This is a genomic window from Sphingomonas sp. S2M10 (genome assembly GCF_012650175.1).
GTDB lineage: Bacteria > Pseudomonadota > Alphaproteobacteria > Sphingomonadales > Sphingomonadaceae > Sphingomonas.
In genome coordinates, this window is record NZ_JAAILI010000008.1 from 1 (window position 1) to 54,882 (window position 54,882).

Annotated in this window: 53 protein-coding genes and 1 tRNA gene (1 of these 54 only partly in view); 24 read left to right on the plus strand and 30 right to left on the minus strand. The window is 67.0% G+C overall.

Annotated features, from left to right (window positions below):
• Positions 1 to 74: 74 nt before the first annotated feature.
• On the minus strand, positions 75 to 1,571 hold the full coding sequence (locus S2M10_RS01515; RefSeq protein ID WP_168844540.1) for a replicative DNA helicase: 1,497 nt from the start codon (positions 1,569 to 1,571) through the stop codon (positions 75 to 77).
• A gap of 82 nt (positions 1,572 to 1,653) precedes the next feature.
• Between S2M10_RS01515 and S2M10_RS01520 the strand changes: the two genes are divergently transcribed.
• From S2M10_RS01520 to dcd, 3 genes are read left to right on the plus strand one after another with little or no spacing between them, the layout of a single operon-like run.
• The gene (locus S2M10_RS01520) at positions 1,654 to 2,136 is read left to right on the plus strand and encodes a UPF0262 family protein (RefSeq protein WP_168845069.1); all 483 of its coding nucleotides are present in this window, start codon (positions 1,654 to 1,656) and stop codon (positions 2,134 to 2,136) included.
• A 5-nt stretch (positions 2,137 to 2,141) separates the two neighbouring features.
• Positions 2,142 to 2,591, plus strand: a complete 450-nt coding sequence (locus S2M10_RS01525) for a cytidine deaminase (protein ID WP_168844541.1) — start codon at positions 2,142 to 2,144, stop codon at positions 2,589 to 2,591.
• 32 nt (positions 2,592 to 2,623) lie between these two features.
• Positions 2,624 to 3,178 carry a dCTP deaminase gene (dcd, locus tag S2M10_RS01530; protein ID WP_168844542.1) on the plus strand — a complete coding sequence of 185 codons (555 nt, stop codon included), beginning with the start codon at positions 2,624 to 2,626 and terminating at the stop codon, positions 3,176 to 3,178.
• A 181-nt stretch (positions 3,179 to 3,359) separates the two neighbouring features.
• Here dcd and S2M10_RS01535 read toward each other — a convergent pair whose 3' ends face one another.
• The 3 genes from S2M10_RS01535 to S2M10_RS01545 form a co-directional block, all read right to left on the minus strand.
• A complete protein-coding gene (locus S2M10_RS01535) occupies positions 3,360 to 4,385 on the minus strand; it encodes an aspartate-semialdehyde dehydrogenase (RefSeq protein ID WP_168844543.1) in 1,026 nt (341 codons plus the stop codon).
• Between the two features lie 346 nt (positions 4,386 to 4,731).
• On the minus strand, positions 4,732 to 6,594 hold the full coding sequence (locus tag S2M10_RS01540; protein ID WP_348770511.1) for a methyl-accepting chemotaxis protein: 1,863 nt from the start codon (positions 6,592 to 6,594) through the stop codon (positions 4,732 to 4,734).
• Between the two features lie 129 nt (positions 6,595 to 6,723).
• Positions 6,724 to 8,901: a DPP IV N-terminal domain-containing protein gene (locus tag S2M10_RS01545; protein ID WP_247650609.1), complete on the minus strand. Its 2,178-nt coding sequence runs from the start codon at positions 8,899 to 8,901 to the stop codon at positions 6,724 to 6,726.
• A 389-nt stretch (positions 8,902 to 9,290) separates the two neighbouring features.
• On the opposite strand from S2M10_RS01545, the gene S2M10_RS01550 reads away from it, so the two are divergent.
• On the plus strand, positions 9,291 to 9,584 hold the full coding sequence (locus tag S2M10_RS01550; RefSeq protein WP_168844545.1) for a hypothetical protein: 294 nt from the start codon (positions 9,291 to 9,293) through the stop codon (positions 9,582 to 9,584).
• 42 nt (positions 9,585 to 9,626) lie between these two features.
• On the opposite strand, the gene S2M10_RS01555 is transcribed toward S2M10_RS01550, so the two are convergent.
• Positions 9,627 to 9,953, minus strand: a complete 327-nt coding sequence (locus tag S2M10_RS01555; protein WP_168844546.1) for a GAF domain-containing protein — start codon at positions 9,951 to 9,953, stop codon at positions 9,627 to 9,629.
• A 411-nt stretch (positions 9,954 to 10,364) separates the two neighbouring features.
• Here S2M10_RS01555 and S2M10_RS01560 point away from each other — a divergent pair, with 411 nt between their 5' ends.
• Positions 10,365 to 10,715, plus strand: coding sequence for a hypothetical protein (locus S2M10_RS01560; RefSeq protein WP_247650555.1), 351 nt, complete (start codon positions 10,365 to 10,367; stop codon positions 10,713 to 10,715).
• Positions 10,716 to 11,098: 383 nt separating this feature from the next.
• Here S2M10_RS01560 and rplS read toward each other — a convergent pair whose 3' ends face one another.
• The 5 genes from rplS to S2M10_RS01585 are packed head-to-tail and all read right to left on the minus strand — an operon-like array spanning position 11,099 to position 13,290.
• Positions 11,099 to 11,485, minus strand: a complete 387-nt coding sequence (gene rplS / locus S2M10_RS01565) for a 50S ribosomal protein L19 (protein WP_084579883.1) — start codon at positions 11,483 to 11,485, stop codon at positions 11,099 to 11,101.
• A gap of 1 nt (position 11,486) precedes the next feature.
• Positions 11,487 to 12,221 (minus strand): tRNA (guanosine(37)-N1)-methyltransferase TrmD, encoded by a 735-nt coding sequence (gene trmD, locus S2M10_RS01570; protein ID WP_168844547.1) that lies wholly within the window; start codon positions 12,219 to 12,221, stop codon positions 11,487 to 11,489.
• Positions 12,218 to 12,601, minus strand: a complete 384-nt coding sequence (locus S2M10_RS01575) for a type II toxin-antitoxin system VapC family toxin (protein ID WP_168844548.1) — start codon at positions 12,599 to 12,601, stop codon at positions 12,218 to 12,220. The genes trmD and S2M10_RS01575 overlap by 4 nt, the downstream gene beginning before the upstream one ends.
• Complete coding sequence (locus S2M10_RS01580; protein WP_168844549.1) at positions 12,594 to 12,866, minus strand: AbrB/MazE/SpoVT family DNA-binding domain-containing protein; 273 nt, start codon at positions 12,864 to 12,866, stop codon at positions 12,594 to 12,596. The genes S2M10_RS01575 and S2M10_RS01580 overlap by 8 nt, the downstream gene beginning before the upstream one ends.
• A 55-nt stretch (positions 12,867 to 12,921) precedes the next feature.
• Positions 12,922 to 13,290: a PIN domain-containing protein gene (locus S2M10_RS01585; protein ID WP_168844550.1), complete on the minus strand. Its 369-nt coding sequence runs from the start codon at positions 13,288 to 13,290 to the stop codon at positions 12,922 to 12,924.
• Positions 13,291 to 13,350: 60 nt separating this feature from the next.
• Here S2M10_RS01585 and S2M10_RS01590 point away from each other — a divergent pair, with 60 nt between their 5' ends.
• On the plus strand, positions 13,351 to 14,253 hold the full coding sequence (locus S2M10_RS01590; protein ID WP_168844551.1) for an NAD(P)/FAD-dependent oxidoreductase: 903 nt from the start codon (positions 13,351 to 13,353) through the stop codon (positions 14,251 to 14,253).
• On the opposite strand, the gene S2M10_RS01595 is transcribed toward S2M10_RS01590, so the two are convergent.
• Genes S2M10_RS01595 through ffh form a run of 5 tightly spaced genes read right to left on the minus strand, consistent with a single transcriptional unit; the run spans position 14,250 to position 18,173 of the window.
• Positions 14,250 to 15,071, minus strand: a complete 822-nt coding sequence (locus tag S2M10_RS01595; RefSeq protein WP_168844552.1) for a TIGR04222 domain-containing membrane protein — start codon at positions 15,069 to 15,071, stop codon at positions 14,250 to 14,252. The genes S2M10_RS01590 and S2M10_RS01595 overlap by 4 nt on opposite strands.
• Positions 15,072 to 15,074: 3 nt before the next feature.
• Positions 15,075 to 15,659 carry a hypothetical protein gene (locus tag S2M10_RS01600; RefSeq protein WP_168844553.1) on the minus strand — a complete coding sequence of 195 codons (585 nt, stop codon included), beginning with the start codon at positions 15,657 to 15,659 and terminating at the stop codon, positions 15,075 to 15,077.
• A gap of 39 nt (positions 15,660 to 15,698) precedes the next feature.
• The gene (rimM, locus tag S2M10_RS01605; RefSeq protein ID WP_168844554.1) at positions 15,699 to 16,199 is read right to left on the minus strand and encodes a ribosome maturation factor RimM; all 501 of its coding nucleotides are present in this window, start codon (positions 16,197 to 16,199) and stop codon (positions 15,699 to 15,701) included.
• Positions 16,200 to 16,256: 57 nt separating this feature from the next.
• Positions 16,257 to 16,643: a 30S ribosomal protein S16 gene (rpsP, locus tag S2M10_RS01610; RefSeq protein ID WP_183049368.1), complete on the minus strand. Its 387-nt coding sequence runs from the start codon at positions 16,641 to 16,643 to the stop codon at positions 16,257 to 16,259.
• Positions 16,644 to 16,691: 48 nt separating this feature from the next.
• Positions 16,692 to 18,173 (minus strand): signal recognition particle protein, encoded by a 1,482-nt coding sequence (gene ffh, locus S2M10_RS01615; RefSeq protein WP_168844555.1) that lies wholly within the window; start codon positions 18,171 to 18,173, stop codon positions 16,692 to 16,694.
• A gap of 236 nt (positions 18,174 to 18,409) precedes the next feature.
• On the opposite strand from ffh, the gene S2M10_RS01620 reads away from it, so the two are divergent.
• On the plus strand, positions 18,410 to 20,008 hold the full coding sequence (locus S2M10_RS01620; protein ID WP_168844556.1) for an EAL domain-containing protein: 1,599 nt from the start codon (positions 18,410 to 18,412) through the stop codon (positions 20,006 to 20,008).
• Here S2M10_RS01620 and S2M10_RS01625 read toward each other — a convergent pair.
• Complete coding sequence (locus S2M10_RS01625; protein ID WP_168844557.1) at positions 19,983 to 20,561, minus strand: DUF924 family protein; 579 nt, start codon at positions 20,559 to 20,561, stop codon at positions 19,983 to 19,985. The genes S2M10_RS01620 and S2M10_RS01625 overlap by 26 nt on opposite strands.
• Between S2M10_RS01625 and mtaB the strand changes: the two genes are divergently transcribed.
• The 4 genes from mtaB to S2M10_RS01645 are packed head-to-tail and all read left to right on the plus strand — an operon-like array spanning position 20,560 to position 25,099.
• Positions 20,560 to 21,786 (plus strand): tRNA (N(6)-L-threonylcarbamoyladenosine(37)-C(2))-methylthiotransferase MtaB, encoded by a 1,227-nt coding sequence (gene mtaB, locus S2M10_RS01630; RefSeq protein ID WP_168844558.1) that lies wholly within the window; start codon positions 20,560 to 20,562, stop codon positions 21,784 to 21,786. The genes S2M10_RS01625 and mtaB overlap by 2 nt on opposite strands.
• Entirely contained in the window at positions 21,783 to 22,718 is a 936-nt protein-coding gene (gene ftsY, locus S2M10_RS01635; protein ID WP_168844559.1) for a signal recognition particle-docking protein FtsY, read from the plus strand. Before mtaB ends, ftsY begins: the two co-directional genes overlap by 4 nt.
• A complete protein-coding gene (locus tag S2M10_RS01640) occupies positions 22,711 to 23,334 on the plus strand; it encodes a septation protein A (protein WP_168844560.1) in 624 nt (207 codons plus the stop codon). The genes ftsY and S2M10_RS01640 overlap by 8 nt, the downstream gene beginning before the upstream one ends.
• Positions 23,335 to 23,341: 7 nt before the next feature.
• Positions 23,342 to 25,099 carry a chloride channel protein gene (locus S2M10_RS01645; RefSeq protein ID WP_168844561.1) on the plus strand — a complete coding sequence of 586 codons (1,758 nt, stop codon included), beginning with the start codon at positions 23,342 to 23,344 and terminating at the stop codon, positions 25,097 to 25,099.
• Between the two features lie 40 nt (positions 25,100 to 25,139).
• Here S2M10_RS01645 and S2M10_RS01650 read toward each other — a convergent pair whose 3' ends face one another.
• From S2M10_RS01650 to S2M10_RS01670, 5 genes are all read right to left on the minus strand, one after another.
• On the minus strand, positions 25,140 to 25,763 hold the full coding sequence (locus S2M10_RS01650; protein ID WP_168844562.1) for a superoxide dismutase: 624 nt from the start codon (positions 25,761 to 25,763) through the stop codon (positions 25,140 to 25,142).
• 102 nt (positions 25,764 to 25,865) lie between these two features.
• On the minus strand, positions 25,866 to 27,218 hold the full coding sequence (locus tag S2M10_RS01655) for a family 43 glycosylhydrolase (RefSeq protein WP_247650556.1): 1,353 nt from the start codon (positions 27,216 to 27,218) through the stop codon (positions 25,866 to 25,868).
• Entirely contained in the window at positions 27,215 to 28,756 is a 1,542-nt protein-coding gene (locus tag S2M10_RS01660; RefSeq protein WP_168845073.1) for an alpha-L-arabinofuranosidase C-terminal domain-containing protein, read from the minus strand. The genes S2M10_RS01655 and S2M10_RS01660 overlap by 4 nt, the downstream gene beginning before the upstream one ends.
• The gene (locus tag S2M10_RS01665) at positions 28,756 to 32,007 is read right to left on the minus strand and encodes a glycoside hydrolase family 2 TIM barrel-domain containing protein (protein ID WP_168844563.1); all 3,252 of its coding nucleotides are present in this window, start codon (positions 32,005 to 32,007) and stop codon (positions 28,756 to 28,758) included. Before S2M10_RS01665 ends, S2M10_RS01660 begins: the two co-directional genes overlap by 1 nt.
• A gap of 156 nt (positions 32,008 to 32,163) precedes the next feature.
• Positions 32,164 to 34,947, minus strand: coding sequence for a TonB-dependent receptor (locus S2M10_RS01670; RefSeq protein WP_168844564.1), 2,784 nt, complete (start codon positions 34,945 to 34,947; stop codon positions 32,164 to 32,166).
• A gap of 180 nt (positions 34,948 to 35,127) precedes the next feature.
• Between S2M10_RS01670 and S2M10_RS01675 the strand changes: the two genes are divergently transcribed.
• The 3 genes from S2M10_RS01675 (at position 35,128) to S2M10_RS01685 (ending at position 38,742) form a co-directional block, all read left to right on the plus strand.
• Positions 35,128 to 35,835 (plus strand): FadR/GntR family transcriptional regulator, encoded by a 708-nt coding sequence (locus tag S2M10_RS01675; RefSeq protein ID WP_168844565.1) that lies wholly within the window; start codon positions 35,128 to 35,130, stop codon positions 35,833 to 35,835.
• 61 nt (positions 35,836 to 35,896) lie between these two features.
• The gene (locus tag S2M10_RS01680; RefSeq protein WP_168844566.1) at positions 35,897 to 37,264 is read left to right on the plus strand and encodes a glycoside hydrolase family 27 protein; all 1,368 of its coding nucleotides are present in this window, start codon (positions 35,897 to 35,899) and stop codon (positions 37,262 to 37,264) included.
• A complete protein-coding gene (locus tag S2M10_RS01685; RefSeq protein WP_168844567.1) occupies positions 37,261 to 38,742 on the plus strand; it encodes a glycoside hydrolase in 1,482 nt (493 codons plus the stop codon). Before S2M10_RS01680 ends, S2M10_RS01685 begins: the two co-directional genes overlap by 4 nt.
• 196 nt (positions 38,743 to 38,938) lie before the next feature.
• Here S2M10_RS01685 and tig read toward each other — a convergent pair whose 3' ends face one another.
• Both tig and S2M10_RS01695 read right to left on the minus strand, forming a co-directional pair.
• Complete coding sequence (gene tig / locus S2M10_RS01690) at positions 38,939 to 40,561, minus strand: trigger factor (protein ID WP_168844568.1); 1,623 nt, start codon at positions 40,559 to 40,561, stop codon at positions 38,939 to 38,941.
• Between the two features lie 58 nt (positions 40,562 to 40,619).
• Positions 40,620 to 40,704 (minus strand) — tRNA-Leu (locus S2M10_RS01695).
• A gap of 112 nt (positions 40,705 to 40,816) precedes the next feature.
• Here S2M10_RS01695 and S2M10_RS01700 point away from each other — a divergent pair.
• The 3 genes from S2M10_RS01700 (at position 40,817) to S2M10_RS01710 (ending at position 42,007) form a co-directional block, all read left to right on the plus strand.
• Complete coding sequence (locus S2M10_RS01700; protein ID WP_168844569.1) at positions 40,817 to 40,999, plus strand: hypothetical protein; 183 nt, start codon at positions 40,817 to 40,819, stop codon at positions 40,997 to 40,999.
• A 17-nt stretch (positions 41,000 to 41,016) separates the two neighbouring features.
• Positions 41,017 to 41,208: a hypothetical protein gene (locus S2M10_RS01705; protein ID WP_168844570.1), complete on the plus strand. Its 192-nt coding sequence runs from the start codon at positions 41,017 to 41,019 to the stop codon at positions 41,206 to 41,208.
• A 79-nt stretch (positions 41,209 to 41,287) separates the two neighbouring features.
• A complete protein-coding gene (locus tag S2M10_RS01710; RefSeq protein WP_168844571.1) occupies positions 41,288 to 42,007 on the plus strand; it encodes a Crp/Fnr family transcriptional regulator in 720 nt (239 codons plus the stop codon).
• A 6-nt stretch (positions 42,008 to 42,013) separates the two neighbouring features.
• On the opposite strand, the gene S2M10_RS01715 is transcribed toward S2M10_RS01710, so the two are convergent.
• Positions 42,014 to 42,634, minus strand: a complete 621-nt coding sequence (locus tag S2M10_RS01715; protein WP_211090811.1) for a peptidylprolyl isomerase — start codon at positions 42,632 to 42,634, stop codon at positions 42,014 to 42,016.
• Positions 42,635 to 42,830: 196 nt separating this feature from the next.
• Here S2M10_RS01715 and S2M10_RS01720 point away from each other — a divergent pair, with 196 nt between their 5' ends.
• Together S2M10_RS01720 and S2M10_RS01725 are read left to right on the plus strand one after the other, a co-directional pair.
• On the plus strand, positions 42,831 to 43,424 hold the full coding sequence (locus tag S2M10_RS01720; protein ID WP_168844572.1) for a hypothetical protein: 594 nt from the start codon (positions 42,831 to 42,833) through the stop codon (positions 43,422 to 43,424).
• Positions 43,425 to 43,473: 49 nt separating this feature from the next.
• Positions 43,474 to 44,130, plus strand: a complete 657-nt coding sequence (locus tag S2M10_RS01725) for a hypothetical protein (protein ID WP_168844573.1) — start codon at positions 43,474 to 43,476, stop codon at positions 44,128 to 44,130.
• A gap of 45 nt (positions 44,131 to 44,175) precedes the next feature.
• Here the strand turns inward: S2M10_RS01725 and gatB are convergent, their stop codons facing one another.
• Positions 44,176 to 45,687, minus strand: coding sequence for an Asp-tRNA(Asn)/Glu-tRNA(Gln) amidotransferase subunit GatB (gene gatB, locus S2M10_RS01730; protein ID WP_168844574.1), 1,512 nt, complete (start codon positions 45,685 to 45,687; stop codon positions 44,176 to 44,178).
• Positions 45,688 to 45,816: 129 nt separating this feature from the next.
• Here gatB and S2M10_RS01735 point away from each other — a divergent pair, with 129 nt between their 5' ends.
• Positions 45,817 to 46,773, plus strand: a complete 957-nt coding sequence (locus S2M10_RS01735; protein WP_168844575.1) for a glycosyltransferase family 2 protein — start codon at positions 45,817 to 45,819, stop codon at positions 46,771 to 46,773.
• Between the two features lie 280 nt (positions 46,774 to 47,053).
• Here the strand turns inward: S2M10_RS01735 and gatA are convergent, their stop codons facing one another.
• Both gatA and gatC read right to left on the minus strand, forming a co-directional pair.
• Positions 47,054 to 48,535 (minus strand): Asp-tRNA(Asn)/Glu-tRNA(Gln) amidotransferase subunit GatA, encoded by a 1,482-nt coding sequence (gatA, locus tag S2M10_RS01740; protein ID WP_168844576.1) that lies wholly within the window; start codon positions 48,533 to 48,535, stop codon positions 47,054 to 47,056.
• The gene (gene gatC / locus S2M10_RS01745) at positions 48,532 to 48,819 is read right to left on the minus strand and encodes an Asp-tRNA(Asn)/Glu-tRNA(Gln) amidotransferase subunit GatC (RefSeq protein WP_168844577.1); all 288 of its coding nucleotides are present in this window, start codon (positions 48,817 to 48,819) and stop codon (positions 48,532 to 48,534) included. The genes gatA and gatC overlap by 4 nt, the downstream gene beginning before the upstream one ends.
• A gap of 146 nt (positions 48,820 to 48,965) precedes the next feature.
• Between gatC and S2M10_RS01750 the strand changes: the two genes are divergently transcribed.
• From S2M10_RS01750 to S2M10_RS01765, 4 genes are read left to right on the plus strand one after another with little or no spacing between them, the layout of a single operon-like run.
• Positions 48,966 to 50,069 (plus strand): DUF3089 domain-containing protein, encoded by a 1,104-nt coding sequence (locus S2M10_RS01750; protein ID WP_168844578.1) that lies wholly within the window; start codon positions 48,966 to 48,968, stop codon positions 50,067 to 50,069.
• Positions 50,070 to 50,124: 55 nt separating this feature from the next.
• Entirely contained in the window at positions 50,125 to 50,586 is a 462-nt protein-coding gene (gene ruvX / locus S2M10_RS01755) for a Holliday junction resolvase RuvX (RefSeq protein WP_168844579.1), read from the plus strand.
• A 43-nt stretch (positions 50,587 to 50,629) separates the two neighbouring features.
• The gene (locus S2M10_RS01760; RefSeq protein WP_064309700.1) at positions 50,630 to 51,619 is read left to right on the plus strand and encodes an aspartate carbamoyltransferase catalytic subunit; all 990 of its coding nucleotides are present in this window, start codon (positions 50,630 to 50,632) and stop codon (positions 51,617 to 51,619) included.
• Positions 51,616 to 52,836, plus strand: a complete 1,221-nt coding sequence (locus S2M10_RS01765; protein ID WP_168844580.1) for a dihydroorotase — start codon at positions 51,616 to 51,618, stop codon at positions 52,834 to 52,836. Before S2M10_RS01760 ends, S2M10_RS01765 begins: the two co-directional genes overlap by 4 nt.
• Before the next feature lie 4 nt (positions 52,837 to 52,840).
• Here the strand turns inward: S2M10_RS01765 and S2M10_RS01770 are convergent, their stop codons facing one another.
• The 3 genes in view from S2M10_RS01770 to S2M10_RS01780 are tightly spaced (each overlapping or abutting the next) and all read right to left on the minus strand, a layout consistent with a single transcriptional unit that may run on beyond the window.
• Positions 52,841 to 54,073, minus strand: a complete 1,233-nt coding sequence (locus S2M10_RS01770) for an SPOR domain-containing protein (protein ID WP_168844581.1) — start codon at positions 54,071 to 54,073, stop codon at positions 52,841 to 52,843.
• On the minus strand, positions 54,070 to 54,426 hold the full coding sequence (locus S2M10_RS01775) for a hypothetical protein (protein ID WP_168844582.1): 357 nt from the start codon (positions 54,424 to 54,426) through the stop codon (positions 54,070 to 54,072). The genes S2M10_RS01770 and S2M10_RS01775 overlap by 4 nt, the downstream gene beginning before the upstream one ends.
• Positions 54,423 to 54,882 carry the 3' portion of an AAA family ATPase gene (locus S2M10_RS01780; protein WP_168844583.1) on the minus strand. The gene runs 254 nt beyond the window's last position, so 460 of the gene's 714 nt are visible here — the last part of the coding sequence; its start codon lies beyond the right edge, outside the window; its stop codon occupies positions 54,423 to 54,425. Before S2M10_RS01780 ends, S2M10_RS01775 begins: the two co-directional genes overlap by 4 nt.

The following is a 54,882-nucleotide window of genomic DNA, read 5'->3' on the forward strand; positions in this document are numbered from 1 at the left end:
CTCCAAGCGATGTCCCCCACCCCAACCCCTCCCCTGAAGGGGAGGGGCTTGGCAGGCTCAGCCGCCAGTCCTTCTCAATACCCCTCCGGCGCCAGATCGCTGAACTTGGTGAACTGCCGGTCGAAGCGCATGTGCACCGACCCCGTGGCACCATGGCGCTGCTTGGCGATGATCACCGTCGCCTTGTTGGCCACTTCCAACTGGCGCGCCTGCCATTCCTCATAGGCCATGCGCTCCTCGGCAGTCTCGGTGCCGTCGGGGATCTTCGTGGGCGCCTTGAAGTCGTGATAATATTCGTCGCGATACACGAACAGCACGATATCGGCGTCCTGCTCGATCGAGCCGGATTCGCGAAGGTCGGAGAGCTGCGGGCGCTTGTCCTCGCGGCTTTCCACCGCGCGGCTCAGCTGGGAGAGGGCCAGCACCGGCACATGTAGCTCCTTGGCCAGCGTCTTGAGGCCGCGCGAAATCTCCGAGATTTCCTGCACGCGCCCGTCGCCCGAGGCCTTGGCCGAGCCGGTGAGCAGCTGGAGATAGTCGACGATCACCATGCCGATCTTGTGCTGGCGCTTGAGCCGCCGCGCGCGGGTGCGCAGCGCCGCGATGGTGAGGCCCGGCGTGTCGTCGATGTACAAGGGCAGCCGCTCCAGATCGCCCGCGGCGCGCGCGAACTTCTGGAACTCGGCGTTGCTCAGCTGGCCGGTACGCAGCTTTTCCGAGACGACCTCGGCCTGTTCGGAGAGGATACGCATCGCCAGCTGGTCGGCCGACATTTCGAGGCTGAAGAACGCCACCGGCGCGCCGATCGACTTCTCTTCGGCGATGCCCGCGTCGAGATCGTCCATGTAGCGCTTGGCGGCGTTGAACGCGATGTTGGTGGCGAGCGAGGTCTTGCCCATGCCGGGGCGGCCGGCGAGGATCAGCAGGTCCGATCGGTTGAAACCGCCGGTCGAGGCGTTGAGGTCGCTGAGCCCCGTGGTGATGCCCGAGATGCCGCCGCCCGAGTTCATCGCCTTTTCGGCCTGCTTCACCGCCAGCGTCGCGGCGCGGGTGAAGGACTTCACCCCGGCTTCCGAATCGCCCTGCTCGGCGACCTGGTAGAGGCGAAGTTCGGCCTGCTCGATCTGCTTGGAGGGGTTGATGTCCTGGCTGGTGTCGAGCGCACCCTCCACCATGCCGCGGCCCACATCCACCAGCGCGCGGAGCTGGGCGAGATCGTAGATCTGGTCGGCGAAGGAGCGCGCGCCGATCAGGCTGGCCGGGTTGCCGGTCAGCTGGGCGAGATAGGCCGGGCCGCCCAGCTCCTTCATCGCCGGATCGTTGGCGAACAGCGGGCGCAGCGTCACCGGGGTGGCGAGGCGGTTGTCGCCGACCAGTTGGGCGATCTGCTCATAGATGCGGCCGTGCAGCGGCTCGAAGAAATGCTCGGGGCGCAGCTTCTGGAGCACGTCCTCGGCGACTCGGTTGTCGATCATCATCGCGCCGAGCAGGGCTGCCTCGGCTTCGACATTTTGCGGGAGACTCAGGCCCTCTTGGGGCTCGGGTGCAGGAAAGGGGATCGGCTGTGCCATCCCTCCCTCATCGGCCAATGCGGAGGGTACGGCAACCGGCATGGCTTGTGGAAAACGGGGAATGCTTCCAAAGCTGGGACCTATGGCCGATCCGCGGATCATCGACGTGACCCTCGACGAGCGCACGATCCTGTGGCGCTCGGCGGATATCGAGCAGGAACGGCGGATCGCGATCTACGATCTGCTCGAGGACAACCACTTCGCCCCCCAGCGCGCGCAGGCCGATGGCTATGCCGGGCCGTACAAGCTGCATATCAGCGTGGAGGAAGGCCGGCTGGCCTTGGCGATCAAGCGAGCGGACGATACGCCGCTGGAGACGATCATACTCGGCCTCGCCCGCTTCCGCCGGCCGATCCGCGACTATTTCGCGATCTGCGACAGCTATTACCAGGCGATCCGCGCCGCCACGCCCGCGCAGATCGAAACGGTCGACATGGCGCGTCGGGGCATCCACAACGACAGCGCCGAGCTGTTGCGGACGGCGCTGGAGGGCAAGATCGACGTCGATTTCGACACCGCGCGGCGGCTGTTCACGCTGATCTGCGTGCTCCACATCAAGGGATGACTTTCATGACAACCGACACCAGCGCGCTGATCGCCGCCGCGCGTGCCGCCGCGCGCAACGCGCATGCGCCCTATTCCAACTTCGGCGTGGGCGCCGCGGTGCTGCTGACCGACGGCACGGTGGTGACCGGCGCCAATTTCGAGAATGCCAGCTATGGCCTGTCGCTCTGCGCCGAGACGGTGGCGCTGGCGACGGTCTCGGCGCAGGGGCGCTTGCGCGACGTGGCGGAGATCGCGGTGATCGGCGGACCGATCGGGCCGGACGGCGCACCGACGGGCACCGCGCCGGTCAGCCCCTGCGGGCGCTGCCGGCAAGTGATCAACGAGGCGGCACAGCTGGGAAAACGCGACCTGCCCGTCCATTGCGGCGCGGCCGAGGGGGATGCGGTGGCCAGCTACCGCTTGTCCGAGCTGCTGCCCCACGCCTTCGGGCCGGGGGATCTGGGGATCGCTTGACGCCGCGCCCCCTCCCCCGCACTACCCGCGCCATGTCCATTCTTTCCGATCGCTGGATTCGCGAGCAGGCGCTCAACCACCGCATGATCGAGCCCTTTGTCGAGAGCCAGCGGCGCGAGGGGTGCATCAGCTACGGCCTTTCCTCCTATGGCTATGACGCGCGCGTGGCCGACGAGTTCAAGATCTTCACCAATGTCGACAGCGCGGTGGTGGATCCGAAGAATTTCGACGCCAACAGCTTCGTCGACCGCAAGACCGATGTCTGCGTGATCCCGCCGAACAGCTTCGCGCTCGCGCGGACGGTGGAGTATTTCCGGGTGCCGCGCGATACGCTGGTGATCTGCCTCGGCAAGTCGACCTATGCGCGCTGCGGGATCATCGTCAACGTGACGCCGCTCGAGCCCGAATGGGAAGGCCATGTGACGCTGGAGTTCTCCAACACCACGCCGCTCCCGGCCAAGATCTACGCCAATGAAGGCGCCTGCCAGTTCCTGTTCCTCAAGGGCGAGCAGCCGTGTGAAACGAGCTATGCCGACCGTGCCGGCAAATATATGGGCCAGCGCGGGGTGACGCTGCCGCGGCTTTGAATGCATCGAAATAGCGTTTCCTCCCTCGGCGAAGCCGGGGGAGGGGGACCGCCGCCGAAGGCGGTGGTGAAGGGGCTTGCTGCGACTTCGGCCGTGTTCCCCCTACACCACTCGGCTGCGCCGAGCGGTCCCCCTCCCCCGCTTGCGCGAGGGAGGAGACGCTTTCGGATTGGCGCCTAGCTTACGCCTTCTGCAGATGCCGCCGCCCGAGCAGTTCCGCGATCTGCACCGCGTTCAGCGCCGCGCCCTTCCGAAGATTGTCCGACACGCACCAGAGCGACAGGCCGTTCTCCACGGTCGAATCCTCGCGCACGCGGCTGACATAGGTCGCATATTCGCCGACGCACTCGATCGGCGTCACGTACCCGCCATTCTCGCGCTTATCGACGAGCATGATCCCCGGCGCCTCGCGCAGGATCTTCTGCGCGTCCTCGGCCGAGAGCTCGTTCTCGAACTCGATGTTGATCGCTTCCGAATGGCCGACGAACACCGGCACCCGCACGCAGGTGGCGGTCACCTTGACCTTGGGATCGAGGATCTTCTTGGTCTCGGCGACCATCTTGAACTCTTCCTTGGTCGAACCGTCGTCGAGGAAGCTGTCGATGTGCGGGATCACGTTGAACGCGATCTGCTTGGTGAACTTGGCCGGCTCCACCTGGTCGCCGACGAAGATCGCGCGGCTCTGGTTGAAAAGCTCGTCCATGCCTGCCTTGCCCGCGCCCGACACCGACTGGTAGGTCGCGACCACCACGCGATTGATCTTGGCGGCATCGTGCAGCGGCTTGAGCGCCACCACCATCTGCGCGGTCGAGCAGTTCGGGTTGGCGATGATGTTGCGCGCCTTGTAGCCGTCGATCGCCTCGGGGTTCACCTCCGGCACGATCAGCGGCACGTCCGGATCCATGCGGTAGAGCGAGGCATTGTCGATTACCGTGCAGCCCGCGGCCGCGAACTTCGGTGCATAGATCGCGCTGCCTTCGGAGCCGATCGCGAACAGCGCGATGTCCCAGCCGGTGGGATCGAAATGCTCGATATTCTGGACCTTGTACTGTTTGCCGGTCTCGCCGAAGTCCACCATGTCGCCGGTCGAACGCGACGACGCCAGCACGGCGAGATCGTCGATCGGAAATTCCCGCTCGGCCAAGATGTTGAGCATTTCGCGACCGACATTGCCGGTGGCGCCTGCGACGACGACACGGTAACCCATTTGTACCTCTTTCTTGCCCACGCCGGAGAAGGCGGCGCGAAGGCTCTGTAGTGGGGATGGAGGATGGAATGCACCAGCATTCCGCTGCTTCGCTGCATAAAGCGCAGCTATCGCGCCCGGATTACGGGCGCGGGATAATTCGCGTGGATGTGGCGCGTTTTCGAAGCATGGGAAGCGCGACTAGCAGAAACAATGCTGCGTTGCGAGCCTGATTCTGCGCAACATGATGCCGCGGCGCGTGTCGTAGATGGCGCTGCGGCCATAGACATTCAGGCTCGCCCTCGTCAGTCCGACAAGGGCGAGCCTTTGGTTGCTGCGATCAGCAGGACGTACGAAACAGGCGATCTCAGAAGCTCGCCCATTCCTCCACCGCTGCACTCGTCTGCTTCACGGCGGTAACGGTCGCGACGTGCGGGGCATTCGACGCGACCGGCATCGCATGCACCTTCGACCGCACCGGCTTGCGGTGGCTGCGGTCGCCCGCGTTGAAGCGCGAGGCCTGCTCGGTCAGCGCGTTGACTTCCGAGCTCAGATTGCGGGCGGCAGCCGAGGTCTGCTCCACCATCGCCGCGTTCTGCTGCGTGGTCTGGTCGATGCTGTTCACGGCCGTCGCCACCTGGGTGACGGCGGTGGCCTGGACCTGATTGTCCTGGGCCATGGTCTCGAGCAGCGAGTGGACCTCGTTCACATCGCCGACGATCGCGCCGAGCGCGCTATCCACGCGGCGCACCATGTCGACCGCGGCGTTGATGTCTGTCTGCGTGGCGGTCAGCTGGTCGCGGGCGCGGCCGGCTTCTTCTTCCGCGCGCATCGCCAGGGCAGAGACGAGATCGGCGACGACCGCGAAGCCACGGCCTGCCTCCCCTGCCCGGCCGGCTTCCACCGCCGCGTTCATCGCCAGAACGCGGGTCTGGAAGGCGATCTTGTCGAGCCCCTCGATGACGTTGTCGATGCCCTTGGCGCTTTCCGAAACGCGGCTCATCGCCTGCATCGCCTCGTCGGCGACGCTGCGGCCGGAGTCGACCACGCCGATGGCACCGGTGGCGCGCTCGACGGTCTTGGTCGCAGCCGTCGCGGTCGCCTTGATGCGCTGGTCCATCTGGCTGACGGCGGCCGAGGTCTCCTCCAGGCTGGCGGCGGCGCCCTCGGTGCGGCGGGCAAGATCCTCGCTGGCCTGGGCGATCTCGGCCGAGCCGGTCGAGATCGTCTCGGCGCTCTCGATCACCGCCGTGATCAGTTCGCGGAGCGCGGAAACGGCCGCGTTGAAGTTCTGCTTCAGCCCGTCATATTCGGTGTCGAAGCGGGTCTCGATGGTCGCGGTGAGATCACCACCGGCCAGCTTGCCCAACCGGTCCTCCAGCGTTTCCACCACGAGCGCCTGCGCAGCGTCCGCACGCTTCTTGGCTTCGGCGAGCTCCTCCTGTCGCAGCGCCGCTTCCTTGAAGATGAGGACCGACTTGGCCATGCCGCCCACTTCATCCGAACGCTCGGTGCCCGGGATGGCGACATGGTTCTCGCCGCCGGCCAGGGCGCGCATCGCATCCTGCAGCCGGGTGAGCGGCCCCGCGATCTGCGCGCGGGTGACGAAGACGGCGAGGCCCATCGCGCCGATGATTGCAACCACCGCAACGCCCAGAAGCATCATCCCCGCACTGGCCGCGGAGGCGCTCATGGCATCGGACTGCTTCATGCCTTCCGCGACACGGCGATCATTGTAGGTCCTGCTTTTCGTGGTGAGCTGATCCGCCAGGCCGTCGGCCTTGGCGAGTTGTGCCTGCGCAGCTGCATTGTTGTTGGCAAGGCCCATCTCGATGGCCGGCCCCAGCAGCGCATGCAGCTCGTCCAGCACCGCTTCGATCGCCTGGACGTCGGCGGTGCTATCCTTTTCCTGCGCCATGACTTCGCCCAGATACTGCTTGGCCTGCTTGTAGGCCTCGATCTCATCCGCTGCGGCCTTCTTCGCCTGGGGCGAGTTGCCGTCATAGGCGAGCGTCTTGTAGCCCGAATACATCATCGCGTAGCCAAGGCGATTGACGCGGATCAGCTTCGCTGTGTCCGGCAGCTTGACGTTGGTCAGCTCCGAATAACCCGTGTCGATCGTCTTCATGACGCTGCCGCCATACCAGGCAACGCCAAGCGTAACGATGCCAAGCAAGCCAAGCATCATCATGATCTTGAACTGGATTTTGAGATTGGCCAGGAATTGCACGCTCAGTTCCTCCTAGGCACCCCCAGAAGGGGCGCAGATCTCCCACCAGCGCATTATAGAAAGAGGGCGTGTCGCACTGCGGCGACACGCCCCCGGGTATTCTACGTATCCGGTTGAGGTCGTAGGTCTTTACTTGGTCAAGGCGCGATCAAGGAAACCGAGAATGGTATTCCACAAATGCTCGCTGATACCGGGTCCGCCAACCCGGTGCGTCTGGCCCGGATAGAGCATCATCTCGAACGGCACCTTCTGCTGCTGGAGCGCGGCGTACATCGCGGTGCCATTCTCCAGCACGACATTGTCGTCGGACATGCCGTGGATCATCAGCAGCGGATCCGTGATCTTCGCCGCCTCGCCAAGCGTACTGGACGCCTTGTAGGCTGCCGGCACCTTGCGTGGATCGCCCATGTAGCGCTCGGTATAATGGGTGTCGTACAATTCCCACCGGGTCACCGGCGCGCCGGAGACGCCCGCGGCAAAGATGCCCGGCGCGGCTTCCAGCATCTTCAGCGTCATGTAGCCGCCATAGGACCAGCCATAGGTGGCGATCCGCTTCGGATCGACGAAGGGCAGAGTCTTCAGATAGGCCGCACCCGCAAGCTGATCCTGCACCTCCACGCTGCCCATCGCCTGCCAGATCGCGCTTTCGAAGGCAACGCCGCGATTGGCCGAGCCGCGATTGTCGATCTGGAACCAGATATAGCCGTGCTGCACCAGATATTGCTGGAGCGAACCACCCCAGGCGCGGCTCACCGTCTGGACGTGCGGGCCGCCATAATGCTGGAAGAACACCGGGTAGCGCTTGCCGGGCTCCAGTCTGGGCGTGATCATCTCCCAGTGAAGGTCGGTACCATCCGGGCCCTTGATCGTGCCGAACGTCCGCTCGCGATGCGCCGGGAGATAGGGCCGGTATGGGTGCTTCGGATCGCTGACGGCGTTTTCCTGCACCCAGGCGATGCGCTTGCCATTGGCATCGGCGAGATACACCTGGCGCGGCTGGTTCGGATTCGACCGACTGACGATCGCGCGGGTGCCGCTGGCGTCCATGCTCGCCGCATTCCACCAGCCCCGCTCGGTCAGCCGGGTGATCGCGGCGGGCTTGCGGTAATCCACCCAGTAGAGATGCCGCTCGAGCACATCGTCCTTGTTGCCCTGGAAGTAGAGGCGGCCCTGTTTCTGGTCGACGCTGATCCCGTCGGGCGCGACTTCCCACGGGCCCTTGGTGAGCTGGGTGAACGTGCCCGCCTGCCAGCGATAGAGATGGCCATGGCCATCGCGTTCCGACCACCAGATCAGGCTCCCGTCCTCGAGCGGCTTGAGCCCGTAGCTGAGGTTGATCCAGCTTTTCGGTGCGGCCGTTTCGCTGAACAGCAGGCGCGCAGCACCGGTGGCGGGGTCGACGGCGAGCAGGTCCAACTGTGTCTGCGCCCGGTTCTCGCGCTGGACGTAGAGCGTCTTGCCGTCCGGCGCCCAGTCGACGCGTGCAAGATAGATGTCGCGATCGGGCCCGAGATCGACCTTCACCCGCTTCTGGCCGGTCGGATCGAGCACATACAGCTCGACCAGCGCATTGGGCGTGCCGGCCTTGGGATAGCGCTGCTGGACGATGCTGGTCCCTTCCGCGCCGATCGCGGCACGCGTGACGATGCCGACCGGTGCCGCATCGAACCTCTCGACGGCGACATAGGCGTCGTTCGGCGCCCACCAATAGCCGTCGCTTCGCGCCATTTCCTCCTGCGCGACGAACTCGGCCTCGCCCCAGTGCACCGTGCCGGCACCATCGGGCGTCACCTGCACCGTCTTGCCGCGGGCCAGATCCATCACGATCAGATTCTGATCCTGCACATAGCTGGCGAACTTGCCCGCCGGGCTCAGCGCCGCGTTGAGCTTCGCCCCCGCCGCGGCGGGAAGCTTGTCGATCTCGCCGGTCAGTCGCGCCCGGAACAGCTCGCCGTCGAGCGGCACCAGGATCGATTGCCCGTCGGGCGCCCAGTCATAGCTGACGATGCCTTTGGTGCCGCCGATGCGCGCCCGCTCGCGCTGCATCTTCTCGGCTTCCGACAGTTCCGCCCCAGACCCCAGCTTCTTGGAATCGACCAGCATGCGCCACTGGCCGCTGGCGGTATCCAGCGCCCACAGGTCATAGCGTTCGCGATCCTCGTCGCGGTTGCGCAGCAACGTCAGATATCTGCCGTCGGGCGACAGCTGCACCGCCCGGGGCGCGGGGCCGTCCAGCGAGGGGCTGCCGAAGACCCGCTGCAGCGTCAGCGGCTGCGTGGTCTGCGCGTGGGCCGTGCCTTCAGCCATGCCTACCCCCATCGCGATCGCCGCTCCGGCAACGCCCAGCATCCATTTGCGCATCCAACACTCCGCCAAGCCGGCACCCAGTGGCCGGTCGCGATGGTTTATCGTCGCGGCCCGGCGCGTAAAGGCCCCACCCGCACCGGCGAAGGGTTCCACCCCACACATTGCCCGGTCGTCTTCCAATGCGACCGCACCGAGGCCAGATGCTGACGCAAGTTATTTATATGGCTCGGAAAAGCAGAGTTGAGTCAAAGACCTTCATGAACCCGAATAAACCGCCTCGACGCGAGACGAAATTATGTTAATATGGCATTCACGTAAGTTACCGAAAAGACCGCGCCGGCGCCGGAGCCTTGAAATGGCTGTGCGCCACCGGTCAGGAGAAGTACCGCATGTCCGTGGATCGTCTCGGCAGGATGCGAACGGGTGCTCCGGTAGCGTGCGCTACGCGGCTGCTGCAGGAGCATTGGCCGGGGTCTACCCTGCTGACGCCGGCGGATGTCGGCCTGGATGGTGAGGCAACGGGTGCGGCCGATTTCCTCGGCCTGGTCGAGTCGCTCAGCGACGCGGGATTTCTGAGCTACGAAGCGCTCGTCTTCAACAGCGACGGGCCGATGCTGGTCGATGCGACCCTCACCGCTCGGGGGCGCGCCATGCTTGCCGATGAGTCCGACCGGACAAACTGAACGCCATCGATGCGGTGTCGCGCCGACGAGCGGGTGCGTCGATCAGTGGATGCTGCGCGGGCCGCGGTTCAGGCGCGCGGCGAGGGCGCGGAGCAGGGCGATGTCCGCATCGTCGAACGCGCGCTCGTTTCGACCCAGCACGGCCAGGGCGCCGACGCGGTGGCCGTCGCGCCACAAAGGCACCGAAAGTTGGCTGCGATAACCCAGGGCGAGCGCCTCGATCGGATCGGCCAGGCGCCGCGCCGTTTCCTCGGCCCGCAACCCATCGGCAGCGGCGAGGACCATGTGCCCATCGGTGTGAAGCACCGCCACGTCGCAGCGCAGCAGGGCAACGGCGGCGCGCACGATGCGACTCACTTCCGGCCGCATATCGCTGTTCTGCAGGGAGCACCCCGCGCGCGGCGACTTCGCCAAACTCCAACTCGACATAGACATACCCTGGTGAAAACGGTTGTATGCTATGCGACTCGCGGCATTCCGGGGAGTACGGGATTGTACCATTGGCATTCCTACCGGCGCTGGACCTCGGCCGTGTTTCAGATCGAGACGAGGCGAAGAAGTTATCAACCGGTAAATTCGTTTCGGATGTAAACCCCATCTAGGCAGATTTTGCCTAGCAGCGTAAATGATGCGCCACAGCATGCATGCGGATACGGAAAAACCGATTCGCATTGCGTGTGGATTAGGAATGTTGCGGAACCGGCCAAGGGTCGATGGCGTGGTTCTGATGCATGCAGTTCAGGATCGCTGTTCGGATGAGGCCCATTGCGGCTCTTCCGAATGGTCGAACGGCATGTGGACCATGTTGTTGAGGAGGACCTGATGTCGATGAGCGGGGAAGCCGGCGAGGCGCTTGGCGCACTCGATTCGCGCTGCATCGCTGCGATCGCCGGGGCGCTGCAGCGCAGCTGGCCGGGGAGCGCGACCCTGACGCCGATGGCGCTCGACCTTGGCGCATCGCTGGACCATCACCACGCGTTCATCGCAGCCGTCCAGGGACTCTGCGACCGCGGGCTGCTCGCCTATGAGGCGCTGCTGATCGGCATCGGCGGTCCGGAGGTTCGCGACGCCGCGCTCACCGCGCGCGGCCGCGCGGTCCTGCAGAATCAGAGCTTCCGCGCCGCAGCCTGAGCGTACGACGCGCTTCTGCCGCGCAGTTCCCGCATTCGCCACGTATGAGCAGACGACGGCGGGCAATCGGCAGAGCCCCCCGGCACCGAAAGGCTTCGGACGACCGCGGAAGGTCGAGAGGCGGCTGCGAGAGACTTGCGTCTCACCAATAGAGCTGGAATCCCTTGGCCGCCAGATCGGCCGCGCTCCTCCACAATGGCGCATCTGCCTGGCGCCGCCCTCATGCCGCCAGCCGAGCTGCCCGTTTCCATCCTCGGCAGCGTTGCTGCTTCGGGCGAAGGGCTCGCGCCGCGCGGCATCTCGTCCCCTCCTACCGGCCGCACAGAAAAGGGCGCGCGAACCTGTCGGTCCGCACGCCCTTCGCGTTCCTGGGAAGGCCGGCCTTATTCGGCGGCCTGCGCCTCGGTGCGGGTGTCGCGGCGCTCGGCGATACGCGCCGACTTGCCGGTACGACCACGCAGATAATAGAGCTTCGCACGACGCACGACACCGCGGCGCACGACCTCGATCGAATCGATGTTCGGCGAATAGAGCGGGAATACGCGCTCCACGCCTTCACCGAACGAGATCTTGCGGACGGTGAAGTTCGAACCCATGCCCTTGTTGGCGCGCGCGATGCACACGCCTTCGAAGTTCTGCACGCGGGTACGATCGCCTTCGACGACCTTCACACCGATGCGGACGGTGTCGCCCGGGCGGAATTCCGGAATCTTCTTGGCTTCGTTGAACTTGGCAATCTGCTCGGCTTCGAGCGTCTGGATGAGGTTCATCTCAGTCAGTCCCATGTTTTCGCCGCGCGCCAGAGGGAGACTGGACCCGAACGCCCTCATGGCGTTCCCAAAGATCCGGCCTCCTTAGCCGTGTATCGGTCTCCGCCATGGCGCGTCGCCAGGCTTCGATCCTCGCATGATCCCCCGATCGCAGCACTTCGGGGATCGTGCGCCCTTCCCATTCGACAGGTCGGGTATATTGCGGATATTCGAGCAGCCCCGTTTCGAAGCTCTCGTCCATGCCGCTGGAAGCCGCGCCCATTACGCCGGGAACGAGCCGAATGCAAGCATCGAGCAGCGTCAACGCCGCCATTTCGCCGCCGGAGAGGATATAGTCGCCGATCGAGACTTCCTCGATGTCGCGCGCTTCGAAGATGCGCTCGTCAAAGCCCTCGAAGCGGCCGCACAGCACGATAGCACCCCGACCCGCCGCGAGGTCGCGCACACGCTCCTGGGTCAACGGCCGCCCGCGGGGGGTCATCGCCAGCAACGGGCGCCCTTCCCGCGCGATGCTATCGATCGCGGAGGCCAGCACATCGGCGCGCAGCACCATCCCCGCCCCGCCCCCGGCCGGCGTGTCGTCGACCGAGCGATGCTTGTCGGTGGCGAAGTCGCGGATCTGCACGGTATCGAGCGACCACAGCCCCTCGCGCAGGCCCCGCCCGGCGAGCGAGATCCCCAGCGGCCCGGGGAACATCTCGGGATAGAGCGTCAAAACGGTAGCGGCGAAGGTCACAGCGTCCAGTTCTCGATTTGAAGGTCGGGGATGTCGGCGAAATCCCGTTCGTTGTTGGTGATCAGCGTAAGGCCGGCGGCAAGCGCCTGCGCCGCGATCAGCCGGTCGAGGCGGGCACGCCGGAACGGCAACCGGGCATAGGCCTCGGCGGCAGCGGCGTCGAATGTAAGCGGCTTAACCAGGCGGAAGAAGCGCTCGACGATCTGTCGTACGGCCGCGTCGTCGGCGGGCACCCCGCGCAGCACTTCTGCCAGCACGATCGTTGAACTCACCACGCTGCCCTTTGCCTGCGCCTCCACCGCCCGCGCCGCCGCGCCTTGCGCTTCGTTCAGGACATAGATGCAGATGTTGGTGTCGAGGAGGAAGCGCGGTTCAGCCATCACGCCGCAGCCTGCGACCTTCCCAATCGAGCGCCCGCTCCTCGATCTCGCGCTCCTCGGGCGGAATCGGCTTCAGCCACGGCAGCGCGCCTGCAATGCCGGTAAGGTCGATCTTCTCCTCGCCGTCCACCGGCTCGATCGAGAAGCCCCGACGCTCCTCGCGCAGCACGACTTCGGCGCCTTCCTTGAAGCCCAGCGCCTTGGGCAGACGCAGCGCCAGCGAATTGCCCGACTTGAAGATCCTGGCGCGATATTCCTGGCCCATGCGTCGCCTCCGTATATACCGAATGTATATACATTCGCGCCATCCTGCAACGCGCTCAGAACCAGTCCTCGATCCGCAGCCCCGGCACGGCGCGAAAATCGCGTCCATTATGGGTGACGAGGGTCGCGCCAATGGCCAGGGCGTGCGCGGCGATCAGCCGGTCGTGCCGGCCGCGGGCGGCCCGCGCCGCCGGGAACGCCCGCGCCGCCACGGCATCGAAGCCCAGCACCGGCACCTGCGCGATGAAAGCCTCCAGACCCGCGCTCCGCGGTCCTGCGCCGTCCACCAGCTCGGCGAGGCTGATCGCGGAGATCGCAATGGCGCCCGGCGCGGCCGCCGCGATCCGCCGCGCGACCGGCGCCCCGCCGCCGCGCAGCAGCCGGATGCAGACACAGGTATCGAGCAGGTAGTCGGGTGCAGCCATGCCCCCCCCCCCTAGCACCCCTCCACGGAACCTGTCGCGCACCCCAAGCGCTGCGGCGCCATGGACGATTGCATCATCATCGGCGGCGGTCCGGCGGGGCTCACCGCCGCGATCTACCTCAGCCGCTACCATCTGAAGATCCGCCTGTTCGACTGCGGATCGAGCCGCGCCGCGCTGATCCCGTGCACGCACAACCATGCCGGATATCCCGACGGGGTGTCGGGTCTCGACCTGCTCGCCGCCATGCGCGCGCAGGCCGAGAAATACGGGATGGTGCGCGAGGCAGCGAAAGTCACGGGCCTGCGGGCGGCGGAACGCGGCTTCGCGGTGCGGATCGCCGATCGCGAGATCCGGGCACGATCGGTATTGCTTGCCACCGGCGTGGTCAACCACCGCCCACCCATGCCCGACGACCTCCACGATGCCGCGCTGGCGCAGGGCCGGATCCGCTATTGCCCGGTGTGCGATGGCTATGAGGTGACCGACCGCCGCGTCGCCGTGTACGGCACCGGCGAGCATGCTGCGCGCGAGGCGCTGTTCATCCGCAGCTTCACGCGCGACGTGACGCTGATTGCCCCCGATCGGCACGACCTGCCGCCGGACCAGAGTGCCCAGTTGGCGGCGGCCGGCGTTGCACTGATCGACGGTCCGGTCGGCGGTTGGGCGATCGAACGCGAGCAACTCGCGCTTTCGGCCGAGGGCGGCCATCTCGCTTTTGACAGCCTCTACCCTGCGCTCGGCTCGCATATCCGCTCCGAACTTGCGGTTGAGGCCGGCGCCCGCGCCGACGAGCGCGGCTGCCTGGAAGTAGACGACCACCAGCGCACCTCGCTTCCCGGCCTGTTCGCCGCGGGCGACGTGGCGAAAGGGCTCGACCAGATCAGCCATGCGATGGGCGAGGCCGGCGTCGCAGCCACGACGATCCGCAACATGCTCAACGCGGAGGCACCGTTGTGGCGCTAGCTGCTGCAACCTCCGCAGCCGGACCCGCCATCGCAACCCCCGCCATCGCTGCCCCCGCCGTCACTACCGCCGCCGTCGCTTCCGGCCGTCCGCAAACGGTGCAGATTTTCCCAGCCAGATCCGATCAGCACCACCGTCCCGAACAGCGCCACGCCCAGCCCTAGTTCCGACGCCGTCGGTCCACGTCGCAGCCGTGCATGTCGCGTTCGCGCCGCTGCGAGCGCAGCCTGTCCCGCACGGGTGCGTGGGTCCAGCGCCACGATGCGGATCACGGCGACCAGGATGGTGACGATCAGCGCGAGGGTAAGAAATGCCACCGGTCGACCCCGCGCCTCGCCGATCCCCAGCTTGATCAGGCCGAAGCCGGCGAGCAGCACGAAGGGCGCGGCTTGGGCAAGGCGGAGACGCCAGCCCTCATCCGCCGTAAGCAACAGCCCGCGCTCGAGCAGCCGCCATTCGGTAGCGTGGCCGAGGCCTTTGAGCGCCCTCTCAAGGGCATGCCAGCGAAGCGGCGGCCTCAACTCCCGCAGCGCGCGGGCGGCCGGCGTAGCAGGCGCATCGTCGGCGAGCGACAGAGATCGCGCGTCATCGATGGTGAGGTGCCCCGCCACGAGCAGTTGCGCGGCGAGCAATTCACTGTGGCGCGGCAAGCCGCCCGCCAGCAGCGCCAGTTCGTCGTCGCTCAGCCGGGACAAGGGCCGACCGGACGGCCGCAGCGCGTTCGAAAGGCGGCGGCTGGTGATCCCGGCCATCAAGAAGAGCGCGGTGTATAAAAGAAGAAACGGCCCGCCCGAAAGATCGAAGGGTCCGAGTGTCATGATTCATCCACTCCCCAGGAGCATCACACCCAATGATCCGGCGACAATCGCCAGCCCGAACAGGGCTGCGGCAATGCCGGCGTGCCGGCGCGGCACGATGAAGGCGTCGCGCGGGTGCACGCGGCGCGCCTTGTGGTCCTGCGTCAGTCGCCGCCCCGCGTCGGGCCACAGATCCGCGGGCGGGGGGCCGAAGGCGCGCTCATAGCTGCGCAGCGTCTCGGTATATTGGAGAAAGAAGCGATGCTGCTCCGCCGCGCCGCCCGCGGTCGGCCCATGGTGGAGCGGCCGGCCCAGCACTTGCGGGCAGAAACGCTCCCAATAGTCGCGCGTATAGGCAAGGTGCAGGTGCCAGGCCTGGTCCACCGGATCGGAGGGCGTCACGACATGACCGGCGGTCACCGCCAAGAAGCAGAAGCGGCGATATTCCTCGAAAACGCGCTCGGCATGATCGCGGCGCCAGCCATTCTCGCGCGCCAGCCGCTCCACGAACGACAGCGCAGCGTCTTCAGGGCCGACGATGTAATGGGAGAGCGCCTTCCAGACCGGGTGGTCGGCACGGGGTTCATGCGGGCCCAGGGGCGCTTGCATTCATTTCCCAGTATCATACTAGGAAATTCGTGTCGAGCGTTACTCGACGAATGTACTGGCGACGACGAGCTTCTCGTCATCCCAGACCGGCACCGCCTCGGGCCGCATCGGCACCATGAAGCGCTTGCCGTCGGGGCGTTCGATTTCGATCACGTCGCCCGCGCCATAATCGTCGATCGCGACGACGCGGCCGATCGCTGCCCCATCCTCACCCACAACGGGCAGCTCGAGCAGGTCGATATGGTAATATTCGCCCTCGCCCAGCGGCGGGAGGGCGGAGCGCGGCACCGTCAGTTCGGTGCCGCGCAGTGCCTCGGCAGCGTTGCGATCGGCCACTTCGGCGAAGCGGGCGATCACGCCATTGGATCCCCCGCGCACCGACTTGAGCGTCAGCGTGCCGCCGTTGAAGCTTTTGTGCGCCGCCAGATCCTCGGCGAACACCTTCAGCCGCACCTCGCCGGCGATGCCGTGCGCGCCGATTACGGCGGCAAGCGTCACCGGGCGGTCGCCGCGGGTAGAGGGAGCGGAAGCTTCTGCCATTTCGTAGCGACGCACGAGCATCCCTCCCGCTACGATGCGCGGGAGGGACGTTCAGCCTCAGGCCTCGGCGGTCTCTTCGGCCGGGGCGGCAGCGGCTTCGGCGGCCGCCTTGGCCTTCTCGGCACGCTCCTCGGCGCGCTCCTTGGCCTTCTCGCCCGGAACCGCCTTGTTCGGGTTGTTGCGGGCCGCACGCTCCTTGACGCCGGCGGCGTCGAGGAAGCGGGCAACGCGATCGGTCGGCTGCGCGCCGACGCTCAGCCAGTACTTGGCGCGCTCGTCGTCCAGCTTCACGCGCTCGGCCGAATCCTTGGCGAGCAGCGGGTTATAGGTGCCGATCTTCTCGATGAACTTGCCGTCGCGGGGCGCACGGGCGTCGGCAACGACGATCCGGTAGTACGGGCGCTTCTTGGAGCCGCCGCGCGACAGACGCATGGAGAGAGCCATTCTACTTCACTTCCTTCTAGAGATACGATTGAAACAGGTTGAACTAAATTACTTTTTCTTCAGCAGATTCTCGAAGCCCGGCGGCAGCTTGGCGCCGCCCGGCAGACCCGGCAGGCCGGCGCCCACCTTGTCCATCATCTCGCCCATATCGGCGCCGCCCAGGGCCGCACCGATGCCGCCCATGCCGCCGCCCGGGCCGCCCTTGGCGAGCATGCCCATCATGCCCTTCAGGCCGCCCATCTTCTTCAGGCGCTTCATCGCGGTCTGCATCTCCTGATGCATCTTGATGAGCTTGTTGACGTCCTGCACGGTCAGGCCGGAGCCCTTGGCAATGCGGATCTTGCGCTTGGCGTTGAGCAGTTCGGGCTTGGCGCGCTCCTTGGGAGTCATCGAACCGATGATCGCGTCCATGCGGATCAGCACCTTGTCGCCGCCGACCTGGTCGACTGCGGCCTGCGCCTTCTTCATGCCCGGGATCATCCCCGCCAGCGCGCCGATGCCGCCCATCTTGCGCATCTGGTTCAGCTGCGCGCGCAGGTCGTTCATGTCGAACTGGCCCTTGGCGAGCCGGTTCGCCATGCGCTCGGCGTCTTCCTGCTCGATCGACGCCGCGGCGCGCTCGACCAGGCTGACGACGTCGCCCATGCCGAGGATGCGGCCGGCGACGCGCTTGGGGTGGAACGGCTCGATCTGGTCGAGCTTCTCGCCCATGCCCGCAAACTTGATCGGCTGTCCAGTGACCGCGCGCATCGACAGCGCCGCACCGCCGCGCGCATCGCCGTCCATACGCGTCAGGATCACGCCGGTCAGCGGCACCTGCGCCGAGAAGTTGCTGGCGACGTTCACCGCGTCCTGGCCGGTGAGCGAGTCGACGACGAGCAGGATTTCCTGGGGCTTGGAGATGTCGGCCACGGCCTTCATCTCGTCCATCAGCGCCTGATCGACGTGGAGACGGCCGGCGGTGTCGAGCATCACCACGTCGAAGCCCTGGAGCTTCGCCGACTGGAGCGCACGGCGGGCGATGTCGACCGGCTGCTGGCCGGTGACGATCGGCAGCGTCGCCACCTCGGTCTGGGTGCCGAGCACCGCCAACTGCTCCTGCGCGGCCGGGCGGTTGACGTCCAGCGACGCCATCATCACCTTCTTGCCCTGCTTCTTCAGCAACTTGGCAAGCTTGGCGGTGGTGGTGGTCTTGCCCGAGCCCTGCAGACCGACCAGCATGATCACCGCCGGCGGCGTGACGTCGATATGCAGTTCGGCGGTATCGGCGCCGAGCATGTCGACCAGCGCGTCATGAACGATCTTGACGACCTGCTGGCCCGGCGTGACCGACCGCAGCACCTGCTGGCCGACGGCCTGCTCGGTTACCTTGTCGACGAACTCGCGGGCGACGGGCAGCGCGACGTCCGCTTCCAGCAGCGCCACGCGCACTTCGCGCATCGCGGTCCGGACATCGGCCTCGGCGAGCGCGCCACGTCCGCGCAGGCGCTCGAAAACGCCGCCCAGCCGATCGCTCAAACTCTCGAACATGATGCCCAGATCACTCCAAATCAGCCATTGTCCCGCCAAACGCAAAACACGCCGGCGGACGAAACCTCGTCGGCCGGCGTCACCCCTTGGGGTGGCAAATGTCTCGCGTCCACGGAGGAACGGTGGGTCCCCTTAGCGGCAGTTGCGGTAGAAAGCAACCTCCCAGGGTTTAACCTGATCTACACGCATGGCGTGGGAGAATGCCGCTTTGAAAGCATGAGGGGCCCGGTGCGTCGATGACGCGGCAACAGCATCAGGATCGGGAGGCACGCCGCAAGGGCCGCAGTGCTGCGGCCTTCAGCGCACTGGGCCTTGCCTCGGTGCTGCTCGCCGTCACCACCGGCGCGGTGCTGGCCTTCGACTATGTCGAGAGCGCGGCGGTGAGCGGCTGGCTGCTGGCCGCGCAGGGCCTTCACCTCGCGCTGGTCCTGCTCTGCTGGCGGCGCCTCGTCGCGCTTCAGGCGCACTCGGGTCATAGCGAGCGGGTGCACAGCCTGACGAGCCGCGACCTGCTGACCGGCTTCCTCCAGCGAAACAGCCTGATCGAAGAGGGCGCGGCGATGTTCGCCCGGGCGCATCGGCGACATCAGGCCGTGGCGATGCTCGTGCTGGACCTGGACCGTTTCAAGGCGATCAGCGATCTGCACGGCCATGCCGTGGGCGATGCGCTGATCCAGCAGGTCGCGCAGGAAATCGTCCGGGCGTTGCCGCCGATGGCGCTGGCGGGTCGATTGGGCGTGGACGAATTCGGCTGCGCCTTTCCTTTCGATGCGCGGGACCCCGCAGCGGTGGAACGGGTCGCCGAGCGCATCGTCGCGCGATTGGCCGAGCCGTTCGACGTGGAGGGATTGTCCCTCCATGTCAGTTGCTCGCTCGGCATTGCCCGCTCGGACTTCGACTGTCCCAATGTCGACGCGCTGTTGCGTACCGCCGACATCGCGATGCACCAGGCGCAGCGGGCGGGGAAGAATCGCTTTGCATGGTTTGATCCGGCGATGGAACGCGCGCTGCAGGTGCGTGGCGCGCTCGAAAGCGGTCTGCGCACGGCGATCCCGCGACAGGAGATCACGCCCTATTTCGAACAGCAGGTGGATCTCGCGAGCGGGCGGCTGCACGGGTTCGAGGTGCTGGCCCGGTGGGAGCACCCCAGCCACGGCATGATCCCGCCCGATCGCTTCATCCCCGTTGCGGAGGAAACGGGGCTGATCGCGGATCTCTCGCTTTCGATCATGCGCCAGGCCTTCCACGCCGCACGCGATTGGGATCCCGGGCTCAGCCTCTCGGTCAACATTTCGCCGGTGCAGCTGCGCGATGCGTGGCTGGCGCAAAAGATCATCAAGGTACTGACCGAAACCGGCTTCCCGGCAAGCCGGCTGGAGGTGGAGATCACCGAAAGCGCGCTGTTCGACAATCTGCCGCTCGCCCAGTCGATCGTCGGCAGCCTCAAGAACCAGGGCGTGCGGCTGGCGCTCGACGACTTCGGCACCGGCTATTCGTCGCTCGCGCACCTGCGCGCCCTGCCCTTCGACCGGATCAAGATCGACAAGAGCTTCATCCTGTCGCTTAATCAGAGCGCGGAATCCGCCGCGATCGTCCACACGATCCTGCGGCTGGGGGAGAGCCTCAACCTGCCGATCACCGCAGAGGGCGTGGAAGACGCCGCGATCGAGGAGCGGCTGCGCGCCATCGGTTGCGCCAAGGCGCAGGGCTGGCTGTACGGCAAGCCGCTGTCGATCGCGGGCGCCCGGCGTCTGCTCGCCGAGCGGCGGCTGATCCTCCAGCCCGCCCCCCGGCTGGAGGGCGGCGACGCTACCACCCAGCTCCAGGCTGGCTGAGATAGTCGAGCTCGTCGGGCGTGGAGATACGCCCCAGCGCCTCATTGCGGCCGGGGAAGCGCCCGAAGCGGCGGAACACCTCGGCATGATCGCGGGCGTACGCCATCAGTTCCTCGTCCTCCAGCGCAGCGAAGCAGCGCAGGCTGAGCGCCTGGAGCTCGGCATCCTCGGCATGTTCGAACGGCAGGTAGAGAAACTGGCGATGCTCCTTGGGCATCGACGCGTCCCAGCCGCGTTCCACCGCGAGCCTGGACATTCGCTGGGCCAGCGCGTCGCCGGCAAAGGCCTCGGCCTGCCCGCGATACATGTTGCGCGAGAACTGATCGAGCAGGATCACGGCCGCGAGCAGCGTTTCGGGGTCGTCGTCCCACGAAGCGGCACCGTCCGCCAACACGGCATCTCGAAGATCGCCGAACAGGTCCGCTATCTCCTGATCCAGCCCGTCGGACTTGGTGAACCATTGTTCCGGCAGCAGCGCGTCGAACCAGAACGCCAGCACCTGCCGGGCCCGGTGTTGGACTTCTGCGATCGGCGTCCTTAGATCGCTGGCCATGTCCCTCTCCTCGCCTCTCATCCTTAACATGGGTTGCCGGCTGAACCTAGCCGAAGGCGAGTCGATCCGTGCGCTGCTGACGGGACGTGATGCGATCGTGGTGAACAGCTGCGCCGTCACCAACGAAGCGGTGAAGCAGACCCGCCAGGCGATCCGCCGCGCGCGCCGCGAACGGCCGGATGCCGAGCTGGTGGTCACCGGCTGCGCGGCGCAGATCGATCCCCAGGCCTTTGCGGCGATGCCCGAAGTGGACCGGGTGATCGGCAATGCGGAGAAGCTGCTGCCGGAAGCCTGGGCGTCCGAGGCCAAGGTGCAGGTACAGGACATCCTCGCCGTGCGCGAAACCGCGCCGCACCTCGCAGCCAGCTTCTCCACCCATGCCCGCGCCTTCGTCGAGGTGCAGAATGGCTGCGACCATCGCTGCACCTTCTGCGCCATCCCCTTCGGGCGCGGCAACAGCCGCTCGGTGCCCGCCGGCGCCGTGATCGATCGGATTGCGCTGCTCGCCGAGGCACATGGCGAGGTGGTGCTGACCGGCGTCGATCTCACCAGCTATGGCCATGATCTGCCGGGCGCTCCCACTCTAGGTTTGCTCGTGGAGCGCATCCTGAAGCACGTCCCGAGCCTGAAGCGGCTCCGTCTCTCTTCGCTCGACGGGATCGAAGTCGACGACCGGCTGTTCGCGCTGCTCACCCAGGAGCCGCGCGTGATGCCGCACGTCCATCTATCGCTCCAGGCGGGCGACGACATGATCCTCAAGCGCATGAAGCGCCGCCACAGCCGCGCGCAATCGGTGGCGCTGGCCGAGCGCCTCCGCGCCGCGCGGCCCGAAATCGCGATCGGCGCCGACCTGATCGCCGGCTTTCCGACCGAGGACGATCGCATGTTCGCCAACACGCTCGCCCTGATCGCGGATTGCGGCGTGGTGCATGCGCATATCTTCCCCTATAGCCCGCGCGCCGGCACGCCCGCCGCACGCATGCCGCAGGTGGCGCCCGCCACGATCCGCGATCGCGCCGCCAGGCTGCGCACCGCAGCGGCGGAGCAGCGGGCACGCTGGCTGGAAACCCTGGTCGGCAGCCGCCAGCAGGTGCTGGTCGAGCGCCCGGGCGACCGCGGCCATGCAAAGAATTTCGCCGAGGTGCGGCTGACCGCCCCACGGCAGACTGGAGAAACGGTGAACGTGACGATTGCACGCGTCGAAGACGGAAAGCTGGTCGCATGAGCGGGCCCGGCTGGCATGAAAAGCTGCTCGGCGGCTTTCGCAAGACGTCGGACCGGCTGCTCGGCAACCTCGCCGGCCTGTCGCTCGCCCGATTGGACGAGGCGACGCTGGACGAAATCGAGGAGGCGCTGATCGCCTCGGACCTCGGCCCCGCCACCGCCGCCAAGGTGCGCGCGCGGCTTGCCGAGGGGCAGTTCGAGCGCAATCTGGAGGAACTCGGCATCCGCGTGATCGTCGCCGAGGAAGTTGCCAAGGTGCTGGAGCCGGTCGCCAGGCCGCTCGAGATCGAGGCGTTCCCGCGCCCGCAGGTGATCCTCGTCATCGGCGTCAACGGATCGGGCAAGACGACGACGATCGCCAAGCTCGCCAACCAGCTGCTCGAGCAGGATTACAGCGTGATGCTGGCCGCGGGCGACACCTTCCGCGCCGCCGCGATCGGCCAGCTCAAGACCTGGGCGGATCGGATCGGCGTGCCGATCGTCTCGGGTGCCGAGGGCGGCGACGCCGCCGGCATCGTGTTCGAAGCGGTGAAGCGTGCGACCGAGATCGGCACCGACGTGCTGATCGTCGACACCGCCGGCCGCCTGCAGAACAAGCGCGAGCTGATGGACGAGCTGGCCAAGGTCCGCCGCGTGCTCGGCCGCCTCAATCCGGCCGCCCCGCACGACGTGGTGCTGGTGCTCGACGCCACCACCGGCCAGAACGCGCTCAACCAGATCGAGGTGTTCAAGGAAGTGGCGGGCGTGACCGGTCTGGTCATGACCAAGCTCGACGGCACCGCGCGCGGCGGCGTGCTGGTCGCGGCGGCGGAGAAATACGGCCTGCCGATCCACGCGATCGGCGTCGGCGAGAAGGTCGACGACCTGCGCGGCTTCGACGCGAAGGAAGTGGCCCGCATCATCGCCGGCGTGGACGAGGTGGCGCATGGCTGAGGCAGCCCCCCGCCCCAAGGCCTCGGCCGGGCTGCGCATGGCGCTCGATTACGGCCCGCTGATCGTGTTCTTCGCGGTCAACAGCCTCGCGCCGGGAATCCAGCTCCAGCGCATCCTCACCGCCACCCTGGCCTTCATGATCGCGATGGCGGTGGCGATCGCCGTCTCGTGGTGGAAGACCCGCCATGTGTCGCCGATGCTGTGGATCACCGGCGTGCTCGTGCTCGTGTTCGGTGGACTGACCCTCTATTATCACGACCAGACCTTCATCCAGGTCAAGCCGACCATCGTCTATGCGATGTTCGCGGTGATCCTGGGCTATGGCCTGATCACCAACAAGCCGCTGCTCCAGACGATGCTCGAATCCGCCTATCCCGGCCTGAGCGGCAAGGGCTGGCGGCTGCTGACGATCAACTGGACCGTCTTCTTCGTCGCGATGGCGGTGCTCAACGAAGTCATGCGCCACATGCTCGACTGGGATCGCTGGGTGACCTTCAAGACCTGGGTGGTGATTCCGTTGACGCTGGTATTCGCCATCGCCAACATCCCGATGCTGCTGCGCCACGGCCTGCAGCTTGAAAAGCCCGAGGACGCACCCGTCCCACCGGAGGGCTGATCTCGCCATGGGGCTGCCGCGCCATCCGGCGACCTTCCACGCGGTGCGCGCGGCGAACGGATTGCGCCGGCAGATCCGCTCGAACTCGCTGCTTTTCCTGGTGCTGGCGGTCGGTGTCGGTGCGGCCGCCAGTCTCGCCGCGATCGCGATAGGGCAGACCGCGCGCGGCATGCAGCGGTTGTTGTTCGGATTGGCCGTGGGCGAGCATCTGAGTGCCGCCAGCCACCTTGCGCCGCTGCGGCTGCTGGCGCTGCCGATCGGCGGCGCGCTGCTCGGCCTCAGCATCTGGCTGCTACGCCGCCGCAAGACGATCGACGTGGTGGAGGCCAATGCGCTGCATGGCGGCCGCATTCCCGGCCGCGACTCTGCCACCGTGGTCGGCCAGACCCTGCTCTCCAATGGTTTCGGCGCCTCGGTGGGGCTGGAGGCGGCCTATGCGCAGGCCGGCGGCGGCCTCGCCTCGCTGCTGGGTCAGCGGCTGAAGCTGCGCCGCGCCGACCTGCGCACGCTGATGGCGGCCGGTGCCGGTGCGGGCCTGGGCGCCGCATTCGGCGCGCCGCTCACCGGCGCCTTCTACGCCTTCGAGATCGTGCTGGGCGCCTACACCCCCGCCATCGTAGCACCGGTGGTGCTCGCCTCGCTGACGGCCGCGCTGATTGCCCGCACGTTCGGCATCCATCCCTATATCCTCAGCGCCGGCGCCGCGCACCCGATCGGCACCGCAGACTATATTCTCTTCGCGCTGCTCGGCCTGCTATGCGCGGGCTTCGGCATCGCGCTGATGCGGCTCGTGGCGCTGGTCGAGGCCGGCGTTCGCCGTAGCCCGATCACACCCGCCTGGTCGCCGATGGTCGGCGGCCTGTTGATGATCCCCCTCGCCCTGTTTTCCCCGCAAGTGCTGTCGAGCGGCCACGGCGCGCTCGATATCAACCTCGCCGCACAGGCGACGATCGGCTCGCTGGCGGTGGTGATCCTGCTCAAGCTGCTCGGCTCGGCGGTGTCGCTGGGCTTCGGCTTCCGCGGCGGCCTGTTCTTCGCGTCACTGTTCCTAGGCTCGCTGATCGGCCGCTTCTATCAGCTGACGCTCGCCGGGATTCCCGGCCTCCACCCGCTCGCCGCAGATGACGCGGCGGTGGTCGGCATGGCCGCACTCGCCGTCGCGGTCGTCGGCGGGCCGATGACGATGTCGCTGCTGGTGCTGGAGGTAACCCACGACTTCGGCATCACCGGCGTCACCATCGCGTCGACCCTGATCGCCAGCACGATCGTGCGGGAGGCATTCGGCTACAGCTTCTCGACCTGGCGGCTGCATCTGCGGGGCGAGACACTGCGCAGCGGGCGCGACGTGGGCTGGGTTCGCGGTCTGACCGCCGCACGGATGATGCGGCGCGACGTGGCGACCATTGCCGCCGACACCGACATCGCCACCTTCCGCGCCCGCTTCCCCCTAGGCTCGACCAAGCGCGTGGTGCTGCTGGACGCAAGCGGGCATTATGCTGGCATCGCCGAGACCGCAGCGGTTTGGAGCCCCTCCGCCGATCAGGCAGCGCGCGCCGGCAGCGTGGCGAAGTTCGTGGATCGCGCACTCTCGCCGGACATGACGATCGCGGAAGTGCTGGAAGCCTTCAACGCGAGCGTGGCGGACGATCTGGCGGTGATTTCAAGCGACGGGCAGGTGCTGGGGCTGATCACCGAGAGCCATGCGCGCCGCCGCTACGCCGAAGAGCTGGAGAAGGCCCAGCGCGACCTGTACGGGGAAAGTTGATCCCCCCGCCCGACAACCGGGCGGAGGGACAAATCGAGCATCAGCCCTGCTGGTCGGCGCGGGCGGCGCCCTCGCCGTCGAGATTCTGGGCGACGAAGTCCCAGTTCACCAGCTTGGTCAGAATGGTGTCGACGAACGACGGACGCGCGTTGCGATAGTCGATGTAATAGGCGTGTTCCCACACGTCGATCGTGAACAGCGGCTTCACGCCGTGCGCGACAGGCGAATCGCCGTCATGGAACGAGGTGACCTTCAGCGTGTCGCCGTCAAGCACCAGCCAGCCCCAGCCGCTGGCGAAATGGCCGACGGACTCAGCCTTCAGCTTCTCGAGCAGCGCGTCGTGGCTGCCGAAATCGCGGTCGATCATCTCGGCCAGCTTGCCGGTGGGCGCCGCATAGTCCGGCGTCAGGCACTGCCAGAAGAAGCTGTGGTTCCAGATCTGCGAGCTGTTGTTGAACAGGCCCTTGTTGCCCTTGTCCTTGGCATAGGCGATCACGTCCGTCAGCTTCGCGCCGGCCAGCTCGGGGATGTCGGCAAGCAGCTTGTTGCAATTGTCGACATAGGCCTTGTGGTGCTTGCCATGGTGGAAGTCAAAGGTCTCGGCCGACATGTGCGGCGCGAGCGCGTCCTTGGCGTACGGCAGTTCGGGAAGTTCGAAGGCCATGTCATGCTCCTTGGGCATTGGTAAGCTTTGTCCGCTCGCCTAACGCATGGGACGGCCTCGCGCCGCAACATTTTTTGTTTCGCCCCTGATCGACATGGCCGATCAGAAGAGCTGCCACTCCCACACGCCTGCGCCGGCAGGGACGCGCAGGCGAAAATAGCGGGCGGAGACGTTCAGCGGAAGCGCGATCGGCGACCCGCTGGCGCGCGGCTTGGATGCGACCTGCCGCCAGTGCGTACCATCCGCAGAGGCCTCGATCGCGATGTCATAGGGGCGATTGGCATATTCCATCCGCAGCTGCGCCGTGCGGACGCTTCGCAGCGTGCCGAGATCGGCGACGAGCAACGGCGCGGCATCGGGCGCCGGGCGCCACAACGTCGCGTAATTATCGTCCCCGGCCCGCTCGGCTCCGTGGACCGCGTCCACCGACGCACCCGTGAGCGTCAGCGGCAGGCCGCGCGTGCGGCGGGCGACGAAGCCCGCGACCGCGCTGCCATGGCTCGGCATGACCTTCGCGATGGTGCCGTCGTCGTGGATCGTGAGCGGATCAACGGCGATCTGGCGCAGCGTCGCATCGTCGCCGGGGCGCGGCCAGGGCAGAGACTGGCGGTGGTAGAGGATGTAGGATTGCCGGCCGACGCGGAAGATCGCGTGATGGCCCGGGCTGATCACGTCGCGTGCCTTGTCTGTCGAGAGGATCGGACTGTCCGGCCCCTCGCGGAACGGGCCGAACGGCGTGTCGCCGATCGCATACCGCACCTTGTACGTGTCCTCGGTGGTCTTGCCGTCGCTATAGGTGAGGACATAGTGCCGCCCCGCCTTCACCAGGAACGGCCCCTCGAAGTAATTGGCGGGGGTGACGTCCTTGGGCTCGCCGTCGAAGCTGACCATGTCGGGCTTGAGCTTCACGACGAAGCAGTGGCCGTTCACCCAGTTCAGCCCCGAGCCCCAGTACAGGTACGCGGTGCCGTCCTCGTCAATGAACGCTTCGGCGTCGATCATGTGATAGGCGGGCGCAAAGTCCTTGGCGATCAGCGGCTTGCCGCCGTTCGCATCGGCCCAGGGTCCTGCCGGCGACGGCGCGCTGCCCACCCACACTTCGGACCCGACCGACACATACATGTACCAGCGCCCGTTCTTCGCCTTCACGACCGATGGCGCCCAGACCTTCGAGTCTCCGGAGGTCGGGCTGGTCGCCGTGGCCTTGGTCGGCCAAGCGGGCGTCGAGAAAGTCCAGTCCCGTCCGTTGGCGGAGGTCCACATCCCCAGCGTGTCGGCACCCCAGGGATCAATGGTGGCGTAGATATACCATTTGCCGCCGTCGCGCACGATCGAGGGATCGGCGAAATAGCCGGGGAGCAGCGGATTGCCGTCCCCGGGGCTATCCCAGCGCGGCGCGGGCGCATCGGCGGCGGCGAGCAAGCCCGCCGCCGCCATCAGAAGAACCGCCTTCATCCCTTGATGTCGAGCATCACGATCGCCTTGGCCGGCACCTGTACCGTCAGGGTGCCGCCCGAAAGGCTGGCGCCGGTGAACGCCGCCGGCCGGATCGCATCGGGCGCCTGGAAGTCATTATGCGCGTCCATGGTCGTGCCGGTAAGGACCTTGCCGGTCACCTGCGTGCCGGTCACGCCGTCCAGCTTCACGCTGACGCTCGCCGGCTGGTTGGGATCGACATTGACCAGGCCGACATGGACCACGCCATCGGCCCCGCGCACCGCACTCGCGCTCACCGCGCGCATCGTCCACTGGTCCTTGTTGTACCAGCGCGAGGTCACGTCGACCGGCAGCACCGTGCCGTCCATATAGTCCTTGTACAGGTCGAACGCCCAATAGGTCGGCGTCTTCACCATTCTGGCGCCGTCGGTCAGCAGCATCGCCTGGAGCACATTGACCATCTGGGCGATGTTGGCGCCGCGCACGCGGTCGGCATGACGTGCGAAAATGTTGAAGTTGAGCGCCGCGACCATCGCGTCGCGCAGGCTGTTCTGCTGGTAAAGGAAGCCCGGGTTGGTACCCGGCTCGACATCGTACCAGGTGCCCCATTCATCGACGAGCAGCGCGACCCGCTTCTTGGGATCATACTTGTCCATGATCTTGCCGTGCTCGGTGAGCAGCTCTTCCATCTTGAGCGTCTTGGAGAGCGTGCGCGCCCAGCCTTCCTCGTCGAAGCCGGTCGCCGCGCCCTTCTTGGACCATTCGCCCGGCACGGTGTAGTAATGCACGCCGATGCCGTCGATCTTGTCGCCGGCCTTGCGCATCATCACCTCGGTCCAGTTGTAATCGAACGAGTTGGCGCCGCTGGCGATCTTCATCAGCTTCTCACCCGCGGGCACCTTGAGGAAGGTGGCGTAGCGGCGGGTGACGTCCGCAGCATATTCGGGCAGCATGTCGCCGCCGCAGCCCCAGAGCTCGTTGCCGATGCCGAACATCGGCAGCTTCCACGGCTTGTCGCGGCCATTGGCGCGGCGCTGGTTGGCGATCGTCGATTTGGTCGGCGAGGTCATATACTCGACCCACTCGGCCATCTCGCTGGGATCGGCGGTGCCGACATTGCCCGAGACATAGGCCTCGGCGCCCACCACCTCGGTGAAGTCCATGAATTCGTTGGTGCCGACGGCATTGTCCTCGGTCACGCCACCCCAGTTGGTGTTGACCTTCACCGGACGCTTGGCACGCGGCCCGATGCCTTCCCGCCAGTGATATTCGTCGGCGAAGCAGCCGCCCGGCCAGCGGATCACGGGCACGTTGATCGCCTTCAGCGCGTCGATCACGTCGCGGCGGAAGCCCTTCACATTGGGGATCTTGCTGTCGGTGCCGACCCACAGGCCGCCATAGATCCCGGTGCCGAGATGCTCGGCGAACTGGCCGAAGATGCGGCGGTCATATTTCGCACCCGGCTTGTCGCCGTGCACGGTCACGGCGTCACCGCCGGTCTGCGCCAAAGCGGGCATTGCAGCGATAAGCGCGATCGCGCTGATGAGGCTTCGCATCATTCTTTCTCCGTCGCGCGCGCCGGGCGCGCCTTGGCTGGGGTAGTGCCTTGGCCCGCGAACGGGGTGAGGCGGAAATGGATCGCGGTGGGCACCAATTGGGTGCGGTATTGGGGGAGCGGCTTGCCGAACTCGCTCCACTGGGTGTCGCCGCCGACACCCCATTGCGCGGCATCGATCAGCAGCGTGCCCTGGGCCTTGGGCACCACGTCGCTGCTCTTCCAGGTGCCGGGTTGGTGCCGGTCGAGATCGGCATAGGGGAAGGCGAGCGCGGTCATCATCAAGGGCGTATCGCCCTGCACCCGCAGGCCGGCACCGCCGCCGATCAGCTCCATCCAGCGGACATCGACCTTGTTGCCGGTCTCCTGCGGGCGGATATAATCGTGATTCTGCTCGGCGATCGCGCCGCGCCACAGCCCGATGGGCGCCGAGGTCTTGCGGTCGACATAGCTTTCGTGCGGGCCCCGGCCATACCATTCGACCGTCTTGAGGCTGCCCGGCGTGGTGAAGGCGAGGCCGATGCGGAACGGCGGCGGCAGCTGGCCCGAGACCGGCTCGAACCGGCCGTCGACCGCGACCGAGCCGTCGCCCGCCATCCGGTACACGCTGGTGAAGCGCACAGCGCCCGCCCCCAACGTATAGGCGACGCGTATCTCGGCACCCTCTTCGCCGAGATCCTGCACCTGCACCGAGGAAACGGTGCGCGTATCGCTCATGCCTTTCCAGGCCGCGAGTTGCTTGTCGGTGCCGATGCCGATGTCGTTATCCGTCACCGCGCGCCAGAAATGCGGCGCGCCGCCGCTGAGCAGCGTCTTGCCCCTGGCCGCATAGCGATCGACCAGCCCGGTCGTGCGGTTCACCACCAGCGTGGCGCCGCCGGCCGAGAGGGTGATCGCCCCCTGCCCGTCCTGCGCCGTCACCTTGCCCTTGGGCGCCGTCACTTCGGCCGCACGATATACAGGATCGAGCGCGAACTGTTCCCAGCCGATCACCGTGCCGCCGGGCACCAGCGGCACCGCATCGGCCTTGGCGCGGGCGCGGATCGTGACGAAATACTCGGCGCCCGGCTTGCGCGCGATATCCGCAAGCGGCAGCGCGATCGTGCCCGCGCCGTGCGCCGCCACATCCGGCGTCGCCAGCGTGCCGTTCGCCACCGCGACGCCATTCTCCTGCACTTCCCAGTCGAAGGTGAAGCCGGACAGGTCGCGGAAGTCATGGCGGTTGCGCACCGTCACCGTTCCGCCCGCCGCATCGAAGCCGTCAAACTGGATCGGCGCATAGACCTTGCGGAGCTCGTAGAGCTGCGGGTTGGGCGTACGATCCGACTGGAGCAGGCCGTCGCCGAACTCGATGTCGCCGCCGGGGTTGGGGCCATATTCGCCGCCATCGCCCCAATAGCGCTTGCCGTCCTTGGTATAGCGGTACATCGACTGGTCGACCCAGTCCCAGGCGAAGCCGCCCTGCAGCTTTTCCGGATGGGCGTAGATCGTGTCCCAATATTCCTTCAGATTGCCGCCCGAATTGCCCATCATATGGGCATATTCGCACTGGATCACCGGCTGCTTGAAGTTCCAGTTGGTGGCGTAATCCTCCAACTTCACGGCCGGATCGTACATCGGCGCGTAAATGTCGGCATAATAGTTCGGCCGGTGGTCCTGGATCCCGTCCCAGGTACCCCAGCCAAGGTACGAGACCAGCCGGCCCGGATCGACCGCCTTGGCCGCTGCGGCCGCCGCCTCGAAATTGGGGCCGATGCCCGCTTCGTTGCCCAGCGACCAGAAGATCACCGAGGGGTGATTCTTGTCGCGCTGGACCATGTTGACGACGCGGCTGACATGCGCGTCCTTCCATGCCGGATCGAAGCCGATCTGCAACTCGGCACGCCGCTCGCCATGCTTGTTGGCGTAATCCATGTACGCGTGGCTCTCGATATTCGCTTCGTCCATCACATAGAGGCCGTAGCGATCGGCGAGTTCGTAGAGATACGGGTCGTTCGGATAGTGCGAGGTGCGGATCGCGTTGATGTTCGCCCGCTTCATTAGCTGGATGTCATGCTCCATCGACGCGCGGCTGACGACGTGGAAGGTCTCCGGGTCATGCTCGTGGCGGTTGACGCCGCGGATGGTGATCGGCTTGCCGTTGACACTGACCAGCCCGTTCTTGATCTCGACGGTGCGGAAGCCGATCCGCTGCGGCGTCGCCTGCACCAGCTTGCCCTCGGCATCGACCAGTTCGACGAGCAGCGTGTAAAGATTGGGCGTCTCGGCGGTCCAGGCGCGCACGCCCGGCACATCGGCGGCGAGCGTCACCTTCTGCGCGGCACCGGCGGGAAGCTGCGTCTCGCGGACCAGCACCTGCCTGTCGCCATCGAGCAGCGTCATCCGTGCGGTGAGCGGCACGGTGCGGTCGGTGAGCGTGAGCTCGGTCGCGAGCTTGCCGTCCTTGTACGCGGCATCGAGCCCGGCATGGACGAAAAGGTCCGCCACGCGCGCCTTGGGCGCCGCCGCGAGATAGACCGAGCGCTCGATGCCCGAGACGCGCCAGAAATCCTGGTCTTCCAGATAGCTGCCGTCCGACCAGCGATGGATCTGGATCGCGATGGTGTTGCGCCCGGCATGGACCAGTCTGGTCACGTCGAACTCGGAGGGGAGCTTGGAATCCTCCGAATAGCCGGCTTCGACGCCGTTCACCCATACGCGATAGGCCGAACCCGCCGCGCCGATGTGCAGGATCACGTCCTGCCCCGACCAGGTCGCCGGCAGCTGCACGTCGCGCCGGTACGAGCCGACCGGGTTGGTCGCGTGCGGGATCAGCGGGCGATTGGCCGGGAACGGATAGGTGATGTTGTTGTAGCGCGCCTGGTCATAGCCCTCGGTCTGCCAGTCGGCGGGGACCTTGATGCGCTTCCACTTGGCGACGTCATAGTCCGGCTTCTCGAAGCCGTCCGGCACCGCATCCGACGAGGGCGAGAAATGGAACGACCATTGCCCGTCGAGCAGCAGATAACGGCTGGATTTGGCTGGGTCGCCCGCCAGCGCGGCGGCGCGGCTCTCATAGGGAAAGTGGGTGGCGCTGGCCGGCATCTTGCCGCGTGCGAACACCGCCGGGTTCTCCCAATCGAGGCGGCGCGGATCGACCTGCACCGGCTGGACCTGCGGCGCGTCACCGATCTTTGGCGCATCCTGCGCCATCCCCATGCCGGAGGCGAGCGCGACACTGCCCACCGTCGCCAGCAACCCGAACCTGTTCACGCTGATTCCTCCCCGCCCGGGCATACTGCAAAGGCTAATTGTTTCGGTCAAATTTTCTCGGAGTAATTTAATGTAATTTATCGTTGCAGCATCTCGCACCGCGTGCGGCGTGCCCGCCGTTCAGGAGGGGCCGGGGCGATGCCCCGGCCACGCCCATCAGTAGGTGGCACGCAGCGACAAGCCGAAGCGCCGGTCGTTGAGCTGATACTGCAAGGGTGCCGCCGGCGTGCCGATATACAGCACGTTCATCCGGTTGTTGAGGTTCACCACATCGGCGGACACCGCCACCCGCTGGGTGAGGTTGACGCTGATCGAGGCATCGAGCGAGGCATAGGGCTTGGCATATTGCGGGATGCCGTTGGCGCCGCTGCCGGTGGTCTGGTCGAGATAGCTCGAGCGCCAGCTCCACGCCACGCGCGCGGTGACCGGGCCCTTCTCGTACAGGCCGACGATGTTGTAGCTGTGCTTCGACAGCTTCTCGAGCGGCACCTGCTGCGGGATGTTCGTGCCGCTCGTCGCGAACGGGTTGGTCACGCTCGAATCGACGAAGGTGTAATTGGCCTGCAACCCCAGGCCGCTGAGCAGCCCCGGCAGGAAGTCGAAGAACTGGTTGTAGCCGATCTCGGCGCCCTTCACCGTGCCGTCGCCCGAATTGACCTGCGTGGTGATGTCGTAGGTTACGCCGTCATAGACGCCGGTGACGATGCCGCCCGCCAGGAAGCCGTTGACCTTCTTGTAGAAAAGCCCGCCGGTCAGCGATCCGCTCGGGGCGAAATACCATTCGGCGGTCACGTCGAAATTGTCCGAACGGATCGGGTTGAGCAGCGGATTGCCCGAGCTTGCGCTGGGATGACCGGTGACCGGGTTGATCTGGTTGGGGTTGTTGAGCGTCAGGTTGGTCGAAAGCTGGTCGAAGTTCGGCCGCGCCAGGCCCTTCGAATAGGCGAAGCGCATCTGGAAGCTGTCGGTCAATTTGGCGCGCAGGTTGAAGCTCGGCAGCGCCTTGGTATATTCCTTGTCTACGCTGATCGGCGCCGAGGTGCCGTCATTGTTGAACTGGGTGCCGACCGAGGTCGTCTTGGTCTTCACCACCCGCACGCCGACACCGCCGTCAAAGGCGATGCCGCCAAGCTCGAAGCCATAATCGGCGATGCCCCAGCCGGTATAGGTCTTCTCGGTCTGGCGGTTGAGGTCGCCTGGCGCGAAGCTGTCCTTCGTCGTGGCGCCCAGCAGCGCGTACAGCGCCTTGGTCTGCGCCCATACGCCGTCGCCCGCCGGGAAGGCCGGGTAGAGCAGCCCGCCCGTCACCGTGTTGCCGTCGAACCAGTTCTTGGAGGGGCCGGGCATCGCCAGCTGCGGGTTCTGGGTCAGCGGGATCAACGGGGTGCCGTTGGGGGCGCCGCAGTTCGGATCGGCACCGAGCGAGGTGACGCACACCCCGTGCCAGGTACCGCGCAGATCGATGCTGTTGTCGGCATAGCGCACGCCCGCGCGCAGCTTCTTCAGGAACGCGCCGTCAAAGGCATATTCGATGTCGGAAGCCAGCGCATAGCTGTCGGCGTCGTTCCGCTGCAGCGCATCCGCGACATAGGGCGTCGTGTAGTTCGCCGGATTGTTGAGCACGCCCTGTTCGCGCACGTCCCAGCGCGGATATTTGCCGCGCAGGTCGAAATCGACGGTCAGCTTGTTCGGCCCGGTCAGCGCGGTCTGGCCCGACTGGTTGTACAGCGACAGCACATGGCCGTTGCGATCGGCGTTATAGTAGGACGTGAGATACTGGGCGTCGACATTCACCTTCAGCCGGTCGGTCGGGCTCCAGGCGGCGTTCAGCGTATAGTTCTTGCTCGCGCTCCACAGCTCCTGGTCGTAGCGGCCGGTCTCGAAGGTCTGGGGATAGAGGCTGCCGCTGGTCGCATAGCCTTCGTCGTTGAAGGTGAAGGTCGCCCCCGGCGCCGGCGCGGTGCCGTAGCTGGTGACGTTGCCGTCTTCATCGCGGACGTTGGAACGGTTGTTGTAGTCGTAATAATAGGCACCGGTACGGTTGAACCAATATTTGGTGATCTGCGCCTGCGCGGTCACCAGCAGCGCGTCGCTCGGCTTCCACTGGATCGCGCCGGCGATCCCCAGCCGCCGCCGATCGCCGGAATCGTCGTAGATCTCGAAGCCATAGGGGATCTGCGCATTGGCCGGCGCACCCGCGATCGATCCCGGCGCCACCGTGTCGAATGGACCGGCGAGCAGGCCGTCCTGGCGATACTGGCTCTTCGAATAGACCGCGTTGATCAGCACGCCGATCTCGCCTTCGCCCGCCTGAAAGCGATTGCTGTACAGGCCGGATACGGCATAGCCGGGCTTGTCGACACGGTCATAATAGTTGCCGCGGATCGTGGCGCTGATCACCTGCCCGGCCGAATCGAACGGCTTGCGGGTGCGCAGGTTGACTGCGCCGCCGACGCCGCCTTCGATGATGTTGGCGGGTGCGTTCTTGTAAACGTCGATGCCCGCCAGCAGCTCGGGCGGCACGCCTTCGAGATCGAACGCGCGCCCACCCGAGGCGGAATAGACGGCACGGCCGTCGAGGAAATTCTGCACCTGGGTAAGGCCGCGCACCGTGATGGCGGGCTGGGTGCGATGGTCGAAATCGGTCGCACCCTCGCCGTAGCGGCGCTGGATCTGCACGCCGGTGATGCGCTGCAGCGCCTCGGTGGTGTTGGCGTCGGGCAGCTTGCCGATGTCCTGCGCCTGCACCGAATCGACGATCTGGTCGGCGTTGCGCTTCAGCGCCGCGGCGGAGCGCAGGCTCTCACGCACGCCGGTGACGACGATCTCGTCCGCGCCACCCGAGGCCGCCGCATCCTGCTGGGCAAAGGCCGGTGCAATCCCGCCGGCAATCGCAAGCGCGATGACCGACGCGCCGCGCAACGAAGTACGAACCTGCATTCTCATGGCAACCTCCCCAATGGTCCGGCCAGGAAACCCGCATCTCCGTGCGGTGCTGGCCAGTTGTCGGACAACATACCGTATCGTATTTGTATGACAAGTGATTTGTCGGCGCGTGTTTAGGGCTGGCGCATCGGCCGTGAAGGCCGCAAAATCGGCGGGCAGCACAGGGGCAAGCCATTGGTCGAACAGCGAAAGCGCAACCCAGCGCATCAATCGATTGCACGTGAAATCGGGGTAGCCATCGTCACCGGACGCTTCCTGCCGGGTGCGATCCTTCCCGGCGAACTCGAGCTCGCCGACTCGCGCGGCGTGTCGCGCAGCGTGGTACGCGAGGCGCTCCGCATGCTCGCGGGCAAGGGGCTGATCGAAAGCCGGCCCAAGGCGGGCACACGGGTTCGGGCACGTGGCGACTGGAACCTGCTCGATCCGGACGTGCTCGCCTGGATGTTCGAGGGCGAGCCGCCGATGGCATTCGTCGAAAGTTTGTTTCAACTCCGCATGATCGTGGAGCCTGCCGCTGCCGAATTGGCGGCGCGGTCGCGTTCTTCCAGGCACATCGGGCGTATGGGGCATGCGCTTGAGGTGATGGAGGAACAGGGCCTGTCGAACGCGGAAGGCCAGGCGGCCGATCAGCAGTTTCACAACGTGATCCTCGAGGCCACCGGCAATGATCTGTTGATCAGTCTTTCCGGCAGCATCGGCGCGGCAGTGCGCTCGACCACGTTGTTCAAGCATCGCAAGGCCAAGCAGCTGCGCGATTCGATCCCGCTCCATCGCGATCTCTTCGCGGCGATTACGGATGGCGACCCGGCAGCCGCACGGGCCGCTACCATCACCCTCATCCTCCAGGCGCAGGAAGATACGGAATCCTCACTCCGGGCGTGAAGCGCGCACGTTGACGCCATGTCGTGCCGAATATAAGTCTGACAAAAAAGCAGGAGGGCCGATGTCTGAGACGATCGCACGCATTGGGGAGATCGGCCGGCGCGGCGTGCTGAAGGGCGCCGCACTCGTCGGCGGTCTCGCCGCGACGCCCCGCGCGACCGCGGCGGCGAAGGCGCCGCTGCTCGCGCCCACCCCGCCGATGGGCTGGAACAGCTGGAACAGCTTCGCGACGACGATCACCGAAACCCAGGCGCTGGAAACCGCGGCGATTCAGGCGCGCGAGCTGCTGCCCTTCGGCTATGACGTCTTCACCATCGACATCCAATGGTACGAACCCGAGGCGAGCAGCTACACCTACAACGCCAAGCCGGTGCCGACGCTGGACGGATTTGGCCGGCTGCTCCCCGCCCCCAACCGCTTTCCCTCGGCCGCGAACGGCAAGGGCTTCGCCCCGATCGCCGCGAAGGTCCATGCGCTCGGCATGAAGTTCGGCGTCCACCTGATGCGCGGCATCCCGCGGCTGGCGGTCGAGCGCAACTTGGCCGTGCTCGGCACCAACGGCATCCGCGCCGCCGACATCGCCGATACGACGAGCATCTGCCCGTGGAACCCGGACATGTACGGCGTCGACATGCGCAAGCCCGGCGCCCAGGCCTATTATGACAGCGTCTTCGCGCTGCTCGCTTCCTGGGGCGTCGACTTCGTCAAGATGGACGACATGAGCCGCCCGTATGACGCGCATGCGCCCGAGATCGAGGCAGCGGCAAAGGCGATCCGGGCGACCGGTCGCCCGATCCTGCTCAGCCTCTCGCCCGGCGAAACGCCGGTGCCGCGTGCCGCCCATGTTGCCCGGCACGCGCAGATGTGGCGCATCTCCGACGACTTCTGGGACGAGTGGAAGCTGCTGGAGGCGCAGTTCACTCGCCTGGAGAATTGGAGCCCTTATGCCCGCCCCGGCGCCTGGCCCGATGCCGACATGCTGCCGCTCGGCCGCCTCGCGCTCGGCCAGCGCGACACCAAGTTCACCCTCGACGAGCAGCGCACGCTGATGACGCTCTGGTCGATCGCCCGCTCGCCGCTGATCATGGGGGGCGACCTGCGCCATCTCGACACCCCCACCCGAGCGCTGCTCACCAACAGAGAGGTGATCGCGGTCAACCAGGCGAGCAGCGACAACCGCCCCTGGTTCGTCGCCGACGATCGCCGCGTCTGGACCGCGCGTGCGGCCAAGGGCGGCCATTATGTCGCGCTGTTCAACACCGGCGACAAGCCCGGCGAGACGGCCTTCGACCTGCGGCTGCTGGGCCTGTCGGGCAGGGTGCAGGTTCGTAATCTTTGGGAGGGCAAGGACGAAGGGCCCAGCCCGCTGCGCCTCGCCCGCACGCTGCCGCCCCATGGCGCCGGCCTCTACCGGGTGATCGCCGCATGATCCGCGCGCTTGCCCTGTCGCTGCTGCTCGCAGCCTCCCCCGCCGCGCTCGCCCAGACCAACCCGCCGCCCCCCGCAGCCGAGCTTGCGGTGTCGCTGACGTTGCGCCCCGATCTCCAGCGGCCGGGCCAGCCCTTCGAGGGCTGGGGCACCGCGCTCGCCTGGTTCGCGCACGTCACCGGCGGCTATCCCGATCCGGTGCGCGAGAAGCTCGCCGATCTGTTCTACGGCCCGGAGGGGCTCGGCTGGACGATCGCGCGGTACAATATCGGCGGCGGCGACGCGCCCGAAACCAAGCCTTATCTCCGCCCTGGCGCCGACGTCCCCGGCTTCTGGCGCCGCCCGGCAGGCGCCACCGGCACCGACTGGTGGAACCCCGCAGACCCGACGATGTGGAACTGGTCGGCCGATGCCAACCAGCGCTGGTGGCTGGATGCGATCAAGCGCCGGGTGCAGGCGCCCATCTTCGAGGCCTTTTCCAATTCGCCGCCCTGGTTCATGACCGTCAGCGGCAAGGTGTCGGGCGCCGAAAAGGGCACCGACGACAATCTCCGTGCCGGCCAGGAGGCGCGCTTCGCCGAATATCTGGCGATCGTCGTGGACCGGCTGCAACAGGCGCACGGCATCCGCTTTCGCACGTTGTCGCCGGTGAACGAGCCGAACACCGATTACTGGTTCGCCAAGAACACCCAGGAAGGCGCGCACTGGAGCCCTGCGCGCCAGGCGATGATGATCGACGCGTCCGACCGCGCGCTCAAGGCGCATGGCCTCAAGACGGTGATCGCCGCGCCCGACGAGACCAATTCGCACCTCTTCGTGCGCGACTGGGAAGCCTATCCGGCGGCGACGCGCGCGCGGATCGGCCAGCTGAACGTCCATAGCTATGGCACCGTCCACCAGACCGCGGTGCGCGACATCGCGCGCGCGCACGGCATCCGCCTGTGGATGAGCGAGAACGACACGCCGCTCGACAAGGATTCGGAGAACTTCGACGGCATGGCCTCGCCGCTCGCCTTTGCCGAGCATGTGGTCCACGATCTCAAGCGGCTGGAGCCGGTCGCCTGGGTGTTCTGGCAGGCGGTGGAGCGCCAGAGCAGCGACAAGGGCGACGGCACCGCCGGCGGCAGCAACTGGGGCATCGTCAAGATGGCTTACACGCCTGCCCACGCCGAGCATCCGATCCACGTCACGCGCAAATATTGGGCGATGGCGCAGTTCAGCCGCTATATCCGGCCGGGCTATCGGCTGGTGCCGGTGGACGATGCAGACACGGTCGGCGCGGTGTCGCCGGACGGCAAGCGGCTGGTGCTGGTGCACGTCAATGGTGGCGTGGTGCCGCGCCGGCTGACCATCGGCATGCCGGGGGCGAAGGTGATGGAGCGGATCGTCACCGATGCCACGCGCGATGCGGCGACGGTGTCGGCGGAGGCGTTGGCGGAACCCAAGGCGGTCACCACGCTCATCGTCGCGCTACGCTGAGCCATAAGATCCTCCCCCGGAGGGGGTTAGGGACCGCCGCCGCAGGCGGTGGTGGAGGGGTGTCCCGGCTGGACAGGCGTCCGACACACCAGCGTCGACACCCCTCCGTCGCGCTGCGCGCGCCACCTCCCCTTTCAGGGGAGGATTTGGGGACATAGCAAAAAGGGCCGGAACTTTCGTTCCGGCCCTTCTACTATCACTCGGCGTCGGCCTTCTTCTTGGCCGCTGCCTTTTTCGGCTTCTGCGCGGCGTCTTCGCCCTCGCCTTCGGCTGCCTTGGGCGCCTTCTTGGTCGCCGCCTTCTTCACCGGCTCGGCGTCGACCAGTGCGTCCGCATCGGCCGGAGCCTCCTCGGCCTTGGCCTTCTTCGCAGCCGGCTTCTTGGCGGGCTTCTCTTCACCGGCCTCGTCCGAAGTCTCCGCCGTCTTGGCGGCCTTCTTCTTCGGCTTGTGGTTGTCGTGGTCGTGGACGTGCGTGCCCGAGGAGAAGCCGTCCTCGCTCTCGATCGCGGCTTCCAGCTCTTCCTTGGTCACTTCGCGGTCGGTGATCTCGGCCTTGTCGAACAGGAAGTCGACGACCTTGTCCTCGAACAGCGGCGCGCGCAGCTGGGCAGCCGCCATCGGCTCCTGCTGGACATACTGGATGAAGCGCTGGCGATCCTGCGGGCCGTACTGCTGCGCGGCCTGCGCGATCAGGCGGTTCATTTCCTGCGCGGTCACTTCGACGCCGTTGGCGGTGCCGATCTCGCTGAGCAGCAGGCCCAGGCGCACGCGGCGCTCGGCGATCGCGCGGTACTCGTCACGCTCGCCTTCCAGCTCCGCCAGCGCTGCGGCCGGATCTTCCTCATGCTCGGTTTCGTGCACGAGCTGGTGCCAGATCTGGTCGAACTCGGCTTCCACCATCGACGGCGGGACCGGGAAGTCGTGGCCGGCGGCGAGCTGGTCGAGCAGCTTGCGCTTCATGTGAGTGCGCGTGAGGCCGTTGAGCTGCTGCTCGATCTGGCCCTTCAGCAGGCCGGTCAGCTGCTCCAGGTCCTGGAGGCCGAACGCCTTGGCCATGTCGTCGTCGATCACGGTCTCGCCGGCGGTCTGCACGGCGGTGATCTTGACGTCGAAGGTCGCGGCCTTGCCGGCCAGATCCTTGGCGCCGTAATCTTCCGGGAAGGTGACGTTGAGCTGCTTCTCGTCGCCGACCTTCACGCCTTCGAGCTGTTCCTCGAAGCCCGGGATCAGGCGGCCCGAGCCGAGCTCGACGGCCATGCCCTCGCCGGTGCCGCCCTCGAAGGCAACGCCATCGACCTTGCCGACGAAGTCCATGACGACCTGGTCACCCGTGGTCGCGGCATGGCCCTCGGCCGCATCGTCCCAGCGCTTCTGCTGGTCGGCGAGCTGCTTCAGCTGCTCCTGCACTTCCGAATCCTGCACCGGCACCGTCAGGCGCTCCAGCTTCAGGCCTTCGATCGACGGGGTCGGAACCTCGGGGAGCACCTCCAGCTCGACCTTCACTTCCGCATCGGCACCTGGGGCATAGTCGCCCTCGAGGCTGACCGAAGGCTGCATCGCCGGGCGCAGCTTGTGGTCGGCGATCAGCTGCTGGATGCCTTCCTGAATCGAGCTGTTGAGCGCGTCCTGCATCAGCGCTTCGCCGTGCATCTTGCGAACCAGGTTGGTCGGCACCTTGCCGGGGCGGAAGCCGGGCATGCGAATCTGCGGCGCGACCCGCTTGACCTCTGCATCGACCTTCGAGTCGATGTCCTGGGCGGTGATCTTCAGCGTGAAGGCGCGCTTCAGGCCCTCGTTCAACGTCTCGACAGTCTGCATTCTCACGCTTTCTCAAAGAATCGGAATTGCGGTGTACCACACAACAGCCGCGAAGGACTGGTGCGGGCGAAGGGAGTCGAACCCCCACATCTTTCGATACTGGAACCTAAATCCAGCGCGTCTACCAGTTCCGCCACGCCCGCAGGGGACACCGCCGGTCGGCGGGCTCTATAGCAGTCATGGGGTTCGGGGCAAGCACGAAGCAACGATTGGGCATCGCGGCGCGTTGGGGCTGAAACGAACAGGAGATGTTCCATGCCGGTTGAGCCCCCCATCCAGCCCACCACGCCGCCGTCCGAAGCACCGGCGCCCAACCCCGGTCAGCCCGGCGGCCCGCCGCCGGAAATCGACCCGCCCGCGCCCGACATCGACGTGCCGGCACCCGAGACGACGCCGAGCATCGATCCCGGCATCACCCCCGGCCAGCCGGTCGCCTGAACCTGGAGAACGCTCCCATGCCGAATATCACCAACGACCGCGACGACGATCCCCGCTCGGACATCGAGCAGGCGCTAGCGGCGCGCTCCGATGCCGCCGACGCGGCCGCCAAGGAAGGCATTCCGCTCGATCCCGAGACGCCGCTGGGTGCCGGCGGCGAGAATGGTGCCGAGGGGGTGGTGAAGAACCAGGACCTCGGCCAGCAATAGCCCCAGCCCCCGACCCCTCACCCGGCAGCGACGCAGCCCCGCGGCCGCGCCGCTGCCGCACGCCGGAGAAGCCCCCGCGATGATCGAATGCCACCTGCGCAAACTTCGGCTCCGCGACGAGATCAGCGCCGAGGAAGAAGCGGCGCTGCGCGGCACCTTCATCGATACGGTCGCGCATCCCGCCGGTCGCACCATCGTGCGCTCCGGCGAGGATCTGAACTTTTCGACCCTCGTGCTCGAGGGTTTCATCGGCCGCTACAAGGATCTCAAGAACGGCCAGCGGCAGATCACCCATGTCCATGTCCCCGGTGACTTTGCCGACCTGCACGGCTTCACGCTGAAGCGGCTCGACCATTCGCTGCTCGCGCTGACGCCCTGCACGATCGCGCGGGCCGCCCATGCGCGGCTGCGCGAGATCACCGAGACGCTGCCGCATCTCACCCGCGTGATGTGGTTCTCCACCAATGTCGACGCGGCGATCCATCGCGAATGGGAGGTGTCGCTCGGCCGCCGCTCGGCCATCCAGCGCGCCGCGCACCTGTTCTGCGAACTGCATGTCCGGCTGGGCGTGGTCAACCATGCCGAGGCGGACGGCTATCGCTTCCCGATCAGCCAGGCCGAGCTTGCCGAATGCCTCGGGCTGACCCCGGTGCACGTCAACCGCGTGCTGCGCGAACTGCGCGAGCGCGGGTTGGTCGAGTTTCGCAACGGACGCGTTTCCTTCCGGGACCTGCCCGGCCTCAAGAGGCTCGCCGAGTTCGACCCGGGATATCTCTATCTGGATCCGCGCGCGCTCTGACGTCGCTCAGGCCGGGAGCCGCCGCGCCGTGACGATCGTCACCGGCGCCTCGGGCACTTCGCCCTTGAAGCTGCCCATCAGCGTCTTGGTGGGAGACGTGGGTGCGTCGAAGATCTTCAGCAGCACCTCCTGCCCCTCCACCACGCGGCCGAAAGCGGCATAGCCCAGATTGTCGCCCGGCTTGCTCGGATCGGCATCGAACGAAGGCTGATCGCCGACCATGATGGTGAACTCGCCGCGGGCCGTGCCCGGGGCAAGTCGCGGCAAGGACAGCGTGCCGTCGAGATGCTTGATCCCCGTTTCGCTGGTCGGCTCGTGCCTGATCGGCGGGTACATCTTGGCTGGCGCGTTCTGAATGCCGAACTGGACGAATCCGAAATGCTCGGCAGGCTTCACGGTGCGGTAGAATACCACGCCGTCCAGCCGCTTGGAATCGACATAGCGCAGGAAATTGCGCGCCGAGATCGGCGCCTTGTCGAGATAGACCTCGACAACCATCCGCCCAGCACTGGTCTCGATCGCGACCTTGGGATTGGCGGCGGGCGCAATCGGCGCGGACGCAGTCTGTGCCATAGCGGGCAGCGCCAGCACGCACGCCATCATCCAGGCCAAGAGTTTCGACATCATCGTTCGTCTCCGCTTCGTACCGCCGACCATGGGAAGCGGCGAGCCCGTTGGCAAGCGAGCATCGCGCCGGGGCCGCCGCTGCCTATTGTTTCGCATCTGCAATCCACCTAGAACCGGCTGCGCGGACGGGGGCCCGCGCCGGGGAGGATCTTGGGTGATCGGATCGTATTTGCTGCGTCTGGCGGTTGCCGGAACGATGACCTTGTCTGCGCATGCGCACGCGCAGGCGGACGGGGCATGCGAGCTTCATGTCTGGCCGGCGACGGCACCGATGAACCTGTACATCGGCTTCGGCCATGGCGGCATCATCGACGGCAGCACCAAGGGCCGCGAGGGGTATCCCGCAGCACCGGAAAATCCGCTTTCCCCCGATCGCCAGGCCCAGCTGCTGTTCGAGGCGGGCCTGCCCGATCTGCTGAAGCTGCCGGGCTACCGGGTCACTCTGCACCCAGAGCCGCTCGACAGTCGCACCATTCGCACCACGCGTGGCCGCATCGCCGAGAGCACCGCGCCCTGCTATGCCGAACTGATCGTCGACGATCTGATCCTGAACCAGAACACGATCAGCGGCGGCAACGGCTTGCGCGGATCGTTCCGTTTCCGGACCTTCGGCACCGATCCGGCGCCCATGCGCGCCTTTGGCAGCTGGACGCTGGTCAAGCTCAGCGCCTTTCCGCCCAAGCCTAACGAGGATCCCGACAAGGGCATCGCCGAGATCGTCCAGGCCTTTCGCGCCAGCCTCGTCCAGTTCGCCGAGGCCCTGAACAAGCCGCCGCGCACCAAGCGCTGAGCGCCGGCGGGCACCGCTTTTCAACGCGTACCAACAGGGAAGACCAACCATGTCGAACAAGGGAATGCTGGCGGCCGCCGTGGCAGCCAGCCTGTGGATCGGTGCGGGCACCGCGGCCGCACAGACGGCACCGTGCGAGTTGCACCTATGGCCGGCGGAGCGCATGGTCTCGATGACCAGCGGGCTTCTGGGCGGCGGCCTGCTCGATGCGGCGCTGCACGGCAAGAAGGATGCACGCAACAAGGCCCAGCTGGCGAGCGCGCTCGACAGCCCGACCCAGCTGGACTCGCTCCAGTCGCTGGACCTCAAGGCGCTCCTCTCGCTGCCCGCTGATACGCAGATCGTGCACCATGAACAGCCGCTCGAGCGCCACAGCATGAACAAGGTGAAGACGCGGCGCTCGGATTCGAAGGCGGCCTGCTATTCGGAGCTGATCGTCGCCGATGTGTTCTATCAGAAGGCGGCGATCTACGGCCGCTCGCTGCGGACGCTGTTCATGGTCCGCGACTTCGGTGCGGACGACAAGATCGACTTCGAATACAAGGCCTGGGGCGGCAACGGCCTCAAGCTGTTCCCGCCGAAGGAAGGCGAGGATGCCATCGCCGCGCTCGACGAGCTGGGCGTGGTGTTCAAGAAGAATTTCGAGGAATTCGCCAACAACGAACGCAAGGCGGTCGCGGCGCGCGGCAAGGTCGCCGCGAAGTGACCGGGCGGGCGTCCGGCAGCGCTGCGCCGCCGGACGCCCCTCCCCTCAGCTCAGCGCCTTCTTGAGCAGCGCGTTGACCACCGCCGGGTTGGCCTTGCCGGCCATGGCCTTCATCGTCTGGCCGACGAAGAAGCCGAACAGCGCTTCCTTGCCGCCGCGATACTGCTCCAGCTGGTTCGGGTTCTTGGCCAGGATCTCCGCGATCACCGCCTCGATCGCGCCGGTGTCGCTGGTCTGCTTCATCCCGCGCTCTTCGACGATCTTGCCCGGCGCGTCGCCCGTTTCGAGCATGATCTCGAACACCTGCTTGCCCAGCGTGTTCGAAATGGTGCCGTCGGCGACCAGCGCGAGCAGCTCGGCGCCCTGTTCGGGGCTCACCGGGCTCTCGTCGATACCCTTGCCGAGGCGGTTGAGCGCGCCGTACAGATCCGAGAGCAGCCAGTTGGCCGCGGCGCGCGCGACTTCCTGCTCGCCCTTCTTCTGGATTCGCGCGCTTTCGGCGAGCAGCGCCTCGAACCAGCGCGCCGTCTCTGCCTCGGCGGTCAGCACCGCGGCGTTATAGGCGCTGAGGCCCAACGACTCCTCGTAGCGGCGGCGCTTGGCGTCGGGCAGCTCGGGCAGGCTGGCGCGGCATTCCTCCAGGAACGCATCGTCCAGCTCCAGCGGCAGCAGGTCGGGATCGGGAAAATAGCGATAGTCCTGCGCGTCTTCCTTCGAGCGCATCGAGCGGGTCTCGCCCTTGTCGGGGTCGAACAGGCGGGTTTCCTGGACGACGCGTCCGCCGCTCTCCAGAACCTCGACCTGGCGGCGTGCCTCATATTCGATCGCCTGCATCACGAAGCGGACCGAGTTGACGTTCTTGGTCTCGGTACGCGTGCCCAGCGGATCGCCGGGCTTGCGGACCGAGACGTTGACGTCGGCGCGCATCGAGCCCTGGTCCATGTTGCCGTCGCAGCTGCCGACATAGCGCAGGATCGAGCGGAGCTTGGAGAGATACGCGCCCGCTTCCGCCGGCGACGCCATGTCGGGCTTGGAGACGATTTCCATCAGCGCCACGCCGGCGCGGTTGAGATCGACATAGGAGCGCGTCGGATGCTGGTCGTGCATCAGCTTGCCGGCATCCTGCTCGACATGGATGCGCTCAACGCCGATCGCCTTCACCTCGGCCTCGGGATCCTTTTCGTCCAGGCTGATCGTGATCTGCCCCTCGCCGACCAGCGGATGGAAGAGCTGGCTGATCTGATAGCCCTGGGGATTGTCGGCATAGAAATAGTTCTTGCGATCGAACCGCGACCATTTGTTGATCACCGCGCCGATCGCCATGCCGCTGCGTACCGCCTGGCGGATGCACTCGCCGTTGAGCACCGGCAGCATGCCCGGCATGGCGGCGTCGACCAAGCTCACCTGGCTGTTCGGCTCGGACCCGAATGCCGTGGCCGCGCCCGAGAACAGCTTGGCCTGCGACGTGATCTGCGCATGGACTTCGAGGCCGATCACGACCTCCCATTCGCCGGTATCGCCTTGGATTCGGTAGCTCGATGCAGTCTTGGTCGCCATGTGCTCTTCACAAGGTAATGGAATATACGTGTCTCAGCCTATCGCGCGTCGCCGGCCTCAGGTCCAGCGCCCAATTGCGCCCCGCCCGCGAGTCGATTAGGCGCCGCCGATCGGGAAGCGTCGGGGACCATGACGGTGAAGGCAGGATTTCAGGAACGGGTGGCGGGCTTGCGGGTGGCGGTGCTGCTGCCCTGCTATAACGAGGAAGTGGCGATCGCCCGCACCATTGAGGCCTTCCGCACCAGCCTGCCCGGCGCGACCATCTATGTGTACGACAATAACAGCCGCGACCGCACGATCGAGGTCGCGAAGGCGGCCGGCGCGGTGGTGCGCAGCGAGCGGATGCAGGGCAAGGGCAATGTCGTCCGCCGCATGTTCGCCGATATCGAGGCCGACGTGTATGTGCTGTCCGACGGCGACCTCACCTATGACGCCGACGCGGCGCCCACGCTGATCGAGCGGCTGCTCGACGACCAGCTCGACATGGTGGTCGGCGCGCGCAAGTCCGAGGTGGAGCTGGCCTATCGGCGCGGGCATCGCCTCGGCAACCGGATGCTGACCGGCATGCTGGCGCGGCTGTTCGGCCGGAGCTTCAGCGACATCCTGTCAGGCTACCGCGTCTTCTCGCGCCGCTTCGTGAAGAGCTTTCCGGTGCTCTCCGCCGGGTTCGAGATCGAGACCGAGATCAGCATCCACGCGCTGGAGCTGCGCATGCCGGTGGCGGAGATCGTCACCGCCTATGCGGCGCGGCCCGAGGGTTCGACCTCCAAGCTTTCCACCTATCGCGACGGCTGGCGCATCCTGCGGACGATCGTGACGCTGTTCCGCATCGAACGGCCGATCCTGTTCTTCGGCAGCATCGCCGGCGTACTGGCGGCGCTGGCGGTGCTGCTCGCGATCCCGCTGGCAGTGACCTATTGGCACACCGGCCAGGTCCCACGCCTGCCGACGGCGGTGCTGGTGACCGGCCTGTCGATCGTTGCGACGCTGAGCTTCTTCACCGGGCTGATCCTCGACACGGTGGTGCGCGGCCGACGCGAAGTGCGGCGGCTGGCCTATCTCGCCGTGCCGATCGTGCAGGGCTGACGCCAATCCTCCCCTGCAAGAGGAGGTGTCGCGTGCGCGTTTTTCAAGTCGATCCCGGGATGCTGATCCTCCCCCTTGACGGGGGAGGATAGCGTAGCTTGGCAGCTTGCTGCCTAGCGAAGCTTGGAGAGGGTGAGCGGCGCGCAGCGCCGCGCGATTTGCAAAGCAAATCGCACCCCTCTCCCTCCCGCTGCCTCCGGCAGCGGGCCCCTCCCTCCCCCGCAAGGGGGGAGGGGCGGAGCAAAACTGCGCCCCTCCCCGTTCCGGGGAGGATCTTAAATTACCACCAGGCCTTCGGACGCGCCGCAAACCCAGCGCGCTGCTCGATCGCCAGCCCGGCGTTGAGCACGCCCTGCTCGTCGAACGGCTTGCCGATGATCTGCAGACCCAGCGGCAGCCCGGCTGCGTCCAGCCCGCCCGGCACGCTCATCGCGGGCACGCCCGCGAGGCTCGCCGGCACGGTGAACACGTCGTTGAGATACATCGCCAGCGGATCGACCTTCTCGCCCAGCCCGAACGCCGCGCTGGGCGCGGTGGGGGTGAGCAGCAGGTCGCACTGGCTCCAGGCATTGTCGAAGTCGCGCGCGATCAGCGTGCGGACCTTCTGCGCCTGGGTGTAGTAGGCGTCGTAGAAGCCCGCCGACAGCACATAGGTGCCGATGAGGATGCGGCGCTTCACCTCGTCGCCGAAGCCGGCGGCGCGGGTGGCAGCGTACATTTCCTGCAGGTTCTGGCCCTCGGCCAGCTCGCGCAGGCCGTAGCGCACGCCGTCATAGCGCGCGAGGTTCGACGAGGCCTCGGCCGGGGCGATGATGTAATAGGCCGGCAGTGCATATTTGGTGTGCGGCAGGCTGACTTCGACAATCTCGGCGCCCGCATCCTTCAGCCAGGCAATGCCCTGCTGCCACAGCGCCTCGATCTCGGCCGGGGTGCCGTCCATCCGGTACTCAGCCGGGATGCCGACGCGCTTGCCGCGCAGATCGGCGGAGAGGCCCGCCTCCCAGGCCGGCACGGCCATGTCGAGCGAGGTCGAATCCTTGGGATCGAAGCCGGCCATCGCCTCGAGCAGGATTGCGCAGTCCCGCACGTCATGTGCCATCGGGCCCGGCTGGTCGAGCGAGGAGGCGAACGCCACCACGCCCCAGCGCGAGCAGCGGCCATAGGTCGGCTTGATGCCCGAGATGCCGGTGAACGCCGCGGGCTGGCGGATCGAGCCGCCGGTGTCGGTGCCGGTCGCCGCCGGACACAGCCGCGCCGCGATCGCCGCCGAGCTGCCGCCCGAGGAGCCGCCTGGCGCGAGCGGCGTGGTGTCGCCCTCGCCCCGCCGCCACGGCGAGATCACGTTGCCGAAATAGCTGGTCTCGTTCGAAGAGCCCATCGCGAACTGGTCGAGATTGAGCTTGCCGAGCATGCCGGCGCCGGCGTCCCACAGCTTGTGCGAGACGGTCGACTCATATCCGGGCTTGAAGCCTTCGAGGATGCGGCTGGCGGCGGTGGTCTGCACGCCCTTGGTGGCGAACAGGTCCTTCATGCCGATCGGCACGCCGGCGAGCGGCTTGAGCGTCTCGCCCGCGGCACGCGCGGTGTCGGCGGCATCGGCGGCGGCCAGCGCATGCTCGGGGGTCTCGACGATGAAGGCATTGAGCGCCTTGGCACCGGCCACGGCAGCATTGAACGCCTCGGCGACGTCGCGCGCGGAAAATTCGCCGTCGCGCACGCCGTTGCGGATGGCGGCGACGCCCAGATCAGTGAGCATGCTCATTCCACCACCTTCGGAACCGTAAAGAAGCCATGTTCGCCCTGCGGCGCGTTCGCCAGCACCGCGTCGCGCTGGTTGCCGTCGGTGATTACGTCGGGCCGCAGGCGCAGCGTGTTGGGCATCACGGCGGTCATCGGCGCGACATCCTTCGTGTCGACTTCGCCGAGCTGCTCGATCCAGCCCAGGATGTTGTTGAGTTCGGGCGCCATGCGCTCGGCATCGGCGTCGCTGATCGCGATGCGCGCCAGGTTCGCCACTTTCTTCACGGTTGCGGTGTCTACGGACATGCCACAGCGCCTAACAGCCGAGCCCCGCCCCTTCAAGCACCTCGCGTCGCGATCGGCACTTGCGGTTGCATCCTTCGCACGCGACAGTGCCGGAACGCGATTGCGTACCCGCCCGTTCATGCTGCAATGCACAATGGAGAGGCCGATTGGCCCGAAAATTCCTCTATGCGGTGGCGATCCTGATCATGCTCGGCGTTGCTTCCCTGTTTGCTTACCGGCTTTACGGCGTTCAGCTGATGCGGCAGTTCATGGTGCCCGTCGGCGACGTCTCCGCGCTGCCGCCGGTCAGCCCGCGCGACTATGCCAGGGCCGATATGTGGATCGCGCGCCCGGACAAGCCCGGCAACCCCGCGCTATGGACCCCTGCCGGCGAAAGCCCCGCGGCCAATCCGCCCGCGGCGTTGTTCTTCATCCACCCCACCTCGTTCCTCGATACCAAGCAGTGGAATGCCCCACTGGACAATCCGGACGCGAATGCGCGGGCCGAGCTGTTCCTGCGCGGTCAGGCCAGCGCGTTCAACGCCAGCGCCGCGATCTGGGCGCCGCGCTATCGCCAGGCGACCTTCGGCGCATTCCTGACGAGCAAGGCCCAGGCACAGCAGGCGCTGGATCTTGCCTATCGCGACGTGGCCGCGGCGTTCGAGGAATTTCTGAACGAGGCCGGCGATCGGCCGATCGTCCTGGCCGGGCACAGCCAGGGCGCCCTGCATCTCTCCCGCCTCCTGGCGGAGCGAGTCGCGGGCACGCCGATCGCACGGCGCATCGTCGCCGCCTATGTCGTCGGCTGGCCGGTGTCGCTTACCGCAGACGTGCCGAAGATGGGCCTGCCCGCCTGCACGGGGCCGGACCAGGCCGGGTGCATCCTTTCCTGGCAAAGCTTTGCCGAGCCCGCTGATCCGGCGCTGATCCTCGATACCTTCGACGCGACCAACGGCTTCACCGGGCAGCCGCGGGCGGGAACGAGAATGATCTGCACCAATCCGATCACCGGCAAGCCGGACGATACCGCGCCTGCCAGCGCCAATCTCGGCGCACTGATACCAGACGTGAACCTTCAATCCGCCCACCTGCAGGCCGGCCGCGTACCTGCCCGCTGCACGGGCCGTGGCATCCTCATGATCGGCGCCGCTCCGCCGGACTTCGGCCAGTATGTGCTGCCGGGGAACAACTACCACGTGTTCGACTACAGCCTGTTCTGGGCCAACGTCCGCGCAGACGTCGCGCGCCGGCTGGCCGCCTACAAGCCCTGAGGCGAGCGGCGGGGAGGCCTTTGCAGGCCCGCCCCGCCTCCCCTATAGCCGGGCGGTGATCACCACCCTTCCCAGCGATTTCCGCGCCGCGCTTCCTCAAGGCGGCCGTCTGATCGGCCTCGACGTCGGCACCAAGACGATCGGCACCGCGCTGTGCGACGCAGGCTGGAGCTTCGCGAGCCCCGCCCAGCTGATCCGCCGAACCAAGTTCACCAAGGACAAGGCGGCGCTGGTCGAGCTCATCACCGCGCAGCAGGTTCGCGGACTGGTAATCGGGCTGCCGCTCAACCTCGACGGCACCGACAGCCCCCGCACCCAGTCGACCCGCGCCTTTGCCCGCAATCTCGAAGACCTGGGCTTCCCCATCTTGATGTGGGACGAGCGCTGGTCGACCGTCGCGGTGGAACGCACGCTGATCGAACAGGATGCCAGCCGCGCCAAACGCGCCGAGCTGATCGACAAGATGGCCGCCGCCTATATTCTGCAAGGGGCCATCGACGGCCTCGTGAACGCCTGACCGGGTTGCGTCGCGGCGCGCCGAGCGTTAGGCGGCGGCTTTAATGCAGACCTCCGATCATCGCCCCGGTGCCCAGATACAGGGCAGCGCCGTTTTCCCGCACCGGCACCTCACCGGCATTTCGGGACTCCAGCCGCACGAGATCATGTTCCTGCTCGACGAGGCGGAACAATGGGTCGAGGCCAATCGCAGCCGCGCCAAGAGCGACAAGCGGCTCGAAGGCCTTACCCAGATCAACGCCTTCTTCGAGAACTCGACCCGCACGCTGCTGTCGTTCGAGATCGCCGGCAAGCGTCTCGGCGCCGATGTCGTCAACATGCACGCCGCCCAGAGCAGCGTGAAGAAGGGCGAGACGCTGATCGACACCGCCGTCACCCTGAACGCGATGCGCGCCGACGTGATCGTGATCCGCCACGCCAGTTCGGGCGCGGTGCGGCTGATCGCCGACAAGGTCGATTGCCCGGTGCTCAACGCTGGCGACGGCTGGCACGAGCACCCGACCCAGGCGCTGCTCGACGCACTCACCATCCGGAGACGTCGCGGGTCGGTAGCAGGTCAACGCGTGGTGATTTGCGGCGACATCCTCCACAGCCGTGTCGCCCGTTCGAACATCCTCGCGCTCACCGCGCTGGCCGCCGAGGTGCGCGTGGTCGCGCCCTCGACGCTGATGCCGCCGGCAATGGACCGGATGTTCGTCACTCCCTTCACCGATTTCGACGCCGCGCTGGAGGGCGCCGACGTGGTGATGATGCTCCGCGTCCAGAACGAGCGCATGGCCGGCGGCTACATCCCTTCGACTCGCGAGTTCCACATGCGCTACGGCCTCACTCCCGAACGCCTCGCCCGCGCCAAGCCCGATGCGCTGGTGATGCACCCGGGTCCGATGAACCGCGGGGTCGAGATCGACTCGATCGTCGCCGATCATCCCGAGCGCAGTGCGATCACCGAGCAGGTGGAGATGGGCGTGGCGGTGCGTATGGCGTGCCTTGACGTGCTCACCCGACGATCGCGCGGCGTGGAGGGCTGGGCATGAGCAGCATCCTCTTCCGCAACGCCCAGCTGGTCTGTCCCGAGGGCGGCATTTCCGAAGGCGACCTGCTCGTCCAGGGCGACACCATCGCCGCCATCGGCCAGGTCGAGGCGCCGGCCGATGCCGAGGTGGTCGATGGCGCCGGCAAGATCCTCGCCCCCGCGCTGATCGATCTCGGCGTGTTCGCGGTCGACAAGGGCGCCTGCCGCTTCGGCGGGATCGCGCGTGTCGGGCTGATGCCGGACCAGTCGCCGGTGCTCGACGACCCCGGCATCGTCCGCCGCGCCGCCGTTTCCGGCAAGCCGCAGCTCTGGGTCCATCCGCTCGCCGCTGCGACGCAAGGGTTGAAGGGCGAGGATCTGGCCGAGATCGCGATCAACGCCTCGGCCGGTGCCCGCGCCATCGCCACCGGGCGACGCTGGATCGCCAATGCCGGCACGATGCGCAAGGCGCTGCTGTACGCGCGCGACCTGAACCTCACCGTCGTCGCCCATGCCGAGGATGGCGGGCTCGCCGACGGTACCGTTGCCACCGCGGGAGAGACCGCCGCGCGGCTGGGCTTGCCGAGCGCGCCGTCGATCGCCGAGCCGCTCGCCATCGCCCGCGACCTGATGCTCGCCGAGGAAACCGGCGCCAAGCTCCACTTCCGCCAGGTGACCACCGCGGCAGGCTTCGATCTGATCCGCGCCGCCAAGCGTCGCGGCGTGCGGGTCACCTGCGGCATCACGCCCGCCCATCTCCTGCTCTCGGACATCGCGATCAGCGATTTCCGTACCTTTGCCCGCCTCTCCCCGGCCCTGCGCGACGAGAGCGATCGTCAGGCGGCGCTGGCGGCGGTGGCGGACGGCACGATCGACGTGATCGCCTCCGGCCACGATCCGCGCGGGCCCGAGGCCAAGCGCCTGCCCTTCGCCGATGCCGAACCCGGCATGGCGGGCGCGGAAACGCTGCTCGCCTTGTCGCTCACGCTGGTGCGCGACGGCAAGCTCGGCCTCGACCGACTGTTCGCGCTGCTCGCCGCCAATCCGGCAAAGATCCTCGGGCTGGAGAGCGGGGCGCTCAAACCCGGCCTGCCGGCCGACCTGATCGTGCTCGATCCGGAAACGCCTTGGGTGATCGACGCACGCAGGATGAACGCGCGCGCCGGCAACACGCCCTTCGATCGCCTGCCGACCCAGGGCCGGGTGCTGCGGCTCTACAAGGGCGGCGCGCTGGTCTGAGCGATCAGCGCGCGGCGACGCCGATGCGGGGCGCGGGCTTGTACCAGCTCGCCACCGCGTCGCCCGCCGCCATGCGGACGAAGCAGGTGCCGCCGCCGGTCTTCACCGCCCGGCACAGCGCATCGGCATCGGTGCGGGCGAAGGCGCCCACCGACAAACGGTAGAGGCTGGCGGCGCCGCTCGAAACGCTCGCGCCCTGCGGCTTGAGACGATTCAGCGCCGCTACGCGGCCGCTCAACTTCTGCCATGCGTCACGCGCGACGCCGGCATTGGCGAAGGCGCCGAGCTGGACCACATAGGGCCCGCTTGCGACGCGCACCGGTGCAGGCCTCGGCAACGGCTTCGCGGGGCGAACCGCGACCGAACGCACCGGCGCCGGCGAGAAGATCGGTGCCGGAGCCGGTTCCTGCACGGGGATCGGCAAGGGCTCGACAACGGGTTCCGGGTCTGGCGCGGCTACCGGGGTCGGCGCCGGGGCCAGCGCCGCCAGGTCAGGCTGGCGCGCAAGGGCGAGCGCGACGGGCTGGCCGCCGTCCTGCACCGCCTGTACGCCGAGCAGCGCCGCCACCTGATCATAGGCGTTGGCCGGCCGCGCAAAGCCGGCCCATTGCAGCAGCCGGGCGTTGAGCTGGTCCGGTGCGACATCCATCGCGGCCACCGCCTTGGCCTCGCCCCAGCGGCCCGCCAGGGCGAGCGCCAGCGCAAAATTCTGCCGGGTACGCGCCGTCGCATCCGGCGCGCGCACTGCCGATGCCAGGATCTCCACGGCGGCATTGGGATCGCCGGCCAATGCCGTGGCGAGTCCCAGGTCGGTAGCGGGGATGCGCGACGCATGCGCCTGGAGCAGGCTGCGCGCGCCGCCCCAGTCTCCGGTGCCGATGCGCGCGAGCGCAAGGTTCAGCGCGGCGCGGCTGTCTTCCGGGTTCAGCGTCAGCGCATCGCGGAGCGCGTCGGCGGCCGAGGCGAAGCGGCCGGCGAGCAGATAGGCCTGGCCCAGCAGCGCGCGATAGTCGCCGCGCTGGGGATCGTTCGCCACGGCCTGCTCGGCGTGAACGACAGCCGCCGCCGCCTTGCGCGCGGCAAGCGCCTTTTGCGCCGCCCTTGCCTCGCGCGCCGCCTTGTGCGCGTTGGGCGCCGCCGTGGCGGAAGCGGCGCCGTGCACCACCAGGCCGGTCGCCCCCGCGCCGCAGAGCGCAAGCAGCATGGCACCGATCGAAAGGAATCTACGCGACTTCATCTTTGGCTTCGTCCTTCGAGCGCGGCGATGCGGGATGCGAGCGGCTCCAGCTCGGCCATATCGTCCAGCATGGCGTCGATCGCCTCGGTAACCAGCTGCTGGGCGGAGCGTCCGGCGATCGCCGCAGCCAGCCGCAGCCGCAGCCGGCGGTCCGCATCCAGCCGCAGGGTGAATGCCGCCCGGTCCTTGGTCGCCCGCGCGGTGCGGGCAAGCCGCTCCGCCAGTGCGTCGGACGGAGATGCGCCCGCCTCCTCCGCATGCGCGAGCACCGGCTTGCGGGCCAGCCCCTTGCGGGCGAGCAGCCCGGCGGTCAGCGCAGCGGCGGGCCGGGGAAGATCATCGGCGGGCTTCACGGCACCACCCGGCGACCGAAGCCGCCCACGGGCCGCGTCGCCGCGAAGCTTGCCGCTGCGGCGGGTGCGGAGAACACGGTCCGGCGAAAATTCTTCTCCAGCCGGTCCGAGACATAGGTCCAGAGATTCTCCACCTCGGCGGCGGACTTGCTGCCGGCATCGACCTCCATCACCGTCCGCCCGTCGATCATCGATGCGGCGAAATCGGTGCGGTGATGCAGCATCATCGGTGCGACGGTGCCGTGCTGGGAAAGCGCCAGCGCTGCTTCGGCGGTGATCCGGGCATTCTGGGTGGCGGCATTGACCACGAACAGCAGCGGCTTGTGGCCGCGCTCGCACAGCTCGACCGTCGCGCCCACCGCGCGCAGGTCGTGCGGGCTGGGCCGCGTCGGGATGACGATCAGCTCGGCGACCTGGATCACCGTCAGGATCGCGGGGGTGATCGCGGGCGGCGTG

What these genes read in the sequence shown, in the direction of transcription:
- S2M10_RS01735 (WP_168844575.1), top strand. Translation starts at nt 45,817, where the DNA reads ATGACGGTGAAGGCAGGATTTCAGGAACGGGTGGCGGGCTTGCGGGTG.
- rplS (WP_084579883.1), bottom strand. Translation starts at nt 11,485, where the DNA reads ATGAACCTCATCCAGACGCTCGAAGCCGAGCAGATTGCCAAGTTCAAC.
- S2M10_RS01525 (WP_168844541.1), top strand. Translation starts at nt 2,142, where the DNA reads ATGACAACCGACACCAGCGCGCTGATCGCCGCCGCGCGTGCCGCCGCG.
- S2M10_RS01575 (WP_168844548.1), bottom strand. Translation starts at nt 12,601, where the DNA reads ATGGCTGAACCGCGCTTCCTCCTCGACACCAACATCTGCATCTATGTC.
- S2M10_RS01725 (WP_168844573.1), top strand. Translation starts at nt 43,474, where the DNA reads ATGTCGAACAAGGGAATGCTGGCGGCCGCCGTGGCAGCCAGCCTGTGG.
- gatA (WP_168844576.1), bottom strand. Translation starts at nt 48,535, where the DNA reads ATGAGCATGCTCACTGATCTGGGCGTCGCCGCCATCCGCAACGGCGTG.
- S2M10_RS01590 (WP_168844551.1), top strand. Translation starts at nt 13,351, where the DNA reads ATGGACGATTGCATCATCATCGGCGGCGGTCCGGCGGGGCTCACCGCC.
- S2M10_RS01720 (WP_168844572.1), top strand. Translation starts at nt 42,831, where the DNA reads ATGACCTTGTCTGCGCATGCGCACGCGCAGGCGGACGGGGCATGCGAG.
- ffh (WP_168844555.1), bottom strand. Translation starts at nt 18,173, where the DNA reads ATGTTCGAGAGTTTGAGCGATCGGCTGGGCGGCGTTTTCGAGCGCCTG.
- dcd (WP_168844542.1), top strand. Translation starts at nt 2,624, where the DNA reads ATGTCCATTCTTTCCGATCGCTGGATTCGCGAGCAGGCGCTCAACCAC.
- mtaB (WP_168844558.1), top strand. Translation starts at nt 20,560, where the DNA reads ATGTCCCTCTCCTCGCCTCTCATCCTTAACATGGGTTGCCGGCTGAAC.
- S2M10_RS01595 (WP_168844552.1), bottom strand. Translation starts at nt 15,071, where the DNA reads ATGACACTCGGACCCTTCGATCTTTCGGGCGGGCCGTTTCTTCTTTTA.
- gatB (WP_168844574.1), bottom strand. Translation starts at nt 45,687, where the DNA reads ATGGCGACCAAGACTGCATCGAGCTACCGAATCCAAGGCGATACCGGC.
- S2M10_RS01620 (WP_168844556.1), top strand. Translation starts at nt 18,410, where the DNA reads ATGACGCGGCAACAGCATCAGGATCGGGAGGCACGCCGCAAGGGCCGC.
- S2M10_RS01765 (WP_168844580.1), top strand. Translation starts at nt 51,616, where the DNA reads ATGAGCAGCATCCTCTTCCGCAACGCCCAGCTGGTCTGTCCCGAGGGC.
- S2M10_RS01680 (WP_168844566.1), top strand. Translation starts at nt 35,897, where the DNA reads ATGTCTGAGACGATCGCACGCATTGGGGAGATCGGCCGGCGCGGCGTG.
- S2M10_RS01555 (WP_168844546.1), bottom strand. Translation starts at nt 9,953, where the DNA reads ATGCGGCCGGAAGTGAGTCGCATCGTGCGCGCCGCCGTTGCCCTGCTG.
- S2M10_RS01535 (WP_168844543.1), bottom strand. Translation starts at nt 4,385, where the DNA reads ATGGGTTACCGTGTCGTCGTCGCAGGCGCCACCGGCAATGTCGGTCGC.
- tig (WP_168844568.1), bottom strand. Translation starts at nt 40,561, where the DNA reads ATGCAGACTGTCGAGACGTTGAACGAGGGCCTGAAGCGCGCCTTCACG.
- S2M10_RS01670 (WP_168844564.1), bottom strand. Translation starts at nt 34,947, where the DNA reads ATGCAGGTTCGTACTTCGTTGCGCGGCGCGTCGGTCATCGCGCTTGCG.
- S2M10_RS01705 (WP_168844570.1), top strand. Translation starts at nt 41,017, where the DNA reads ATGCCGAATATCACCAACGACCGCGACGACGATCCCCGCTCGGACATC.
- S2M10_RS01700 (WP_168844569.1), top strand. Translation starts at nt 40,817, where the DNA reads ATGCCGGTTGAGCCCCCCATCCAGCCCACCACGCCGCCGTCCGAAGCA.
- S2M10_RS01520 (WP_168845069.1), top strand. Translation starts at nt 1,654, where the DNA reads ATGGCCGATCCGCGGATCATCGACGTGACCCTCGACGAGCGCACGATC.
- S2M10_RS01655 (WP_247650556.1), bottom strand. Translation starts at nt 27,218, where the DNA reads ATGAAGGCGGTTCTTCTGATGGCGGCGGCGGGCTTGCTCGCCGCCGCC.
- S2M10_RS01770 (WP_168844581.1), bottom strand. Translation starts at nt 54,073, where the DNA reads ATGAAGTCGCGTAGATTCCTTTCGATCGGTGCCATGCTGCTTGCGCTC.
- S2M10_RS01640 (WP_168844560.1), top strand. Translation starts at nt 22,711, where the DNA reads ATGGCTGAGGCAGCCCCCCGCCCCAAGGCCTCGGCCGGGCTGCGCATG.
- S2M10_RS01580 (WP_168844549.1), bottom strand. Translation starts at nt 12,866, where the DNA reads ATGGGCCAGGAATATCGCGCCAGGATCTTCAAGTCGGGCAATTCGCTG.
- S2M10_RS01760 (WP_064309700.1), top strand. Translation starts at nt 50,630, where the DNA reads ATGCAGACCTCCGATCATCGCCCCGGTGCCCAGATACAGGGCAGCGCC.
- rpsP (WP_183049368.1), bottom strand. Translation starts at nt 16,643, where the DNA reads ATGGCTCTCTCCATGCGTCTGTCGCGCGGCGGCTCCAAGAAGCGCCCG.
- gatC (WP_168844577.1), bottom strand. Translation starts at nt 48,819, where the DNA reads ATGTCCGTAGACACCGCAACCGTGAAGAAAGTGGCGAACCTGGCGCGC.
- S2M10_RS01545 (WP_247650609.1), bottom strand. Translation starts at nt 8,901, where the DNA reads ATGGCTGAAGGCACGGCCCACGCGCAGACCACGCAGCCGCTGACGCTG.
- S2M10_RS01515 (WP_168844540.1), bottom strand. Translation starts at nt 1,571, where the DNA reads ATGGCACAGCCGATCCCCTTTCCTGCACCCGAGCCCCAAGAGGGCCTG.
- S2M10_RS01650 (WP_168844562.1), bottom strand. Translation starts at nt 25,763, where the DNA reads ATGGCCTTCGAACTTCCCGAACTGCCGTACGCCAAGGACGCGCTCGCG.
- S2M10_RS01685 (WP_168844567.1), top strand. Translation starts at nt 37,261, where the DNA reads ATGATCCGCGCGCTTGCCCTGTCGCTGCTGCTCGCAGCCTCCCCCGCC.
- ftsY (WP_168844559.1), top strand. Translation starts at nt 21,783, where the DNA reads ATGAGCGGGCCCGGCTGGCATGAAAAGCTGCTCGGCGGCTTTCGCAAG.
- S2M10_RS01550 (WP_168844545.1), top strand. Translation starts at nt 9,291, where the DNA reads ATGTCCGTGGATCGTCTCGGCAGGATGCGAACGGGTGCTCCGGTAGCG.
- S2M10_RS01560 (WP_247650555.1), top strand. Translation starts at nt 10,365, where the DNA reads ATGGTCGAACGGCATGTGGACCATGTTGTTGAGGAGGACCTGATGTCG.
- rimM (WP_168844554.1), bottom strand. Translation starts at nt 16,199, where the DNA reads ATGGCAGAAGCTTCCGCTCCCTCTACCCGCGGCGACCGCCCGGTGACG.
- S2M10_RS01660 (WP_168845073.1), bottom strand. Translation starts at nt 28,756, where the DNA reads ATGCGAAGCCTCATCAGCGCGATCGCGCTTATCGCTGCAATGCCCGCT.
- S2M10_RS01710 (WP_168844571.1), top strand. Translation starts at nt 41,288, where the DNA reads ATGATCGAATGCCACCTGCGCAAACTTCGGCTCCGCGACGAGATCAGC.
- S2M10_RS01625 (WP_168844557.1), bottom strand. Translation starts at nt 20,561, where the DNA reads ATGGCCAGCGATCTAAGGACGCCGATCGCAGAAGTCCAACACCGGGCC.
- S2M10_RS01645 (WP_168844561.1), top strand. Translation starts at nt 23,342, where the DNA reads ATGGGGCTGCCGCGCCATCCGGCGACCTTCCACGCGGTGCGCGCGGCG.
- S2M10_RS01585 (WP_168844550.1), bottom strand. Translation starts at nt 13,290, where the DNA reads ATGGCTGCACCCGACTACCTGCTCGATACCTGTGTCTGCATCCGGCTG.
- S2M10_RS01715 (WP_211090811.1), bottom strand. Translation starts at nt 42,634, where the DNA reads ATGATGTCGAAACTCTTGGCCTGGATGATGGCGTGCGTGCTGGCGCTG.
- S2M10_RS01600 (WP_168844553.1), bottom strand. Translation starts at nt 15,659, where the DNA reads ATGCAAGCGCCCCTGGGCCCGCATGAACCCCGTGCCGACCACCCGGTC.